A 57,671-nucleotide genomic window follows, 5' to 3' on the forward strand; every position below is an offset into this window, starting at 1 on the left:
CATCTTTATCGTCATATCCATGATGACGCAATTGGGATTCTACGGCATATTTATCGCTAGGGAAGGCATCACTTTCGATAAGTATTTTATATCGCTTAGTGGTAGGCTTGTAAAACGATACCATCATAAAATGGAGGTTGGCTGTTAAGGTGTTCATGACAACCACCTCAATGGGTTTGGCTCCAACAACCTTGGCCATATTTTCAGTCAGTAATTCATGATAAGGTAACCATGGATTTTTGGCTTCTGTATGCCCTTCTACTCCCAATTGGGCCCAATCATTCAATTCCTGATCAATATATTCTTTGGTGGTTTTTGGTTGAAGCCCTAAAGAGTTACCACATAAATAAACCAGTTCCTTTCCATCTTGATCCGTGGGAATATGGAACTTCTTTCGATAGTCTTTTAGAGGATCATTTTGGTCTTGTTCTTTAGCATAATCAAGACCTAGTTTGTGATTAGTCAATTTGTTTGTGTTTTGATTTCGGTAAAAATAAGAATTCTAATTCAAGCTATGAAGTTTTAGGGGTATCTTAAATTAGGTTTGAAATTTGTATTCATAAAGAAATTACTATAGTTTGGAAACCAGAAATTTGCTTTTATTCTGGTTCTTGGACTAAGGTTTTGAAAGCCAAGAAAGGAAAAAGCGCTTCAACTGATAGTGGAAGCGCTTTTTCGATTTATAGAGACGCGTATTGCGGAATTTTTAAGTTTATTATATTTACGCGTGTATGATGCATTTGGATGATGTAATTCTTTGATTATGGAAGATTTAACAAAATATTTTGAAACTAATAAGAATACCTGGAACAAAAAGGCTGAGGTACATTCTCAAAGTGATATGTATCAATTAAGTGATTTTAAGAAAGGGAAATCTTCATTAAATTCTTATGAACTGGAGGCTTTGGGTGATGTGTCTGGCAAATCATTATTGCATTTGCAATGTCATTTTGGGCAGGATACCTTAAGTTGGAGTAGGTTGGGCGCTAAGTGTATGGGAGTTGATATTAGTGATAAGGCGTTAGAAATCGCAAAGCAACTCAATGATGATTTAAAACTGGATGCAGAGTTTCTCTGTTGCAATGTATTGGATACCTCAAAGTATGTGGCCTCTTTGTTTGATATTATCTTTACGAGTTACGGGGTGATAGGTTGGTTGCCGGATTTAAAACCGTGGGCGATAATGATTGCGGAGCGGTTAAAACCTAGAGGGGTTTTTTATATGGCAGAATTTCATCCTATAGTTTGGATGTTTGACTACTTGGAAAAACCTGCTGTGATAAAGTATGGATACATGCAAAAGGAAGCCATCTATGAGGAGTATGAAGGTACCTACGCTGATACAGATTCTGAAATGATTAGCAAAGAATATGGTTGGAATCATGGCTTTGGTGAAATCATTAGCTCCCTTACAGAGGCTGGTTTGCAGATTGAATATTTAAAAGAGCATTATGAAAGTCCCTATGATGTATTGCCAGATTTGACAGAAACTTCTTCAGGGATGTATGTGGCTAATCATCAATTATATCCATTGATTTTTGAAATAAAGGCATCAAAACCTTTGAAATAGAAATTACTTTTTTAAATGAATTTGTAGTCCTATTTCCTTATTTACGAGTAGTTTAAGCATTAAAATAGCATTCTGACGTCTTTTTTCGATGGTGTATTAAGGTTTGATTATCTTTAATTAGCTGTTAATCAAATTATAATATTTTTCTCTCCAGTTAATTAATAGTGGTTCAAGCCGCAAACCTCCATGGTTTAATAAACTTCTATTAAACCTCTCAAAATTATCATGTCTTTTCATTGTTATGCATCCTAACTAGACTTCCAAGGATTTTCTTGCTTAAAAGTGGTGTTTTATTCCCCGGTCTAATTGACTTGGCCTCATGCTATTAATCAATTAAATCTTAAAACCCATGAAATCACAAATTTTACTTTTAAAGCGCCAAAACTTCCAACATGTTCACTCTGAAAAAAACCTTAATGCTTTAATTAAAAAGACAATCAGATCTTCTAAATTATTTTTTCAATTACTATTTTTTCTTTTTGTATCGATAATGTTTTCACAAGAAGACATCGTTTTTCCTCCTGAAGGAATTTCTTGTACTTCAAAGGATTTAGAACTTGTTGGGGCATCTTTACCTCCTCCAGGTAATGACCCCTGTGCTTGTGATGGAACCAGAACATTAACCCTGAAAATCTATAATAAAACCGGTTCTACCCGAACCTCATTTGCCTTTTGGGGTTACCTCCATAGGTATGATTCTAGCGGTAATGAGCTCCCTGGATCGCCTACACCTATCTTTGCTTGTGGAGGTCCAGTCCTACCCAATCAAGAAACAGAGATAACTACCGCAACAGCCATTACTGTGAGCTGTAATGAATCCTTGGAAATTACTGATTTGACATTAGCATGGACTTCAGCCAGTCCCAACCAAACTTGTGAAGTATTATTTAATAATCCAGATGAGATCAACCCAAAATGTGGAACCTTACCCCAAATTGCGGTAGAAACTGGTGTCAATGGTGTTCTTTCAGTAACTGATGCTACGTGTACAAGTGGAGGATCCATTCAAGTGTCTCCATTCGGTGGTGTCCCGCCGTATTCTGTGCAAATTGATGGGCAAACAGGAATTACAGTCAATTCTGGTGGTTCAACAACTTTTTCCGCTTTGACAGCAGGTTCGCATACCGTAACGATTACAGATTCAAATGCTCCCAGTGGCTGTACTAATTCTTTTAACCGTACTATTAATGCAGCTGTCGTTCCGACTACTCTCGTTCTTACAGGTAGCTCTATATGTAGTTCTAATGCTAATACGGGTGGGATTACCTCTTCGGGGTCAGAGACTGGTGTCAGTTATCAACTTTATGATAGCTCTAATGCCACAGTTCAAAGTGCACAAAATGGAACGGGGTCTGGATTGAGCTGGAGCAACCTTCCCGCTGGTAATGGGTATTATGTAATAGGTACTGGATCATCAACTATTCCTTGTACTTCACAAAGTAACACAGTCAATGTTTCAACAGTTACCAATCCTACTGCCTTGGTTTTGACAGGTAGTTCTATATGTAGTTCGGCACCAAATACAGGGGCAATTACCTCTTCAGGGTCAGAAACAGGAGTTAGTTATCAACTTTATGATAGTTCTAATGCGACCGTTCAAAGTCCCCAAAATGGAACAGGATCTGGATTGACGTGGAGTAATCTTCCATCTGGTAATAATTATTACGTAGTAGGTACAGGAGCATCACCAACTTCCTGTACTTCCCAAAGTAATGCAGTCAATGTCTCAACTGTGACCAATCCAACAGCCTTGGTTTTGACAGGTAGTTCCATATGTAATTCAGCACCAAATACAGGAGTAATTACATCTTCTGGATCAGCAACAGGTGTGAGTTATCAGCTTTATGATAATTCTAATGCCGCTGTTCAAAGCCCACAAAATGGAACCGGATCAGGATTGACATGGAGTAATCTTCCATCAGGCAACGGTTATTATGTGGTAGGTACAGGAGCATCACCAACCTCGTGTACTTCCCAAAGTAATACAGCCAATGTGTCAACAGTAGCCAATCCGATTGCCTTGGTTTTAACAGGTAGTTCTATTTGTAGCTCTAATCCGAATACAGGAGGGATTACCTCTTCAGGGTCAGAAACAGGTGTTAGTTATCAACTTTATGATAGCTCTAATGCAACTGTTCAAAGTCCTCAAAATGGAACTGGATCTGGGTTGAGTTGGAGTAATCTTCCGTCTGGAAATGGATATTATGTAATTGGCACAGGGACAATCCCAACAAGTTGTACTGCACAAAGTAATGGTGTCAATGTTAGTTCGGTGAATAATCCTGGAACGCCGGTGGTAGGTATAAAAACTAATGCGAGCTGTTCGTCGTCATCCATTACCTTGGAAGTTACCTTTCCATTAGGAAATTATGAGTACAATAATAATGACGGTCCTTGGCAAGAAAGTACCGAATTTGTAATTGCAGCTGGAGCTGGGTATAGTATCAAGGCTCGTATAAAAGGAGGTCTCTTATGTGAATCTAATGCTGACACTTGCCAAGGAGAACAGCAAGTGGAGAAGTTAGCTTCTAACGAAATGGAGGTTCCTCAATTGGAAAGTTTGGAGTTGGCTATAAGGGAGCCTTCAATAAAGGCTTACCCAAACCCCTTCAACAATGAGGTTAATTTTAAAGTAGATGTTCCAGATAAAAGTGAAGGAGAATTGGTATTAATGAATTTGTTAGGCCAACGCGTAATGACTGTATTTTCAGGTGAAATAAAAGAGGGTAGTAATCATTATCAGGTCAATTTACCTTCATTAAATTCAAATACATTGATTTACATTTTATCCATTAATGGAGAGCGCTTTACAGGGAAGCTCGTCCAAAACAAAATGTAGTGATATTTTTGATTAGTAGTTTTTTGAATTAGTCTTTAGGGTGCCAGAAAATATCTGGCACCTTTTTTAATGTTCCTTTTTCAATAAAAGGGGGCACGATTGTCTTAATTGCTGCAGTCTTTTGTTTGAGACATTTCTGATGTAGGGGTTTGTGGGGTTTAGTCTTTCAAAATCTTGATGATAATCTTCGGCTACATAAAACTTTTGAAAGGGTACAATTTCAGCAGCTATATTGGAATTTAATTTTTTGCCCCATTCTGCTTTTTTCTTTTCTGCGATTTGTTTTTGCTCGTCATTTTGATAAAATATAATGGATCTGTATTGCGACCCTTTATCAGGACCTTGACCATTGACTTGGGTCGGATCTTGCGAACTAAAATACACCTCGACTAACTCTTCAAAGCTGATAACTTCTGGGTCATAAATGACTTCGATGGCCTCAGCATGTCCTGTTGCCCCGGTGCTTGTGGATTTGTAGCTGGGATTGTCTGTGAATCCGCCAGAATAACCTGAAATGGCTTCATCAACACCTTTAATGCTTTCATAAATAGCCTCGGCGCACCAAAAACATCCACTAGCGAAATAGGCTTTAGCTTTGCCATTTTGAATTGGAACCTCCATAGGTGTGACTTCTAGTAATGCTTGTTTTTTTGAGTTGGATTGAGCTTTGTTTTCACAATTAAATAGGAAAATTGTCATAAAAAGGGCTACAATATGTTTCATGAGATTGATTTTATTAATTGTAGTAGTCGTAAGAAAATGCATATCCTTAATTCTAAATAGTGAAAGTTTTATTAAATAAAAAAGCCTTTACAAATGTAAAGGCCTTCGAAAGTATGTTGTAAATTATATTAAGCTAAGCTCGCAAATAATTTTTCCATTTTCTCTTTTTGCTCATCAGCTAAAGCTGGGTCAACCAAAATTCTACCACTGTGCTCATCTGTAATGATTTTTTTACGTGAAGCAATTTCCATTTGGATTTGTGGTGGAATGGTAAAGAAAGATCCTCCTGAAGCACCTCTTTCAACAGGTACAACGGCTAAACCATTTTTTACATTTTCTCTGATTCTAGTATAAGCTTTAACCAATCTTTCTTCAATGTTTGATTTGTAGTCGTCAGACTTTTCAATCAAGGCCTTTTCTTCTTTCTCAGTTTCAGCTAAAATAGCATCCAATTCACCTTTTTTGTGCTTAAGGTGTTTTTGACGCTCTTTAAGACGGTCTTTAGTTTCAGAAATAACTTCTTTCTTTTGCTCAATTTGAGCTTTGAATTCCTTGATGTGCTTTTCAGCTAATTGAATTTCCAGTTCTTGGAACTCAACTTCTTTGGTTAAGGAATTATATTCTCTGTTATTTCTAACATTTTTTTGTTGCTCACTGTATTTTTTAATCAAAGCTTTTGATTCTTCAATTAAATTTTTCTTGTCAGTAATTTGGTGATCAATCGATTCTAAACTAGACTCAAGTCTTTCTAATCTAGTATTCAAACCAGCAACTTCATCTTCCAAGTCACGAACTTCTAAAGGAAGCTCTCCACGAACATTTCTAATTTCATCAATACGTGAGTCGATGAGTTGTAAATCGTATAAGGCTCTTAAGCGCTCTTCTACAGTTGTTTCTTTCTTTTTTGCCATATATTAAAAATACTTTACTGGATTGGTTTGGGTCGTTGATAAAACGACTGCAAAATTAGTAATTTTTTTTGTAAGATAAGAGGCTAAAAGATTTTTTGTGTATTGTTCACTTTCAAAGTGGCCGATATCGCATAAAATAATTTGATTTTCAGCGGAAAAGAAGTCGTGATATTTCAAATCTGCAGTTAAAAAAACATCTGCTTTTGCAGCCTTAGCAGCTCCTATAGCAAATGCTCCAGATCCTCCTAAAACAGCTACTTTCTTAATTGGTTTGTTGAGAAGGGTTGTATGTCGGATGCATGAAGTTTTCATTTGCTTTTTTAAAAAGGCTAAAAAGGATTCCTCATTCATTGCAGTCTCCAGTTCTCCTGCCATTCCCATACCTATATGTTGGTTCTTGTTTTCTAGTGTGACAATCTCATAGGCTACTTCTTCATAGGAATGGGTTTCAAACAATGTCTTTAAAATGATTCCTTCAAGATGTTTTGCATATGTAACTGAAATTTGTGTTTCTTCCTCATAATGAATGGAACCCCGACTTCCTTTGGTTGGGTTGGATTGATCGTTCCCCTGGAAAGTACCAGTTCCTTCAACATTAAAACTACAGCAGTCATAATTACCAATGGCTCCTGCACCCACAGCGAATAAAGCCTGACGAAGCGTTTCTGCCTCATTTTTGGGAACAAAGGTTGTTAACTTTTTAATTGTGCCAGATTGAGGAATTAAAATTTGGTTGTTTTTTAAACCAAGTTGGTCGCAAATCATAGCGTTCACTCCTTGGAAAGAGTTGTCCAGAGCCGTATGAATCGCATATATGGCAATATCGTGTTTAATGGCTTTTAAAACAGTTCGTTCCACATAGGATTTTCCTGTAATTTTTTTTAAACCTTTAAAAATAATAGGGTGGAAGCTAACAATTAAATTACATTGTTTTTCAATAGCTTCGTCAACCACTTGTTCTAAAGTGTCTAAGGTAACTAAGATCCCTTTCAAAGGGGTGCTTGCCTCACCTACTAGTAAGCCTGTGTTATCAAAATCCTCTGCATAATGGAGAGGGGCAAATATCTCTAGGTGATTTATTACATCTTGTATGGTCATCATGTTTTGAGCCTATTTTCATCAAACCTACAAAATTTTTTCAAGTGCTTGAGGATGGATTTTTTATGAATTGGTTCATTTCAGGTGAATAAAAAATAATACTTTAGTTTCATGAAATTTTTCAGGAAGTTGCTTTATCCATTGAACCCCATTTATTATGTGGTTACTTATTGGCGTAACAAAGCCTTTGATTATGGGTGGTTGAAAAGTAAATCATATAATTTTCCAGTTATTGGAGTTGGGAATTTGAGCGTGGGAGGTACTGGAAAGAGTCCGATGATTGAGTATTTAATCAGGTTACTATCTAAAGAATTTCAAACGGCTACTTTAAGTCGTGGATATAAAAGAAAAACCACCGGGTTCAAATTAGCTGATGCATCAGACTCGGCAGTATCTATTGGTGATGAGCCGTTTCAGTTTTTTTCAAAATTCAAGGATCAAATACAGGTTGCTGTAGATGAAAACAGGCAAAGGGGAATAGAGCATTTAAAATCCCAGAACCCCAGTTTGGAGGTCGTTTTATTGGATGATTCTTTTCAGCATAGAAAGGTGCAGGCTGGTTTTTATATATTGCTTACGGCTTATGATAATATATATACAGATGATTGCATGCTCCCAGCGGGGGATTTAAGGGAGCCTAAAACAGGAGCTAAAAGGGCAGATGTTATTGTGGTCACAAAGTGCCCAAGCAGTTTGAATGAGCTTGAAAAGACACAAATTGCTAAAAGGCTGAAGCCTTTGCCTCATCAGCAGGTATTTTTTAGTCACATCAAATATAGTGATGCTGTTGTTTCAGAAAATCGTTCTCTTCAGCTTAAAGAATTAGAAGATTTTACCTTGGTGACTGGAATAGCCAATCCAAAACCATTGTTGGAATTTTTAAATCTAGAAAACCTGAAGTTTAAACATTCAAATTTTCCAGATCACCACCATTTTTCAGATCAGGAATTAGAAATGATTGCAAAAAGTAAAACTGTTGTTACTACCGAAAAGGATTATATGAGATTGAAAGACTATTCTCAATTAAAGGATAAATTGTTCCACTTGCCCATTGAAATAGTCTTGGACAAACCCAAAGAGTTTAATCAAAAAGTACTGGATTTTGTCAATTCCTTTTAGGATGGTGAGCCTTCACTAATTAGAGCGTGGAATAGTTTTTTCTCAAAGTCTTCCTGCTTGAATGGTTTGGAGATAATATCATTAAATCCTGCTTCGTCAAATTCATGCATTTTATCCTCAAGGGTTACGGCTGTTAAGGCAAATATTGTAATGTCCTTGTTAAACTCTCTAATGAGCTTAGTAGCTTCTAAACCGCTAATTCCTGGCATATGAATGTCCATCAAGATAACATGATAACGGTTGGTTTTAACTTTTTCAACAGCTGCTTCACCATTGTCTACAACTTCACATTGTAACTTCATCTTTGTCAAGATTTTTTTGGTGATCATCTGATTGATTTTGTTGTCTTCAACTACTAAAATCTTGATGTCTTTTAAATCAACATCTCGAACATCTTTGAAATAACTCTTAGTTTCCTCAATGATTTCTTTTTCAGAATATTTCATGGGAATTTCAAAGGTGAAAGTAGATCCTTTTCCTAGTTCACTGTCAAGGTATATTTTACCGTTTAATATCTTAATTAACCCTTTTACTATGGAAAGTCCTAATCCCGTACCTCCATATTTTCTGTTAATTTGAATCGAACCTTGGGCAAAACTTTCAAACAACTGGTCTTGCTTTTCCTTGCTGATACCAATTCCGTTATCCTGAATTTCAAATTTCAGATTATAGATGTCTCCCTTTTGTTCTGTTTTACTTACTTTAATCCAGATGTCACCATCTTTTGTAAACTTAATGGAGTTTCCTATCAGATTAATGAGAATTTGGGAAATTTTAATTTGGTCAGCAACATAATTTTCTGGTAAGCCATTTTCAAACTTAAAATGAAGTTTGGTATTGTTATCTAGAGCAGAGTTGTTCAAAGCCGCGATAACATTGGTTATTTTTTTCTTTAGATTGAAGGGTTCAGGTTCTAATTCTACTTTATTCGCCTCAATTTTGTTGATTTGAAGGATGTCATTGATGAAGGTTAGTAAGTAATCACCAGAAAATTTCAATGATTTTAAATGCTGAATCTGTTCTGGTTTAGGCTCTTCTTCCAATAGCATATTGGTTAAACCGGTTACAGCATATAGAGGTGTACGTAATTCGTGGGTTACTGTGGAAAGGAAGTTGGCTTTCGTTTTAGATGCTAATTCGGCCTTTTCCTTGGCTATAATCAATTCACTATTTTTCTTGTGCAACATGTTGTTGGTTTTTAACCTAATGTTGTTGTTTTTGTACAACGACAAGGTTAAAAGTGAAAGGATTGTAATTAAAGCGATACTTAAAATGGTGGTAAGCTTATTTAGATTATTGGCATCTCGCTCTTCTTCAAGATCTGCAAGTTTTTCTTTTTGGTATTGGGTTTGGTTTTCTATTAATAACTGCATCTTCTTTTCTTCAGAAAGGCTGTTTCGTTTTGCCTTTAAAATGGAGTCTGATAAAGCAATGTGTTTTAATAACAAATCATTGGCCTCTTTGAAATTTCCAACATTATGATTTAATTCGCTTAAAAGCAGGTATCCATGGTTCAATACATCATCAAATTGATGTTCCAGGGCAATTCTTAATCCCTCATTTGCTTCTTGCAAACCGGCTGTCTCATCTTTTAAATGAAAAATCGCATACCCTAAATGTATTTTGCCGCTACTTAATATTTTATAATTTTCATAGCGTTTAGCCATTGAAGTACTTTGGCTTAATAACATCTTAGCTCTTCTATAATCCTTCAGTTTAATGTAGGTTCTTCCTTCATTTAGATTTACTTCAGCTACATATTCATTTAGTCCTTCCTGTTGAAATAAAGTTTTTGAGGATGTATAATAATCTAATGCATCTTGATATTGTTCCATGCTGAAATAGACATTTCCCATGGTCTTGTAAGTTTCGGCAAGATTGGCATCATCTTTTGCGAAACGTTGCTTTTCATTGGCTTTAATAAGGTATTTAATAGCCTCTTCCGGTTCGTCTATTAGATATTGCAGTTTTCCAAGTTTGGAATAGATGATACCTTGGCTCTTTGTGTTATCAATTTTATTAGCAAGCACCAAAGCCTCGTCCAGTGTTTTTTGTGCTTCAAAATACCTGCCGTTTTCAATATCAGATTGTGCTTGATTGACATGATAATTTATCGCATTCTGAATGGTCTCAGGATCATCTTTAACTGAATCCTGAGAAAGCGCTTTAAAGCTTAATAGCAGAAGGAAAGCATATATGTAAATACTGATTCGGGACATCACATTTCGTTGCCAATGTGACAAATATAAATATTTATTCGATAAAAGTTACTTTTTTATCGATAAATTGCAAATTAAATCTAAAACTCGTGAAGAATAGCCCGTTTCATTATCATACCAACCTATAATCTTAACCATATTTCCAATGACTGAGGTCATCTGTGCATCAAAGATACAAGAGTGCTGGTTGCCGACAATATCTATAGATACAATAGGGTCTTCAGTATACTCCAAAATACCTTTTAAACGGTTTTCGGCAGCAGTCTTAAAAGCATTGTTAATTTCTGAAATGGAAGTTTCTCTCTTCACATTAAATGTAATGTCAGTTAAGGAGCCATTTGCTACTGGAACTCGAATACCACATCCTCCTATGACATCGTTTAAATCTGGGAAAATTTTCGTCAAAGCCTTGGCTGCACCAGTAGTAGTTGGCACAATTGACTGTCCAGCGGCTCTGGCTCGCCTTAGGTCTTTATGGGGTTGGTCATGTAAACTTTGGTCTGTTGTATAGGAATGAACCGTTGTAATATAAGCCTGATCTATTCCGCACAAATCTTTGATGATAGAAATCATTGGGGCAGCATTGTTGGTAGTGCAGGAGGCATTTGAGATAATGGGTTCCTGACCATCTAATATTTGATCATTGACTCCCAAAACAATCGTCTTAATGTCATCTTCTAAAGGAGGGACACTTAGAATAACTTGTTTGGCTCCATTTTGAATATGGTATTGTAGGCTTTCTCTATCCTTAAATTTACCGGTAGATTCAATTACGAAATCCAATTTGAAAGCTGACCAATCAATATCTTTAGGGTGGGTATGGTTTAAAATGGAGACTTTTTGATCATCCACGTTTATGAATCCTTCGGAATAGGAAACATGCTGTTTCAAGACACCATGAATACTATCGTATTTTAAAAGATGGCTTAGAGTTTGAACATCTGCCAAATCATTGATGGCTACAACTTCAATATCTGGTCTTTCTAAAGCCAGTCGAAATACACGTCTTCCAATACGACCAAATCCGTTAATACCAATACGGATCATTATTCGATATGCTTTTGTGCTTTATAAGAAGAGCGTACAAGAGCACTACTTTCAACATGTCTAAAGCCAAGATCTAAGCCTATTTCTTCATAAGCCTTAAACTCATCGGGTGTCACAAAGCGTTGAACAGGTAAATGCTTCTTGCTAGGTTGTAAATATTGACCAATGGTCACAACATCTACTTGACTGTCTCTTAAATCATGAAGCGTTTCAATGACTTCTTCCTTTGTTTCTCCAAGTCCAAGCATGATACCAGATTTAGTCCTACGCTGTCCTTGTTCTTTTAAATATTTTAATACTCCCAGGCTTCTGTCATATTTCGCTTGAATTCGAACTTCTCTGGTCAGTCTTCTTACGGTTTCCATATTGTGTGAAACGACTTCAGGGGCTACTTCCACGATACGATCAATATGTCTTTCCATACCTTGAAAATCTGGGATTAGCGTTTCAAGAGTTATTTCGGGGTTCATTCTTCTTACAGCCTTAACAGTCTCAGCCCATAAGATGCTCCCCATATCCTTCAAATCATCTCGATCTACACTGGTTAAAACGGCGTGTTTGATGTTCATGATTTTAATAGATCTTGCAACTTTCTCAGGTTCATCCCAATCCACTGTTTCCGGTCTACCTGTTTTTACACCACAAAAACCACATGATCTCGTACAAATATTACCTAAAATCATGAAAGTGGCAGTTCCTTCTCCCCAACATTCTCCCATATTCGGACAGCTACCCGACGTACAAATAGTATTCAGGCTATATTTATCGACCAAACCTCTTAATTCCGTGTATTTCTTTCCGGTAGGAAGTTTTACTCGTAACCATTTTGGTTTTGGTTGTCGTTCTGTTGGTTTTAAATTTGAAGTTGTTGCGGTATCCATAACATTAAAATCTAAGGCTGCAAAGATACAAAGTATTCATCACATAGGATACTAAACAGTTGTTAAGTACCAAATGCTAAAACTTATTAAAAGTAAGATGCTAATGATGCTGTAGAAGCGCATTCCTTTTTTAGGTCTTAATTCTTTGGGTGTATGTTTGCTTGTAATTAAGATGAAATTAACAACAGCATAAAACGGGGCTGTTAAAAAGGAGAGAATTGTGGCTATTTTTACTAACATAGCCATTTCGGATAGGAAAAAAACAAAAATAATTAAGGTACCTATTGCCAATCCTACCATCCAATAAAAATAGCCTTTATTATAATTTTTGTTAAAAAGGAGTTCTACCGATTTGGACATGGCTCTAGGAGAAGCGTCCAAAGTAGTTAAGGTTGTGCTAAACATGGTGGTAAAAGCAGCTAAAGCAATTATTAAATAGGTCCAATTGCCAAGAGTTTGGGTATAAAGAGTAATGAGTTGGTTGGCAAACGAGGAAGCTTGTGGACTGAATGTTTCGCCGCTATGGTTCATGACAAGGGCTCCCAAAGCTAAAAAGCAACAGCCTACTAATATGGTACTCATAAAGCCAATATTGAAATCGAATAAAGTTGACTTTTGGGATAATTCGGGATTCAATTTTTTCTTTTCTAGAGTCCATAAAGATTGCCAAATGGATACATCCAATGGAGCTGGCATCCAACCCATAAAAGCAATTAAAAAAGAAATGGCTAAAGTGTCTGATGGAATTATTTGTTCAAATGATAAAGGTTGATCCGTGTTTGGGATGGCTATAATCACGGCAATAATTGTGCTTAAAGTGAGGGTGATGACGATCACTTTCATTAAATGGTCCAAAAAGGAGTACTTGCCATTTAATAGAATAAAAAAGCAAATGCCTAAAACAATAAATGCCCACCATTCAATAGGTAAATTAAACCCGAAGAGGTTGGATGCCAATCCAGCGGTAACGATTGTAACTGCTGTTTGGATGGTAAACATTGTTGCCAGATTCAGTAGGAAATAAATCCATAGAATGGGTTTTCCTAGCTTATGATAGCCATCCAGTAGACTCTCCCCAGTGGCTGAGGTGTATTTTGGTCCAAATTGAAAAAATGGATATTTTATGATATTGATGAAGAAAAGTGCCCAAAGCAATCCAAATCCAAAATCGGCTCCTGCTCTAGTAGATTGTACTAAGTGCGATACCCCAATGGCGGCTCCAGCAAACATTAAGCCAGGGCCTAGTTTTTTTAACCGCGATTTCATTTTGTTTTAATGATTTCGGCAAGCAGTTTTTTGGCTCTTAAAAGTTTTACCTTGACATTGTTCATGGGCTCTTTTAGCTCATCTGATATTTCTTGATAGCTTAGCTCTTGGAAATATCTAAGGTTGATGATTTCTTGATAATGGGGCTTGAGCTTTTTGATGTCTTTAAGCAATTTAGCCAAGTTTTGTTCTATGATCAACTGGTCTTCGGCAGAAGGCGATTCATCTAGAATTTGATTCAGGGAATCTTCATCCTGATTAGAAATAGTTTGGGAAATTTTATTTTTTTCTTTCCGCACCATATCAATATGAATGTTCTTTGAGATGGTAATGATCCAAGTTTGAAACGAATAGGATTCGTCAAAAGTAGCTATTTTATCAAATGCTTTTGAAAATGCTTGTATGGTAATGTCTTCGGCTTCATTTTCATTACCGGTGCGTTTTATTTGGTAACCATAAACATAATCCCAAAAGGAATCCAATAAAAATTTAAATGCTTTTTGATCATTTTCCTTGGCTTTTTTTATGGCTTCTTTTATTTCCAATGCTTGGGCGGGGATATGAGGTTAGTTATAAAGATAATTAATTGGAAAAAGATGAGAAAACATTCCAGAACGGGAATTATTGGAACAAGGTCTTTTTCCATTAATTTTTTTGAAGCTTTTCCCAATGCAACCCATTGAATAAGAAATCGAAACGAAATTAATCCGACAACCCAAGGCCATTGAAATAAAAATATCAAAAGGATAATGGAAAGCATCCAAAACAGTAATTGGGTACTGTAAAATAGGCCCAAAAGAAACTTATGCTTCGATTTATAAAGTTTCGCAGTTGAAATATGTCTTCTCTTTTGATGAATCCATGCCTTGAAAGAGGTTTTAGGTTGTGAGACCGTGAAGCTTTCTTCAGAAGTACAAATAGTGGTGTTTTTCCCGTTGGCCACCTCATTTATAAAAAGATCATCATCTCCGGATCTTACTTTGATATGGTTGATAAAGCCATTGGCCTTAAAAAATACAGTTTTGGTATAAGCTAGATTGCGACCAACACCCATGTAAGGATTACCCCAAGAAGCATAAGAAAAGTATTGAACAGCCGTTAAAAGCGTTTCGAACCGAATTAATTTATTTAAAAAAGAATTTTTAATCTTGGCATAGCTACCATAACCCAAAACAATGGATTTTGACTCTGAAAATTGTTTACTCATTTTAGAAATCCAATGCTTGGAAACCGGTTTGCAATCGGCGTCGGTAAATAAAAGGTGTTCGTATTCTGCTGCCTTGATACCTAGGGTTAGAGCATATTTTTTATTGGCCCAAAAGGTTTCGTTGTTCCTCACATTAACAATTTTGATATTTGAAAATTGTTCTTGAAATGATTCCATGATTTCTAGTGTATCGTCACGTGAGGCGTCATTGATCAAAATAACTTGAAACTTAGGGTACTCTTGATTTAAAATAGAGGGGAGAAATGATTTTAAGTTCTCAGCTTCATTTTTCGCACAAACAATAACTGAAACAGGTAAGTTAGGAGAGGCACCTATTTGCCTCCTTTTATCTTTACCAGATGGGAGTAACTTTAAAAAAAATAGATAATAGATTACTTGAATACCTACTACTCCAGAAAAAAAGTAGAAAACCCAATCAAGCCAGGTCATCAAATATTAAGAATGTTGAGGTTCGTTACAGTTTTGAAATTGGTCTGGAGTTTTTCCACAAAATCCGCATGCCTCACCATCTTTATTCAACATCGGATTTTGACTTGCACAAGTTCCTGCAAATTTTCCATCTTTTTTGGCCCAGATTTTAATTGCAATACCAGCAAATCCCAAACCTAATAATATTAAAGTAACTAAAAGAAGCTTCATAATTTTTCTTTTTGCAAAGTTAGGAATTTTAAGTTCAAAACATAAAAAGCGGGTTCCAATATTTTGAAACCCGCTTTCTTTTCTCAGTAGTGTTATTTTTAGTTATTGGTTGCTCTTATTTTTTAATAAAATTTCAGCAACACTATTTTCTTTTGTAGCCGTTTCATGCTCATTCCCTTTAGATTCAATAGTAATACTGTATCCAAGAGCATTTTCGGTATAAGGGATTTCTTTCAGCTGCCTATCGGTTTCAGTTAAGATTCCCAGGTCTACCATTTTATCTTGCAATTGAGCCCAAATTTTATACTCTTGGTCTTCAGGTAATTTAGGTAATGAAACCACATCAATCATAGAAGTTCTTTCTTTGGGATTAATATAAGCCACAGTCTTTAAGTTCTTGGCGCGTTGGTTCCCATTAATGATGTATTTTTCAGTTTCCGGATTGTTCAATTGCTTGAACTGCTTCATAATCTTGTCAATGTCTCCCCTAAGATCAAAAATTTCATCAACAATTACTTGGCTTTCATGCTTTTGAAGGCTTAAGTTATTTTTTAAGTCTAGATTTTGGGTGTATAGAAAATAAGAGGTTCCTGCAAAAATAAGTGTAGCAATACTAGCTGCTATACTTAGGTGGTACCACTTTTTTGTCTTTTTTCTAGAATTTAAATTAATAACCGGAGTTTCCTTTTCAAAAGTGTCTTCTTCATTAAGTTCATCAAGGATGTTGTCCAAGATCGCTTGAGGCGCTTCAACAGCATTGCTTTTGGCTACGATTTCCAAATTGTGTTGCAAGGTGTTGTATGCATTCTCAACTTCAGGGTACTTGGCGATGTAATTTTCCACCATCAAGCTTTCCTGCAATGTTGTTTCGTCCATCAGATATTTTTCCAACAGACCAGAATGTAAGAAAGTATTTATTTTATCATTCATGACTTTTTTATTTTGGATCGTAAATCTTTTTTAGTTCACGAAGTCCAATTTTTAATCTTGACTTAATTGTTCCAAGAGGAATATCCAATTCCTCACTTGCTTCCTGCTGCGTCATGCCTTCAAAAAATAAGGCATTCAATACAATCTGATATTTCTCATCCAAAGTTTTTAAATGCTCTTTGATATCTAGAACATCCTGATTGATACTTTCGGAAGTCAATTTATATACGTTTGAAATGTCGATTTGGATTTCCTTACTATCCTTATTTGTTTGTGACCTAACTTTGTCAATAGCAGTATTATACGCTATGCGATACAGCCATGTAAAGAGTTTGGCTTTGGAAGGGTCATAAGTCTTGGCTTTTTTCCAAACTTTAATGAATGTTTCCTGCAATGCATCTTGGGCAAGGTCATCATCTGATAGAACTTTTTTTATAACACCAAAAAGCGCATCTGCATAGTTTTCATAAAGCAAGGATATGGCTTGTTTGTTGCCTCGTTCCAACAAGTCAACTATTCTTTGTTCAATGGGTGAAATCAAGCTATTATTTGTTAAAGTGTTTTATAAGTTCAATCAAAGCAGATTTCCAAAAATATAGAAATCTGGGCAAATTAAATAATATTTACCTCTGCTTCAATTGAAATATCAAAAATTCGACGTACGGTCGTTTGGATTAATTTTGACAGTTGATAAATTTCTTGCCCTGAAGCGCCACCATAATTAACGAGTACTAACGCTTGTTTGGTATGCACACCGTAGTTTTTGAACGTTTTTCCCTTAAATCCAGCTGTCTCGATAAGCCAACCGGCAGGGACTTTTACTTCAGAATCTGAAAGAACATAACCAGGAATATCTGGAAAATTTTCCTTGAGCTTTTCAAATGCCTTGGAAGAAATGACAGGATTTTTAAAAAAACTGCCACTATTTCCAATCTCTTTTGGATTAGGAAGTTTACTTTCTCTAATATTTATGACTGCGCGAGAAACATCCTGTATGGTAGGGTTTTGTATCTCAAGACTGTCAAGTTCTTGAGTGATGGCACCATATTCTGTGTGTAAAACGTGATTTCTTTTGGTTAACTTAAAAGTGACACTAGTGATGATGAAATTTCCTTTTTCTTGAGTTTTGAAAATAGAATTTCTATATCCAAACTGACATTCAGCATTTGAGAAACTCCTAATTTCCTTGGTTTTGATGTTTAAGGCTTCGCAACTATCCATAACATCCTTAAGTTCCATTCCATAGGCGCCAATATTTTGAATGGGAGCGGTGCCAACATTTCCAGGGATAAGGGATAGGTTTTCGAGACCTCCAAAGTTGTTTTCTAGGCAATACAAAACAAATTCATGCCAAACTTCTCCAGCATTTGCCTTAACCCAAACATGTTCTGAATTGTCCTTTAAAATTTCTATTCCCTTAAGATTAACGTGAATAACCAATGCATCCACATTTTTGGTCAAGAGCATGTTGCTGCCACCTCCCAAAATAAATTTATCAGGGTATTCCTTTAAATCAAGAACTTCCTTTAATTGGCCAACATGGGACACAGAAACAAAAGAACTAGCTTTAACGTCTATTCCAAAGGTGTTATAAGGTTTTAGTGATATGTTTTTTTGAACAGGCACTAATTGGGATAAACTTTAAGAGCTTCTTTAAGAATGTTAACGGCTTTTCTTAAACTGTTTTCATTTAAAACATACGCAATCCTGATTTGGTTCAAACCAACCCCTGGGGTTGAATAAAAACCGGCAGCTGGCGCAACCATAACAGTTTCTCCATTAACAACAAAATGTTCCAAAAGCCATTGGGCAAAATCATCTGCGTTTTTAACTGGTAACTCAGCAACACAATAAAAAGCTCCTTTAGGTTTGGCTACTTTTACGCCTTCAATTTTTTCTAATTCTTCGATTAAGGTATTTCTTCTAGATACATATTCAGCTTTTACTTCATCAAAATAACTTTGAGGGGTGTTCAAGGCCGCTTCACTGGCAATTTGAGCTAAGGTAGGTGGACTTAATCTTGCTTGAGCAAACTTAAGAGCTGTTGCAATGACTTCCTTGTTTTTAGAAACCAAACAACCAATTCGAGCACCACACATGCTGTATCTTTTAGAAACCGAATCAATCATGATTGCATTTTCTTGAATGCTTTCTTCCTGCATAATAGAGTAATGCTCAATCCCGTCATAAACAAATTCACGGTAAACTTCATCAGCAATTAAAAACAAATCATGTTTTTTAACAATAGCCGCAAGTTTTTTAATCTCTTCTTTTGAATAAAGGTATCCTGTGGGGTTTCCAGGATTACAAATAAGGATAGCTTTTGTTTTGGGTGTGATTAACTTTTCAAATTCTTCAATAGCAGGAAGTGCGAAGTTGTCCTCTATTTTAGAAATGACAGGAACTATATTAACTCCTGAAGCCGTAGAAAAGCCATTGTAATTTGCATAAAAGGGTTCTGGAATAATAATCTCGTCATCTATATCCATGATACTTCCAAAAGCAAAAAGTAAGGCTTCGCTACCACCAGTAGTTACGATGATATCATCTTTGGAAACGTGAATGTCATTTTTTTTGTAATAACCCGCAATTTTTTGACGGTAATCATCAGAACCTTCAGATCTGGTGTAAGCCAAAATATCCAAACTGTGAATCTTTACAGCATCTAATGCAATTTCAGGCGTTTTAATATCTGGCTGACCAATGTTTAAATGGTAAACCGTTTTTCCTTCAGCATAGGCTTTTTCAGCGTAAGGTGCCAATTTTCTTATGGGGGATTGAGGCATGTCTAACCCCTTTTTGGATATTGCAGGCATAGTATTTTTTTAATTTTATTGGAGTGCAAATTTCGAAATAATCTTAAACTTTATTTAAAAATAAATGCAAAAAATTATAGGTTTCCTAAAGATTTGTAAATTCAATGACATAGAATCGCTTGATAGCTTATGATGCGGTATGTTTTGACATTGATTTTGGCATGCTCCTTTCAATTCTGTTTGGCTCAAGGACGATATGTGATTCAAAACAAAAAGGGATCGGATAAAATCCACTTTAAATTAGTTAATAATTTAATAGTCATACCGATAAAAGTGAATGGGGTAGAATTGTCTTTTCTTTTGGATACTGGGGTAAGCAAACCTATTATTTTTAATTTCTTAAATCTGACAGATTCCCTTCAAATAGAAAAAACATCAACCATTTTTCTTAGAGGTTTGGGTGAGGGTCAAGCTGTGGAATCCATCAAGTCAGAGGGAAATGTAGTGCAGTTGGGAGATGCCATTAATGTCAATCAAGATCTGTACATCATTTATGATTCGGCATTGAATTTTACGCCAAGGTTGGGTTTTCCTTTGCATGGAATCATTGGCTTTGACCTTTTTAAAGACCTGATAGTAGAAATCAATTATTCTTCAAGATTTATTCGGATTACAGATCCCAAAATATTTCGTTATAGGCACTGCAAAAGTTGTGTGTCCTCGGAAATGGAATTACATAAGAACAAACCCTATGTTGATGTAGCTATAGTTTTAATGGAAAAGGAAATTCCTGTGAAGTTATTGGTTGATACAGGCGGGAGTGACGCTCTTTGGCTATTTGAAAATAAGAGGATTGTAAACAATCAACCTTATTTCAATGATTTCTTGGGGCATGGGTTAAGCGGAAGTGTTCATGGTAAACGTTCCAAGTTAAAGAAGTTTATCATAAAAGAATTTGAATTAAAGAATACAAATGTGTCTTTTCCTGACACATCTGATATAGCCTATGTCAAAAAAATTAAAGGCAGAGATGGCAGTTTGGCAGGAAACATTTTAAAACGATTTAATTTGGTGGTCGATTACCCCAATTCAAAAATTAGTTTTAAAAAGAACCGACATTTTAAGGATCCTTTCAGCTATAATAATTCAGGGATTGAATTGGAGCATGATGGAGTTCGATTAATTACAGAAGAAAAAGCTTACTATGAAATGCAACAAATTAATCGAGAAGACAATAATACGCCCTCAACTAAAATAGTTTTGAATCCCAGCTATAAATTGGCATTAAAACCAGCTTTTTCAATAGTAGAGATTAGACCAGGCTCTCCGGCAGAGAGGGCAGGTCTTGAATTGGGTGATGTAGTTTTATCTGTCAATGGTAGACCGTGCGAAAAATATACACTACAAGAGGTGATGTTAAAATTTTATGAAGAGGTAGGTAAGGAAATAGAGCTTGAAGTAGATAGGAATGGCGATGTTTTGGAATTTAAATTTGAATTAGAATCCCCGTTTAAAAAATAAAAGCCTTGATTTCTCAAGGCCTTATTAAATGATACTTCCTATGGAATTATTTTTCCATTAAGCTTTTCTGTTTTTTTTCTAGAACGCTACTTTTACTAGGGTCAATGACCTCTCCTTTGATTTTTAAAACTACAGTAGGAGTTTCAGCATTAGAAGTTACAGTAATCGATTTTCTAATAGGCATCACACGTTTTGTGTCATACTTAACTTTGATTTCTCCTGTATCCCCTGGCATGATTGGTCCGTCTGGTTTCTCAGGTACCGTACAACCACAGCTTGACTTCACATTAGTTATAATCAGTGGGGCATTTCCAGTATTGGTGAATTCAAATGTTCTGACACCATCAGCGCCTTTTTCTATGGTTCCGTAGTCAATAACGTCTGTTTTAAATTCAATTTTAGCTACCTTATCCTGTGCTGAAACGCTCAAGGTCAATAATCCAACAAACAAGATTGTAATTAAATTTTTCATAATATTTCTATTTAATTCATTGTAAACATACTCACTTTTTGTGCCTAACGCAAAAAAATTAGATGTAATGCGCCTAAAAAAAATGGAAATCCTTGATTTTAAGGCCTAAATCTTATTTCGAAAAACAACAAAATATAAGTACTTTTGCGGGATATATTCCAAAAACTATTCCAAAGTATGAATATTCCATCAAAATATGATGCTAACCAAGTTGAAAGTAAGTGGTATGACTACTGGATGAAACACAATTACTTTCATTCTAAACCTGATAATAGGGAACCATATACCATTGTTATTCCACCTCCAAATGTGACGGGAGTTCTTCATATGGGACATATGTTGAACAATACCATACAGGATGTGTTGATTAGAAGAGCTCGTTTACAAGGTAAAAATGCTTGTTGGGTGCCCGGAACTGACCACGCATCCATAGCTACTGAAGCTAAAGTGGTAGCTAAATTGAAATCGGAAGGAATTGATAAAAACGATCTAAGCCGAGAAGAGTTTTTAAAGCATGCTTGGGATTGGACTCATGAGTACGGTGGGGTTATTTTGGAACAGCTTAAAAAATTGGGTTGCTCTTGTGACTGGGAAAGAACCAAATTCACTATGGATCCTGAAATGAGTGAATCTGTAATTAAGGTGTTTGTAGATCTATATAATAAAGGATTGATTTACAGAGGGTACCGAATGGTGAATTGGGATCCAGAGGCAAAAACAACCTTGTCAGATGAAGAGGTGATCTATGAAGAGCGTCAAGGATTATTATATTACTTATCATATCCTATTGAAGGCAGTGATGAGACGGTAACTATTGCTACCACAAGACCAGAGACTATTTTAGGAGATACGGCAATTTGTATCAATCCTAATGATGAAAGATATGCCCATCTAAGAGGCAAAAAGGCCATTGTGCCACTTTGTAATCGAGTCATTCCTATCATTGAGGATGAATATGTGGATGTAGAATTTGGTACGGGTTGCTTGAAGGTGACACCTGCACACGATGAAAATGACAAGAACCTAGGAGAGAAGCATAACCTGGAAGTGATTGATATATTTAATGCGGATGCCACATTAAATAGCTACGGATTGCAATATGAGGGGAAAGATCGTTTTGTTACTCGTAAGGAAATTGCCAAAGAATTGGAAGAAAAAGGATTTTTGGTAAAAACCGAAAATCACATCAATAAAGTAGGAACTTCAGAAAGAACCAAAGCTGTCATTGAACCAAGATTATCAGATCAATGGTTTTTGAAAATGGAAGATTTGGTGAAACCAGCCATTAAGGCGGTTTTAGAGGATGAGGAAGTTAAATTATTTCCTAAAAAGTTCGAAAATACCTATCGCCATTGGATGGAGAACATCAGAGACTGGAACATCTCCCGACAATTATTGTGGGGGCAGCAAATTCCTGCTTTTTACTATGGTGATGGGAAGGAAGATTTTGTCGTTGCAGAAACTATGGAGGATGCTCTAGTCTTGGCTCAAGAAAAGACAGGAAATGCCGAACTTAAGACTTCAGATTTAACCCAAGACTCTGATGCTTTGGATACTTGGTTTTCTTCTTGGTTATGGCCCATGAGTGTTTTTGATGGTATCAGAAATCCAGAAAATGAGGAAATCAAATATTACTATCCAACAAACGATTTGGTTACAGGACCAGATATTTTGTTTTTCTGGGTAGCCAGAATGATTATTGCTGGGTATGAGTATAAGGGAGAAAGACCTTTTGAAAATGTATATTTGACAGGTCTGGTTAGAGACAAGCAGCGCCGAAAGATGAGCAAATCTTTGGGTAATTCACCAGATGCTTTGAAGTTGATTGAAGAGTTTGGTGCAGATGGTGTCAGAGTAGGACTGTTATTAAGTTCTGCAGCAGGAAATGACTTGTTGTTTGACGAAGCACTTTGTCAACAAGGAAAAGGTTTCGGAAATAAAATTTGGAATGCTTTTAGGTTAATCAAAGGATGGGATGTTGATGAAACTATCGAACAGCCTGAATCCAGTAAAATAGCCTTGGAATGGTTTGAAGCTAAATTTCAGCAAACTCTTGTAGAGATTGAAGACCATTTTTCAAAATATAGATTAAGTGATGCTTTGATGGCAACCTATAAATTGATTTGGGATGATTTTTGCTCCTGGTTGTTAGAGATGATTAAACCAGCATACGGGGAAGCTATAGATGCTAAAACCCTTCAAGGTGTTATTGCCATTTTTGAAGACAATTTAAGGGTTTTACATCCGTTTATGCCTTTTCTTACTGAGGAAATATGGCAATTTATCGCAGATCGTACACCAGAAGAGGCTTTGATCGTAGCCAAGTGGCCCGCTCAAAAGTCATTTGATCAAGCTTTAATTTCAGAATTTGAAACGGCTCAAGAAGTGATTTCGGGTATAAGAACGATTAGAAAAGATAAGAACATTGCTTTTAAAGATGCTGTGGCATTTTCGGTAATAAATAATGAAGAGGTTAAGCCTACTTTTGATAGTGTCATTCAAAAATTAGGAAATTTAGAAGCTGTTGAATATACCAACGAAGCTGTTGATGGGGCTATTACTTTTAGGGTGAAATCCAATGAATATTTCATCCCTATGTCGGGTGCTATTGATGTGGAAGAGGAGATGAAAAAATTAATGGAAGAGTTGAATTACACCGAAGGCTTTTTGAAATCTGTCCAAAAGAAGCTGGCCAATGAGCGCTTCGTGAACAATGCACCTGAACAGGTCGTCGCTAGTGAGCGAAAAAAGGAAGCGGATGCTTTGGCAAAAATAGATACATTAAAAGCAAGCTTGTCTTCTTTGAAGTGATGAAAAAGAATCAAATCTACACCATAATTGCGATTGCTATTGTGGTTGGGATATTTTCCTTTGAAACTTTTTTAAATCAAAAGGAAAAAGAAAGCATAGTTAAAGAAGGAAGAGAGATTGGTGATCGAACCAATCTCTTTTTTTTGCCCAGTAGTACAACCGGTGTGATCGTGCATCATCAAGGCTATTCCTTGTCATATAGTGAAGCCTATGAGCAAGCAGAATGGGTTGCTTATGAGCTTTTGGAAGATCAACTTTCTGATGTGGACCGAAAACGGCCTTATTTTGAAGTTGATGAAGCCATACCAACAGGCGCTGCTAGTTGGCGAAATTATAAAAACTCGGGTTACGATAGAGGACATTTATGTCCTGCGGCAGATAGGCAATTTGATGAGGACTTATTCAACGAAACTTTTTTGACTAGTAATATTTCTCCGCAGAATCATGAATTTAATTCTGGTATCTGGAATAGTCTGGAGCAAAAGGTGCGTTATTGGGCTAAATCATACCATGGGGTTTATGTGGTTACAGGCGGTGTTTTAAAACCGGGCCTTGAAACCATCGGGTCAGAGAAGGGGGCAGTTCCAGAATACTTCTATAAAATAATCCTGGACTATAATGAGGGTAACCCCAAAGCCATTGCTTTTTTGATGCCTAATCGAGCTTTGGGAAGAAAAATCAAGCCATATATTGTATCTGTCGATTCCATAGAAAAGTTAACTGGGATTGATTTTTTTCCAAAAATGGAAGATAGATTAGAGGAAGAAATTGAAGTCAAATGGGATGGAGCGGGATGGAAATTTTAATATAATTTTTTAAGAATCCCCTTCCATCTGTAATTTCTAATATACTTACCTTCTTCGCTGGTGACCGTGAATTCAGGTTTTTCCTTTAAGGCTTTAAGGTAGCCAGCTATGTAATCTCTAAAATAATTGAAACTTTTCTTTTTAACACTTAATTTTAGAGCCGAAATGGTGGTGAGTATTAGCCCGTACCTCATTTTGTACATTGCTTCACCCTGTAAATGTTTGGCGGCTTTATTATAAGAAGCTCCGGTGGGTTTCAAATGTTTGACATGAAGTGTGTCATCTGCAAAGAAGTTCCAGCCGTAGAATTTAGCTAGTAGTTCATCAATGGTATCCCAGCCCATGGCTCTTTTTAATTTGCCTATTTCCAAAAAACAGTCCTTTCTGTAAGCTTTTAACGCACCTCTTATATGGTCTTTTCCTGTTAAATCTTCTAAGACCCATTGACCATCATTTTCAATATAACAAACACCGGCAGCCATTCCCAATTTAGGTGATTTATTGAAGTGATTTGCTAATGATTCCAAGTAGTTCGATGGAAAGATCAAATCAGCATCATATTTACAAATAACATCATATGCTTCATCTAAGGTAGCATACCCTTTATAAAAGGCGTTGATGATTTTGGTTCCAGGTAAATGTTCATCGGAGGAGGTAACGTTTACCAGTTCTATGAAGTTATGGGATTTTGAAAATTCTTCTACAATGTTTGGAGTATCATCTGAAGAATGATCATTGACTACCACAATTTTTTTGGGTAATAAAGTTTGATGGATTAGAGAATTTAAAGTGTCTCCTATAGAATCCGCTTCATTATGGGCAGGTATAACAATGTAAAAGTTCAATTATTGAATTTTTTCAGCATAAACAATATAATAACGAGGAGTGAACCATCTTAGTATGGGCCTAATTCCCAGTTTTTTTGTTGGATTAGTCCATTTTTGTCGATCCAAAATTTTCCAACCTGCTTTTTCTAATAGCCAATCAAATTGCCAATCTTCAAATTCATGGTAGTGCCTATCCCACAAGTCTGTTTTGCTTCTGTATGCAGGAGAAAACCAAAGTCTTAGAGGAACACTAGCAACTAATTTGTCTGCTTTTATTGATTTTAAAACCGTAAAAGGAGATACTAAATGTTCGAAGATTTCAAAAGCGGTGACCACGTCTGCAGCAGAGTTTTCAATGGCTTCAGTATTTAAATCCAAATCTTCACCTTTGGTGTTAGATACCTGGAATCCTTCCTTTTTCATGATTTCAGAAAAGGGGTTTGAAACCCCCAAATCTAAAACCTTTGAATCCTTTGAAATATGTTTATTTAAGAATTCTAATGTGTTTTTAAATCTTTTGTTTGGATATGTTTTCTCGTACATCTGGTAGGAATAAATGGCATGCTGCAAATATATAATTTCAAAATAAAGTTGTTATAATTTATAATTGTTAAAGAAGATGCAGGCTTTTTTTGTAATCCATAATTTTTATGTAAGATTTTTTTTAAAGGCTTGATTGATTTATATTTATAGAAAATTGCTGTTTGAAAATATCTTTCCAAAATATCAGGATCTTTCTAGTTATTTTAAGCTTAGCCTGGTTTCATGTTTTTAGTGTTGCAAGGGGTAACGTTATTCAAAATAATTGGGACCCTCAACTGGAGGTGATAACTCCTAGTTCATGCTCCTCTATGGACGGGGCTATTATAATTACTGAATTGGATTCCAATACAGCATATGAGATTCAATATCACAACGGTAGTTTACAAACATTAACCTTGACGACCAATACCAATGGTACTTTGACCATTGGTAATTTACCGTCAGGAAATTATCAAAACTTGAAGTTAACAAACTTGGTTTTGGGTGACCAAATATCCTTTGGTACGGTAGAGGTCCCTCACGTACCTCTACCAGCAGTTATTTCATTTGTAGTAAATGCAAGTGAGTGTTTTGCAAATGGTAATATTAAGATTTCTGGTCTGGAGCCCTTTACAGATTATGATGTGACTTATATTTTTGGGGGTTTACAAGATGTTACACTTACTTCAGATTTTTCTGGTTTAATAACAGTTTCTGGATTGGCGCCTGGGTTTTATGTAAATCTTACGGTTGAAGATATCAGTACTGGGTGCTATAGAGAGTTTGATCCTATTGAAATTGAAGGTGATCTTTTTGATGCTGTTTTATCAATCATTCCTCCTTCTGGCTGTGACAGTCAAGACGCTATTATGTCTTTTTCCGTTTCCAATACTAGTCCGGCAGACTATGAGATTACTTACTCCATAAATAATCAAAGCTTTTCTGAGGTTGTTTCAACTTCTGGATTAGGGGGCATCGAGGTTAATGGTTTAGATGCGGGTTATTATTATGATATTTTCATTACCAATATGGATACAGGATGTTTTGACAATATGGGGTATTGGGATGTGCCAAGACCAGAAATTAATTTGACAAGGTATTTTGCTGAGCCTTCAGGTTGTCTAGCTACAAATGGAGTAATCACGATTACGGGTTTAGATTTAAGTCCGTTAACCATTTTTGAGATTGGCTATTTTCATAATGGAATTCCCCAAAGTATAATTGTGGAATCTACGGACACTGGCCAGCTTATTATGACCGGACTGGGAACTGGTTTGTACGATAATTTTTCCATTTCAGAAATAGGAAATGATGACTGTCAAGGAACCATCGAGCCAGTTGAGCTAATTGCTCCAGAAATGGAAACGGTTTTGAATATAAGCGGAACAACGGCATGCAATTCTGCGGATGGCGCTTTAATGTTCACTGAATTGAATTCAGAAATGGAGTATACTTTAAGCTATGAGAATGGTAATGGTGAAACGGGGGAGTTTATTCAAATGTCCAATTCCCAAGGTCAATTGGAGTTTACAAGTTTGTCTTCAGGTTTGTATGCCAGTTTTACACTGGTGGAAGTTGAAACTAGCTGTTTTGCCCAATTTGAAGATGTTTTGATTTCCGCACCTGAATTGGAAATCCAGTTGGACGTGGCACCCGCATCACGATGTGGTGAGTCAGATGCTGCCCTTTACTTGTATGGTTTACTGCCGAATGCTTCCTATGAAGTGGGGTATTCTCATGGCGGTTCTCCATATGCGCTGGATTTGCAAAGTAATTCCAATGGCATTCTTACAATTATGGGACTTGATACGGGGACCTATGGATCTCTGGAAGTGTTGGAGTTGAGTTCTGGATGTTCCAAAACATTGGGTTCTTTTGAAATAGAATCACAAGATCTGGTTTTAGATTTTGAACCAATTATTCCTTCAAACTGTGCTGCTACAGATGGTGAAATTATCATTAATGACTTAATGCCAAACGAACAGTACCAGATTTATTTTTCTGGGGGCATCCAGGATGACGGAGAATACCAAGTGTATAGTTCAGACTCTGACGGGACCCTTACGCTGCTAGGGCTCTCTGCTGGGATTTATGATGGATTATCCTTGGTTGAGGTAAGTAGCGGATGTGTAGGTGTTATAGAGACCGTTAGATTGGGATGCTTGGATGGTTTTGGATGTTACAAATTAAGATCATTTTTCACTCCTAATCAAGACGGAGAAAACGACTTTTGGGGGCCAGAGGCAGAATCTCAAAGTTGTGATTATACTTTAAGAATATTCAATCGCTTTGGAAAACAATTGGCCGTTTTAAGTCCACGTGATTACAGGTGGGATGGAACCTATGAGGGTCATCAAATGCCTTCAGATGATTATTGGTTTACTGTAGAATATGTAGATGATCAAGGGAATCCTGGATTCTACAAGTCTCATTTTACTCTAAAACGCTAGTTTGATTTTTAAATTTAGGCTTTGTAAATCATGGCGTTAATATGCATTCCGGCACCTACACTGGCAAAAATGACGACATCACCTTTATTTACAACATGATTTTCCAATTTATTTTTCTTTACCAAATCATATAGAGTAGGAATGGTGGCTACGGAACTGTTACCTAGTTTATGAATGCTCATGGGGGTGATGTTCTCAGGCTCTGGCACACGGTATGCTCTATAAAAACGCTTCACAATAGCTTCATCCATTTTCTCATTAGCTTGGTGAATAAATATTTTTTTTACATCGTTTATATCCAAGCCACTTTGGTCCAAACAAGCTTTCATAGCTTGAGGAACGTGGGTCAATGCAAATTCGTAAACTTTTCTCCCTTGCATTTTTATGTAACTATTCGCTTTTGATTGCTCCTGATTATAAGAATTGCCAAAATATAAATAATAGGCCTCATCAAAGGTGTAACTCGCCGTATCAAAAGCCAATATGCCACCTTCTTCTTCAGTTTCTTCAATAACCGTAGCTCCTGCACCATCAGAGAATATCATGCAGTCTCTATCATGTTTATCAATAACTCTTGATAGCATTTCGGTTCCTATAACCAAACATTTTTTAGCCATTCCTGCTTTGATGAATGCTTGGGCTTGTATAACACCTTCTAGCCATCCAGGGCAGCCAAACAAGAGGTCGTAGGCGACGCATTTTGGGTTTTTAATTCTTAATGTGTGTTTAATTCTTGCTGCAAGTCCAGGAACCATGTCACCTTGATTGGTGCCATATTTAACATCTCCAAAATTATGGGCAACAATTATGTAATCGAGCGTTTCTGGGTCTATATTGGCATCGGTTAGGGCTTTTTCGGCGGCAAAAGCTCCCATGTCAGAGGTGACCAAATGCCTGTCGGCATAGCGCCTTTCTTGAATGCCTGTAATGGCTTCAAATTTTTCAACTATAACACTGTTAGGGGAACTGATTTGAGAGCCGTCGGCATTTAGGAATAAGTGTTGATTAAAATCAGAGTTTTTCTCAATGTTTTCTGGTATATAACTTCCTATACCAGTTATTTTGATGCCCATAAAAAAAGCTTTTAATTTATTAGGCCATGAAGGTAGGCATAATAAACTAAAAGCAAATTTTAATTTATAATTTTATACGATGTCCAAAAATGGCTTATGCCTCCATATAGTGCTCTATTGGGGCGCAAGTACATATCAAATTACGGTCACCATACGCATCATCAACACGTCTAACAGTAGGCCAAAACTTATTTTCTCCAACATAAGGTAATGGAAATGCAGCCTTTTCTCTTGAGTATGGGAAATTCCATGTGTCCGATGTTAACATTTCCAAGGTATGCGGTGCATTTTTCAATACATTATTGACATCATCTTTAGAAGTAGCATCAATTTCCTTTTTTATAGAAATCATGGCATCACAAAAACGATCCAACTCTTCTTTGCTTTCACTTTCGGTTGGCTCAATCATTAGGGTTCCTGCTACAGGGAATGATACCGTTGGCGCGTGGAAACCGTAATCCATTAAACGTTTAGCAATGTCTGTTACTTCAATACCGTTAGCTTTAAATGGTCTACAGTCTACGATCATCTCGTGCGCTGCTCTACCCATTTCTCCAGAATACAGGGTGTCAAAATGCCCTTGTAGTCTTTGCTTCATATAGTTGGCATTCAAAATAGCTGTTTTGGTGGCATGGGTTAAACCATGTGCTCCTAACATCTTGATGTAACCGTATGAGATTAAACATACCAAAGCAGATCCAAATGGTGCAGCAGAAATAGCTGTAATAGCTTTCTTTCCGCCTGTTTTTATTACTGGATTTCCAGGTAAGAATGGTACCAATTGCTTAGCAACACAAATAGGTCCTACTCCGGGTCCACCACCACCATGAGGAATGGCGAATGTTTTATGTAAATTCAAATGACAAACATCTGCGCCAATTCTACCAGGATTGGTTAATCCCACTTGCGCATTCATGTTGGCACCGTCCATATAGACTTGCCCGCCGTTGTCATGGATGATTTTAGTTACTTCTTTAATGGCAGATTCATATACCCCATGAGTAGATGGGTAGGTCACCATTAAACAAGATAAATTGTCTTTATATTTTTCAGCTTTTTCACGTAAGTCCTCTACATCAATATTTCCTTTATCAGTAGATTTGGTCACTACTACCTGCATGCCAGCCATAACCGCACTAGCAGGGTTGGTACCGTGGGCAGAAGAAGGAATCAAACAAATGTTTCTGTGTCCTTCACCTCTAGATTCGTGATAAGCTTTTATAACCATTAAACCAGCATACTCACCTTGTGCACCTGAGTTAGGTTGCAAGGATGTTGCAGCAAATCCTGTGATTTCTGTCAATTGATCTTCAAGCTCTTTTAAAACAGTTAGGTATCCTTTTGCTTGTTTTTCTGGTACAAAAGGATGAACATTAGCCCATTTAAAGATACTTAGTGGTAACATCTCTGCAGCTGCATTAAGCTTCATAGTACAAGATCCCAAAGAAATCATAGAATGGTTCAAAGAAAGATCCTTGCGCTCCAATTTCTTGATGTAACGCATCAATTCTGTTTCAGAATGGTAAGAATTGAATACATCTAATGTGAGGAATTCTGATTGACGTTGATACTTGTCAGAAATGGCATTTGCATAGGTAATGTCGTCAATAGTGAAGGCTTCTTCTCCAGCAATTTCAGAAAATACCAATATTAAATAATTTAAATCACGAACCGTTGTGGTTTCATTCAATGAAATGGTAACGGTTTCATCATCTGGATAATAAAAGTTGACTTTTTTAGCCTTGGCTATTTTCTTAACCTTTTTAGCTTTTACTTTTATTTGAAGGGTATCAAAATAGTCTGTGTTGACTTGTTTGAAACCTAATTTTTTAAGGGCATCAGCCAATAGAACCGTAGCACTATGTACACGATCTGCAATGAACTGAAGTCCTTTTGGTCCGTGGTACACAGCATACATTCCGGCCATAACTGCCAAAAGTACTTGGGCAGTACAAATATTGGAAGTTGCTTTGTCACGTTTAATGTGTTGCTCACGGGTTTGAAGTGCCATACGTAGCGCACGATTACCGTCCAAATCTTTGGTTACCCCAATAATTCTTCCTGGAATGTCACGCTTATAGGCTTCTTTAGTGGCAAAAAAGGCAGCGTGAGGTCCACCATAACCCATTGGTATACCGAAACGTTGGGTTGTGCCAACCACAACATCAGCACCAAAAGATCCTGGTGCTTCCAGCTTTACTAGGCTTAATATATCAGCCGCAACAGCTACTTTTATATTGTTTTCTTTGGCTTGTTCGATAAAGGATTTAAGATCTGTAACCTGACCATGTTTTCCTGGATATTGTAAAATAGCCCCAAAGAATTCCTGTGAGAAATCAAATTCACTTTCTTTCCCAATAACCAATTCAATTCCAATTGGTAAAGCTCTTGTTTGTAATAGAGAGAGGGTTTGTGGAAGAATGTCTTCTGAAACAAAGAATTTATTAATGCCTTCTTTTTTCTGAGCTCTTTCACGTACAGCAAACAACAGACTCATCGCTTCTGCAGCTGCAGTACTTTCGTCTAACAAGGAGGCGTTTGCCAATTCCATTCCAGTCAAATCAGTAATCATGGTTTGGAAATTCAATAAAGCTTCCAATCTTCCTTGAGCAATTTCAGCTTGATAGGGAGTATAGGCCGTATACCATCCTGGGTTTTCCAAAATATTTCTTTGAATGACCGCCGGAAGAATGGTAGGGTGGTACCCCAAACCGATATAAGTTTTGTAAACCTTATTTTTTTTGGATAAGTTGTGGATGTGAACTAGGTATTCTTGTTCACTCATGGGTTCATCCAAATTCAGTTCTTTTTTTAGTTTGATTCCATCAGGTAAGGTTTCATAGATCAGTTGGTCTAAGCTATCTACACCTATGGTTTTTAACATATCTTGTTGTTCCTGTTGATCAGGTCCTATATGACGAAGTGCAAAAGAGGTTGTATCCATCAAATTTAAGTTGTGTTTTAAGGCGCAAAAGTACGCATTTCTATATGTATTTTTGTTATTGCAGACTAAAGTTTTTAACCAAAAAAAATGGTTATTAACACTTTGATTATTTTTGCTATATGTCTCGATTTAAGGCTTTATTCAATTTTTATATTAATAGCAGTATTCATGTGGCTTTATCTGTGTGTGCTCTTACATGGATTACCTTATTGGAGTTTGGTATTCCTTGGGATACCCTTCTTATCGGATTCATTTTTTTTGCCTCGATAACAGGATATAATTTTGTGAAATATTTTGGTTTGGCTAGGTTTCATCACAGGAGTTTGGCACATTGGCTTAAGGTGATTCAGGTTTTTTCATTGTTGAGTTTCTTGGCCATGATTTATTTCGGACTGAAACTAAAGGAAATGACCTGGCTTTATATTGTAGGTTTTGGAATCGTAACATTTTTATATGCCATACCCTTTTTGCCTAGAAAATTTCTTTTTGACCACCAACAAAATTTAAGAAATGTTGGAGGAGTCAAGGTTTATATCATTGGGTTGACTTGGGCTGGGGTAACAGTCATTTTACCCTTGGTCAATAATGATTTTCAATTGAATTCTGATGCGCTAATTACTTTAGTGCAACGATTTTTATTCGTGTTGGCATTGATGCTTCCTTTTGAAATCAGGGATTTGAATTATGATAGCCTAAAACTGGCTACGATTCCGCAGCAAATAGGTATTAAAAATACTAAGAGGTTTGGTGTGCTTTTGATGCTGTTGTTTGTGATTTTGGAATTGTTCAAGGCCTCGGTTACTTGTCATTTTTTAACCGCAGTTTGTTTTATTGCTTTGGTTACTTTGGCATTTATTTGGGCATCCAAAAAGGAACAGTTTGAATATTATTGTTCTTTCTGGGTGGAAGGCATTCCTATTTTATGGTTGGCTTTGGTTTTGCTTTTGGAGTTCTTTTGAGAAATGGTCTTTGAGGGATTGTTTTTCAGAATGCTTCATGCATTGCACTTTGGATTGCTTGAGGGAATGGGTCAGCTTTTTGTTTTTTGATATGTAGCCTCTGGTGTGTTTGCACCAAATTAATCGTAAATTTAGTTTTAGTTTTTCCCAAAGGGAGGCATCATTATACTGGGACTTGTCACAAATGTGATATGCTTCATCACAGGAGATAAACAAGATAGATTTTTTTTCAGACATAGGTTAAAACCAGTTTTTTTCCATGCAATCAGCTAGGGCTGTTCTTGCCCTGTGAATGATTACCCACAGGTTAGACGCAGTGATGTTTAATTCATTACAAATCGTTTCGGTATCCAAACCTTCTATAGTTTTCATTTTAAATACAGCGGCCTGTTTTTCTGGCAGTTTATCCAAACATTGAAAAATAGCATTTCCAAGTTCGTCATTTTCCATTTGGTCTTCTGCTGTTTTATCAAAGGGATCAGAAACTTGCTCTTCCAGCCAATCGCCATTATTGTCTTCTTCATTATAATTAATCTTGACTTCGGCCTGACCCTTTTTGGAGTTTATCTTACGGTAATAGTCAATTATTTTCCTTTTTAATATAGAAATAAGCCAAGTGCGTTCAGATGCTTCACCTTTAAAATTCTTCATGGAATTTAAGGCAGCAAAGAAAGTTTCTTGTACTAAATCCTTGGCCATTTCCCGGTCGTTCACTCGAGATATGGTATAATTGAATAGGTAATCAGAATACCTATCAATCCACCGGTTGGGATCTAGTTTGTGGCTAGGCATAACAGCAATTCTTTTACTCAAATTTAAACTAAAAAAATGAGTTGGTAACTGATTTAATAATAATATGTTAAAGCGAAGCTGGAACTCATTTAAGTCCACATGATAATAAAGAAAATGTGAACTACTGTTTCAAATGATTTTCCTCCCCATAGTTTTGGGGAATAAACTAGTAATTGGAATTCAATAGTGATTTATATAAGTGCACAAAGTGCGGAAGGCATATAATAGGTCTGCTTTTTTCCGCACTTTTATATGTAAAAGGTTTAATTAATGTTTGTTTCTTCGGTGGGCTTTAGATCTTGAATGGACTTTCTTCGTCCTTTAAAAAAGAAGTAAAGGTTGATAAATAGCATAGTTCCGAGATATATTGTAAATCCACCTATTTTTTTACTTAATATTTCTAACATTTTTTGATAGTTCATCGTTTTGTCACTGTAGTAATATATTTCCATAATATATAAAGCAAAACCAATGTTAATAAGGTAAAATCCTATTTCGAAAAGTTTGTTTGTTGCATTAGCAATACCTGTGTTTCCTTTGAAGATATCAATCATAAATAGTCTTCCATTTTTGAATAGCATTTTGGAGACAAATATGGTTAAAGCAATTACAATAGGGAGATAAATTAAATAGCCGATAATGATTTTTGATTGTTCCATGATTTAAAGATTTAAAATGTTATTTTTATTTAAAAAGTTTAGCCAGAATATGTTGTTGTAATGCAATACTGACAGAAGTAATATTATAAAACCTAGGTTTGACGCTACTGAATTAATTGCCTCTAAAAAGGAATTTACTTTGTCCCAAGATGAAATTGTAAGTATAGCATAACCAATATTTGTTAGGTAATAACCAAGAAGAAGTAGATTGTTTGTGCTTTTTACTAGGTATATTTTATTCTTAAATATCCGCATCAAAAATAGCTCCCCATTTAGGTAAAATAGCCAACCGATTTTTATCATGATTAGACAAATAAGGGGTAAGTACAAAAAATAGGACAGTATGTTATAATTCATTTTGTTGTTATTAAACTTTCAGAAAAAATTGAAACATTGTATTAAAAAAATTAGCGCATAATCTTGATAAATGTTTTAGTCACCCAATTAAGATCTTGGTCAGCTATTTTGTTAAGCATGTCATCGGCTTGTTGGGTTAAATCATGAAGCGCTTTGGTTTGTTTCTTCAATTCCTCTGTTTCTTCACTTTGATCGCTATCAATATTTGAAACCTCCTTTAAAACCTTCAATACAGGTTTTAATTCACGTCTACTTCGTTCTTTGGCTATATGTCTGGCCAGTTCTTCCACATCCTTTTCTGTTGTGAAATATTCTTTACGTTCTCCTGGAATAATTTCTTTGGTAACGATACCCCAGTCCATCAATTGTCTTAAATTCATACTGGTATTACCTCTTGAAATTTTTAACTCCTCCATGATGTCTTCCATGGATAAGGGTTTGGTAGAGATAAATAAAAGCGCTTGAATTTGTGCCATGGCTTTATTGATGCCCCATAGGGAGCCTAAACTCCCCCAAGTGCTAATAAATTTTTCTTTGGCTTCTTGATAATTCATGAGTCAAATATATAAAATATTTTAAACTTTCAATAATAATTGAAAGTTTATTTTCTGAAAGAACTAGTTCTAAAAGGAAACTACTAAAACCGTTAAAACTTAGGCTCTATTTTAAAGACTTTTGAATTTGATTATAAATGTTTAGGGTTTTGGTGGAAGATCAAATGCATTTGCCTCATGTTCAAAATGGTTGCGATGACTACCATCACAAAATGGTTTGTTTTCTGATCTTCCACAGCGGCAAAGTGAAACTAAAGTTCGGCCTCCCAAACCATAAACGTTACCTTCTTTATCAACAATTTCAAAATCGCCATCTACTTTTACGCTTCCGTTGCTAAGTATTGTGAGTTTGGTTTTAGACATGTTTAAATGTATTGGTTATTGGTGGTAAGATACACATTTTTAAAACTTCCTCTAAAGTTTTGAATCATACGCAAACTAAAAATTTTATTAATGCTACTAAATAGTTAAGACGGTTTCACGATGAGCATAAAATCCAAAATAAAAGGGCGATGATTATCGCCCTTTTATTATTTCCTTATTTCTCTATCAATCCAGCCCTTCTTAAAAGCGCCTCTGGTTGTGGTTCCTGGCCTCTAAATTGTTTGTAAAGTTTCATGGGGTCATCTGTGCCTCCTTGAGACAATACATTATCCTTAAATTTACTAGCTACTTCTTTGCTGAATATGCCTTGTTCTTTAAAAAATTCGAAAGCATCGGCATCCAAAACTTCCGCCCATTTGTAGCTGTAGTACCCAGAAGAGTAACCACCTTGAAAGATGTGTGAAAATGACGTGCTCATGCAATTTTCTGCTACGTCAGGGTATAATTTGGTGCTTTCAAAAGCTTTCAGTTCATGAGCTTTCACATTAGAAATATCAGTTGGGTCAATTCCATGCCAACTCATATCCAACAAACCAAAGCTTAACTGCCTTAAGGTTTGCATTCCTTCATGGAAGGTGGCCGATTCCTTAATTTTTTCAACCAAATCCATTGGGATTACCTCACCGGTTTCATAATGGGTGGCAAAAAGTTCCAAGGCCTCTTTTTCATAACACCAATTTTCCAAAACTTGACTAGGTAATTCTACAAAGTCCCAAAAAACACTAGTCCCAGATAAACTTGGATAAGTTGTGTTTGCCAACATGCCATGTAAGGCGTGACCAAATTCATGGAATAGGGTGGTCACCTCATTGAATGTAAGCAAAGATGGTTTTGTCTTGGTGGGTTTAGTGAAATTACAAACAATGGAAATATGTGGACGGTCATTAATGCCATTTTTCACATATTGCGGCTTGTAAACCGTCATCCAGGCACCATTTCTTTTACCTTCCCTAGGAAAGAAATCAGCGTAGAAAATAGAAACATAATTTCCGTTATCATCGGTAACTTTGTACGTCAAAACATCTTCATGATATTTGTCAATCGTATCAATTTCTTCAAAATGTAAGCCATATAGTTTTTGAGCGATTGTAAACACACCATTGATAACATTTTCAAGTTTGAAATAGGGTTTCAATTTCTCGTCATCTAAATCAAACAATTTTTGTTTTAATTTTTCTGAATAATAAGCGCCATCCCATTTCTCTAAATGATCGAAACCATCTAATTCTTTGGCAAAAGCTGATAACTTTTCAAATTCCTTTTCAGCTGCTGGTTTGGCTTTTTCCAAGAGTTCCTGTAAAAAGGTAGTAACCGTTTCAGGATTTTTCGCCATACGCTCTTCTAAAACGAAATGGGCATGAGTAGGATAGCCTAAAAGGTTGGCTCTTTGATGACGTAATTTAGCTATTTTGAGAACTATTTCTTGGTTGTCTAATACATCTCCATGAAATCCTTTGGCTCCAAAGGCAATAGCCAGTTCTTTCCGTAATTCCCTATTGTTAGCATAGGTCATAAAAGGAATGTAGCTTGGGTATTGCAGTGTAATCACCCAGCCCTCTTTTTTCTTGGCTTCTGCTGTTTGTTTAGCTTCTTCCTTAGCGTCTTCGGGTAAACCAGCCAGATCTTCTTCATTCGTTATGTGAAGTTCATATTTATTGGTTTCAGCAAGCACATTTTCTCCAAATTTTAATTTGAGCTGACTCAATTCTTTATCAATTTGACGAAGTTCTTGCTTTTTGTCTTCAGGGAGATTTGCTCCGTTTCTGGAAAAGCTTTTATATTTTTTGTCAAGAAGTGTTTCTTGCTCCTTGGTTAAATCCAACTGCTCCTTTTGATCGTATACAGCTTTAACACGTTCAAACAGCGTTTTATTTAAGGTGATGTCGTTGCTAAACTCAGAAAGTAGTGGAGAAACTTCTTGCGCTATTTTTTGGATTTCGTCGTTGGTCTCGGCCGAATTTAGATTAAAGAAAATACTTGAGATTCTATCAAGTTGTTCTCCAGAGAAATCCAAGGCTTCAATCGTATTATTAAAGGTTGGCGCCTCTTTATTCTCACAAATTTCATCAATTTCTTTTTTAGCATCTGCAATTCCCTGAATAAAAGCCGGAAGGAAATCCTCATTTTTTATTTTTGAGAAGGGAGCTGTATGATATTGATTGTCAAATGGTTTATTTAAAATGTTCATTTTTTTGTAAATTTCTTTAATCAGAATAACGTCCTTTTTTTCTTACTAAAAACTTGATTAGCATAACATTAACAAATTTTTTTCTTTGTAATCTGAAATGTTTTTTTACTTTTGCCGAAGATTTTTCATAAGAGTTTAAAAGTTTACTCTTTAAGATGATTGATTAATAGCTTGAATGCCTCGGTAGGGATACCGAGGCTTTTATTTTAAATCCTTCGCAGATTCGTAGACTTTCATCTTCAAGCCTTCTTTATAAGCAATAATTTTATCTAAAACACACTTGTCTGAGCTCCCGATAATTTGGGCTGCTAAAATACCAGCGTTCTTGGCACCATTCAATGCTACGGTAGCAACTGGTACACCTCCAGGCATTTGAAGAATGGATAAAACGGAATCCCAACCGTCTATGGAATTACTGCTTTTAACGGGTACCCCAATGACAGGTAGAGGGGATAATGATGCTACCATCCCGGGTAAATGAGCTGCACCGCCAGCGCCAGCAACGATGACCTGAATGCCTCTGCTGTGAGCATTTTTACTATAATCAAATAATTTTTCTGGTGTTCTGTGTGCCGATACAATATCAACTTCCACCTCAATATCAAATCCTTCCAATATATCAATAGCTTCTTGCATAACTGGCAAGTCGCTTTTACTTCCCATGATAACTCCTACTTTGCTCATAACTTATTTACTGATTACGTTAATGGTCTTTTTTACTTGTTCGGCTATTTGTCTGGCCTCATTTATATCTTCATTTACTATGGTCACATGTCCCATTTTTCTGAATGGTCTGGTTTGTTTTTTTCCATAGATATGTGGAGTTACACCCTCCATACCCATAATGGCTTCAATATTTTCATAAATGACATCACCGGTATAACCTTCGGCACCAACCAAATTTACCATAATTCCGCCAACAGTACTTTCAGTTTTCCCTAAAGGTAAGTTGAGAACGGCTCTTAGGTGCTGTTCAAACTGAGACGTATAGCTTGCCTCAATGGTTTGGTGCCCCGAATTGTGCGGTCTAGGGGCCACTTCATTAACCAAAATTTGGTCCTCTTGGGTTTGGAACATTTCTACCGCCAACAGCCCTACATGGTTAAATGCTTCAGAAGTCTTTAAAGCTATCTCACGAGCTTTTTTTGCTACATCCTCATCGATTCTGGCAGGACAGATTACATATTCTACCTGATTAGCTTCAGGATGGAATTCCATTTCTACCACAGGATAGGTTTTAATTTCGCCTTTTGGGTTTCTGGCTACAATGACTGAAAGCTCATTTTTGAAAGGAATCATTGTTTCAGTAATACATTCCACATTGGGAAGTCCTTCTAAATCTTCAACTTTGCGTACCACTTTAACACCATTTCCATCATATCCAAATTGGGCGCTTTTCCATACAAATGGCAATTGAATGCCTCCATTGCTAATGGCTTCCTTGATTTCTGAAGTATAAGCAAACCGACTAAAATCAGCTGTTGGGATTTGATTGTCTACATAAAAAAGCTTCTGTTTGGCTTTGTTTTGAATGGTTCTTAGTGTTCTTGAAGAAGGGTACACCTTAATGCCTTCTTTTTCCAAGGTTTCCAAAGCGTCTACATTGACGTTTTCAATTTCTATAGTCAAAACATCTACCTGTTTCCCAAAAGCAACCACGGTATCATAATCCATTAGGTCTCCCTGATGGAATTCGTTACAGGCAATTTTACAAGGAGCTTCGTTACTGGGGTCCAAAACGCTGGTGTTTATGTCAAATTTTCTGGTATTGTAAAGGAGCATTTTTCCTAATTGACCACCACCTAAAATACCTAGTTTAAAATCTGAAGAAAATAAATTCATGAAGGCTTTGTTTTTGGGCAAAAATACAAATCAAATGCCTGTGATAAAACAAAAAGCGCAACAATGTGGCGTCAAATTCGCAAAACTTTTAACATTTGATTATCTTTGTTTTCCAAAATAAATAATCCGGTGGTAAAACTTCACGATTTAGAATTCAGACCTTTTATTAAAGCCCAAGAAATAGATGCCGTTGTGCAACGAATGGTTGATGAAATTTCTCGTGACCTAAAGGATGAAATTCCAGTGTTTGTGGGTATTCTCAACGGTTCCTTCATGTTTGTTAGTGATTTTGTTAAAAAATACCCCAGTGCATGTGAGGTAACATTTATAAAATTGGCTTCTTATGAGGGATTGAAATCTACAGAGGATATACAACGTCTCATTGGCTTGACTCAAGATTTATCAGGAAGAACAGTGGTGATACTTGAGGATATTATCGATTCTGGAAACACCCTTCATGAAGTGCATCGAATATTTAATAACGAAGGAGTAAAACGACTTATTATAGCCTCTTTGTTTTACAAACCGGAAGCTTACAAGAAGGATTTTAAAATTCATTATAAAGGTATCGAAATACCGAAAAAATTTATTGTTGGTTATGGCTTGGACTATAATGGTTTGGGACGTGATTTGCCTGAAATTTATCAATTAAAAACTACACAACATATGACTAATATTGTCCTATTTGGCCCTCCAGGTGCCGGTAAAGGAACACAAGCAGAATTTTTAAAGGAAAAGTATAATCTGGTTCACATTTCTACTGGAGATGTGTTTCGTTATAACATTAAAAACGAGACCGCTTTAGGTATGTTGGCCAAATCCTATATGGATAAGGGTGAGTTGGTACCCGATAAGGTAACCATTGATATGTTGAATGCTGAGGTAGAAAAGAATGCGGATGCCAAAGGTTTTATCTTTGATGGTTTTCCGCGAACTTCTGCTCAAGCAGATGCCTTGGCAGAGTTAATGGATGAGAAGGATTCTCAAATTAACGCCATGATTGCTTTAGAAGTAGATGATGAAATATTGGTGGAACGTTTGTTAAAAAGAGGGGAAACCAGTGGTAGAGCCGATGATGCTGATGAATCCATTATTAGAAATCGAATCAAAGAGTATTACAGTAAAACAGCGATCCTAAAAGATTACTACACCAAGGAGGATAAATATTTTGGAGTAGATGGGGTTGGTAGTATCGAGGAAATCACTCAGCGTTTAAGCGAGGTGATCGACAAGCTGTAATAGACAATTAATAATTATGGCTTTTTTCCTGTTAGTATTTTTGTGCCTTTCTTTTTTGTTATTTCCAATAGCCGCCATAGTGAGTTTGCTAAATAAGACAGCTACAAATAATGACAAATTGATTTGGATTCTTATAGTGTTATTTCTTCCTTTAATTGGATCCATTTTATATTTTGTTATTGGAAGACCAAAATTTAAGGCGCTGGAAATAAGAAATTCCAACAGGAATTATTTTAAATATTAAATTCATTTGACTAATAAATAGCTTCGTTCTGAAGAGATTGTAATATGACTGAAGGGAACTTTGTTGATTATGTAAAGCTTCATGTGGCTTCTGGAAACGGAGGTAAAGGATCTGCACATTTACACCGTGAAAAATATATAGCCAAGGGTGGACCTGATGGAGGCGATGGTGGTCGTGGAGGTCACGTGATAATGAAAGGGAATAAAAACCTTTGGACGCTTTACAATTATAAATTTAAGCGTCACTTCAAGGCCGGTCATGGGGAACATGGGGGTAAGCAAAGAAGTACGGGGGCAGATGGAGAAGATATTTACATGGAAGTGCCTTTGGGAACGGTCATTCGTGATAAAGAAACCAATCAAATCCTTTTTGAAATTACCGACGACGGTGAAGAAAAAATCATCGCTCAAGGTGGTATGGGAGGTCGTGGAAACTGGCATTTTAAGAGTCCCACAAACCAAACACCTCGGTATGCACAACCAGGTATACCTGGTGAAGAAAAGGAGATTATTCTGGAACTTAAAGTTCTTGCCGATGTTGGTTTGGTAGGATTCCCTAATGCAGGAAAATCTACGTTGTTATCTGTGGTCACAGCTGCCAAACCTAAAATAGCAGATTATGAGTTTACAACCCTAAAACCTAATTTAGGTATTGTTAAACATAGAGATTATCAAACTTTTGTAATTGCAGATATCCCTGGTATTATTGAGGGAGCTGCAGAGGGTAAAGGCTTGGGGCATTATTTCTTAAGACACATTGAGAGAAACTCGGTCTTGTTGTTTCTTATTCCAGCCGATGCCGGAGATATCAAGGAACAATATGACATTCTTTTGGATGAGTTGAGAAGATATAATCCCGAGATGTTGGATAAACAGCGTATGATTGCTATTTCCAAAAGTGATATGTTGGATGAAGAATTAAAGGCAGAGATGAAAACCGAATTGGACGCTATCTTACCTATAGATTATATGTTTATTTCTTCGGTGGCACATCAAGGACTTCAAACTTTGAAAGATAAATTGTGGGGCATGTTGAATGACTAAAAGGCCCCTTCTTAATTTCTAATTTTATATCTTTAAAATAAAAGATATGAGAAAATTAAGTTTCCTTTTTCTATTGCTTTTTATGGGGTGCCACAGTATTCAGGTTACGCATGACTACGATAGAAATATTGATTTTTCCAAATACAAAACATTTAACTATTACCCACAGATAAACTCTGGATTGAGTGAGTTGGATGAAAATAGGTTGTTGGATGCCATTGATGCTCATTTGACAAACAAAGGACTTACCTTATCAGAGAATGCCGAGTTGCTTATAAATATTAAAACTTCCGATTATCATTCCATGCAGCAGAGCACTGTTGGATTGGGTCTGGGCGGTGGTGGAGGCCAGGTAGGCGGTGGTGTTTCGGTTGGCATTCCTTTAGGTCAGGATAAAACAAACCGGGTGATACAAATAGATGTTTTAGATCAAAATGGGTTGATTTATCAAGCGATAATGGATTCCCCCTATTTTGATAAGGCTACACCAGATGAGCGCACCAAGCACATGCAAAATATTGTAGAGAAAGCCTTTGAAAAGTTTCCGCCTCCTCAGGAAGTTCGTTAAGATGCTGTTAAGGCTATTTTGATTCCTCTTGGGTTGTTTTAACTTCGTTAGAAACCAATCCAAAAAATAATGAAAAAAGCAATCCTTATTACTTTTCTATTAGTTTGTATCAATTTACAGGCCCAGTATACCATTGAACCTCCCAAAGGATATTCCCATGATATAGGGAATATGATTGTCATGCTTGACAATTTAAAGGGTAGGGTTGAATATTTAGTGAAAGATTTAAATCAGGAACAGACAGATTTTCTGTTGGACGATAATTCCAACCGAATCGGCGCACTCATTTATCATCTGGCCGCAACCGAAGCCCATTACCAAGTATTCACCTTTGAAAAGCGAGACTTTAATGAAGCTGAAAAGGAAAAATGGATGATGGCATTAAGCCTTGGGGATGAAGCTAGAGCAGAATTTCAAGGAAAACCCATTCAGTATTACATGGATTTATATGATGAAGTGCGAAACAAAACAAAGGAACTCATGAAAACCAAAGACGATAAATGGTTTTCAAAAACCAATAAAGGCATGTCCAATCATTGGGCTTGGTTTCATGTGATGGAGCATCAAGCCAACCATATGGGACAATTGGCCTATTTAACCAAAAGATTACCGAAAGAATAATTTAAATATCAAAAAAATGGAAAATAAAGTAGCTTTAATCACAGGAGGCTCAAAAGGCATCGGATTTGGAATTGCACAGGCACTTTTAGAACAAGGAGTACATGTGGCAGTGACCAGTAGAAGCAGCGCTGCGGCTCATGATGCTGCTGGAAGATTAAATGCCCATAAAACAACTAAGGCCAAAGCAGTGGGATTAAAAGGAGATGTGACTGATTTTAATTCCATTCAAGAGGCGGTCAAGGATGTGGTGAATGAATTTGGACACCTAGACATTGTCATTGCCAATGCCGGATTGGGACATTTTGCACCCATTGAAGATTTGACACTAGAACAATGGCAGGAAACTATCGATACCAACTTGACAGGCGCTTTTTATACACTTAAAGCGAGTGTGGATGCTCTAAAAAACACGGAAGGTTATTACATCACTATTTCCAGTTTGGCTGGGACTAATTTCTTCGCTAGCGGATCGGCTTATAATGCCAGTAAATTTGGTGTTACTGGGTTTACCCAAGCAGCTATGTTGGATTTGAGAAAATATGGAATCAAGGTGAGTACCATCATGCCGGGGTCAGTATCGACTTATTTCAATGGTCATGAACCAAATGACAGTGATTCCTGGAAAATCCAGATAGAAGACATCGGTGAGTTGGTGGTCGATTTAATTAAAATGAATCCCCGAACATTACCTAGTAAAATTGAGGTCAGGCCAAGTATGCCACCTTCCAAATAAATTAAAATCCCGCAATTGCGGGATTTTTTGTTTCTATTTTATGTGAATGCGTTGTCCTTCACTATGACTACTAAACTCGGGGGCATACATACTTTGTATGGTGGTAATACCATTGCTCATTTCACCCGCATTATTGACTCTTAAATCATATTCAAAAACATAAACTCCTTTGGGTAAATAATCAAAAAAGAAATTGGTAGAGGCATCCTTGGTGCTTTCATAATATCCCAAGCCGTCTTGATACTTGTAGGCAGAAAGTACGTTGATAGGTTCCAGGCCTGCAGCGCGCATGTCTTTCATGTGTATAAACTCCATATCTCTGTCACTCTTTAATTCAATACGTACTCTCACTAAATCACCAACTTTTAAGGGGGTGTCGTTTGTTATTTCTGAAATCTTTTCACCTGTATTGGTATTGGTTTTTAAGAACAATTTCTTTTTTAAAGAAAGTGGCGATTCTGCAGAGGTAATCGCATCCAGATCTTCAAAATACTGCCAGTATAAACTGCCCCATGCAATCCCGTTTCCTTTTTTGGTTAAGGTCACATCAGCTAACTCAGGTTGGATTTCTGTAGCACTCCAAGATGTTTTGTAGTACCCAGTACCAGCTTCCACCTTGACGTTTTCTAATTTAGCAGGTTCAATCTTTTGATTACCAACCAGAATCTCCACAGCATCGGTGACGCTTAGCCAATCACTACCTTGAAGCAACAAAGCATACACCGCTTCGGTAGTAGCTTTGGTAGTTTTCCATTGATTGGTTTGCTTGTTTTTCAATAACCAGATTTTAAGGTTGTCAACCGTTTCCATATCATTTTCAATTTCAGAAAATGCTTCAATCATTAGGGCTTGGGTTTCAATAGGCGCTTGATACCAATACCAAGAAGCCACATTGTCCTTCCAGTACATACCCAATTCGTCATTGGTGATACTGGTTTCTTTCAAGGATTTCAGGATCTTATTAGCAGTTACTGAATCTAGATTTCTAAAGGCAACCAAAGCTATCATGCCTTTGGCATATAAGGATTTGGAGGTCCAATAGGCCTTCGTCTGATTCATGTAGTAGCTCTTGATGGTGGCCACTTCCTTTGAAAGTTCAACCTCAGGATAGAAACTACGCATATATAAATATTGAATCTGACTGTAACTTAAATGGTCTTTCGATAGATCTACATCTTTACGGTATTTGGTCAAATCCTTGTATTCCTGAACAAATTCTTGATCTAGATAATTCAGAGCTTTTCTAATCATTTCGGTGTCACCCTGAGCTTGTCCAAGTTTGTCTGTAGTGACTCCCAATTGTCCTAAATGCCCAAATCCAGTTATAATATGTTGCGTGATGAAACGGTTAGGTTTTCCACCGTTGAACCAAGCCCAAGCTCCTGAACCCATTTGGTTTTGCTCCAGTTTTTTCAAGCTGTTTTGCAGCTCATTGGTCATTTTGTTCATGTCAAATAACATAGCGATACGTTTCTTTTGTTCGGTTTCGCTTTGAGCATCACGCAGCCAAGGGGTTTCCTGTATCAACAGACTTTTCAATTCCTCGTTTTTCTCCAAATTGCTTAAGAGAGCATCAGAGTTTCGCCATTGATCAAAAACCTCTTTAATTCTAGGATTGCTGTTAGGAATGTGACTTGCCAAGGCATTGGCATAATACCTACTAAAGTTTTGCTCATTACATTCATACGGATATTCCATCAAATACGGTAACGCTTGTACGGCATACCATGCCGGATTGGAGGTGATTTCCAAAGTCAGTTTGTGGTGTTTTAAAGTGGCTGAGGTGTTGGTTTTTAATTTGTCCAACGTAAACGTTCTGGTCTCATTGCTTTTAATCCACATGGGTAAGGTTTCGGTAACCAACATTCTATTGGAAAGCACAGGTAGAGCATTTTGCTCGCCATCGCTAAACTCCCCAGCTTGTGCCACAATTTTATATTGAAGTGCATCTACATGATCAGGAATATGAAGGTTCCAAGTGACTTGGGTGTTCCCTTGTTTTTCTACAGAGAAAGGTAGTATCCCTTGATTGTCATCCTGAGCTTGTCGAAGGAATAGTAACTCATTGGTAATATCCTTTCCAGTGGTAGCATCTTGCAGTTGCAACATGGCATTACCGCTTAAAGCCTTGTCTGAAAGATTGGAAATTTTGGTACTGATGGTAATGGCATCACCTTGTCTTAAAAACCGAGGCACGTTGGGCAACACCATTAATTCTTTTTGGGTCAGGGTGTTTAATTGGGTGACTTGACTTTCCAATGTTTTGGTATGTGCCAACAGTTGCAGTTTCCATTGGGTCAAGGCTTCTGGCGTGGTAAAACTAAAGCTTACGTTCCCGTCTTGATCGGTTTGCAATTGCGGAAAGAAAAAGGCCATTTCTTGCAGGTTTTTTCTAGCTTGGATGTTTTCCAAATGCTTTTTGAATTCCAAAGCTTTCTGCGTTTCAAAATTAAACTCTAAAGAATCTGATAAGGTCATATTAACATATCCTATTCCCGATGCATTTTGAGGAGTCCATATAATGTTATTATCCATGAAATCTTGTTCTAAATCTTCTGACTTTACAACTTGGTATGAGGTAGTAATTTCATCCTTTTTTCTCTTGACTCCAAAAGCACTAATAACAACTTCATCAATTGCACTCTGGTCAGGTAGCATAGATAAATACAGAAAATTGTCATTCTTAATTTTATAATTCAAGCTGCTATAGCCTACAAAACTGAAAATAAGTTGGTCATTATTATCTACTTGAATTAAGAAGTTGCCATCAAAATCTGTTTGGGTTCCATTATTAGTACCCTTAACCACCACATTTACTCCTGGTAATGGAGATCCGTATTCATCTGATACTATTCCAGAAACAAAGCCTTTATCAATACTGGAATCATATTTGCTTTTCAATTCCTTAATTCGTATTTGACTGAGGTAGTTATTGTTGAGCCTCTTGTTTGTTAAATGCAACCCAAACCAATTTAAACCATCATAACTTTGATGAGGGTAACTTAACGGCTGTCGAGACTGATTAAAAACCCGAAAACCGCTACTCCCAAAACTTTGTCCAGAACCTCTATGGCCTCGACTGGAGTAAATAGGTTCATACAACGGATCAAAACGCCAATCATGGGTTTTAAATTGATCTAAAGAGGCATCATACATGCTGGCTAACAACTCGGCACTAACTTGTTCCCCTTTCGGTCCTTTAATAGTAAAACTCCAAGTTTCTTCACTTCCCGGTTGCAGCTTATCTCTGAAGGTTTTAGTCTCAATCTGTAAATCGCTACTCGGATAAGGCACTTGAATGGTTTGGCTCCCGCTTTGAAAACCGTTGGCAAAGGCAAAACTGTAGTGGATGGCAAAACCGCCCAAATCTTTTTCGGTGATGGGAATTTCGAATGAAACCATGTTGTTATTCAATGTCAAAAGTTTGGTCTCTACAATTTGGTGGTTCTTCTCAATATCTATGGTCACAGTGATGTTCTCAGCAGCAGATCCTACCGAAATGACGGCCTGTTCACTTACTTGATAGCGATCCTTATCTGTATGGAATTGGAATAGTTGGTGGTCTGCCAGCGTTTTGTCTTTGGGACTAAACACCGTGATTTGCTGTTCAGCTTTAACCACTTGATCAAAGCGGTCCTTGGTTTCAAAAAAGATTTTATACAAACCAGATTCCCAGGATTTCATATGTCCCAAAATCACCTCTTTAGAATCCTTAGTGTTGACAGCTATGTCTTTGACCAAAGTCCCAAATTTCCAAGTGTTGACATCGTTTTCATCTTGGTAGGCTTCATGGGGAAAATGTGTTTTAAATTCGGCTTGGGTCATCAAAGGATAATCGGGAGCTGACCAAGGACGATCTCTCAAAACTTGCTCAGGAGCCTGTAGTTTATAAATTTTTAAAGACCCTTCAGTAGGTACAAATGCCCCATTTAAGTTGTTGGTGATTAGAGTCAATGCCTCTTTTTTGTTGGTTTTATCCCATTTGTTCGGAGCTTGGATACTTGCTGTCAAAGCATGATAACCCACATTTACCGTTGTGGTAGCCGAACGGGTTTCTCCATTGATGTCCGTTACATCTGCTGTAACCTCATATTGAAAGGTGGGTTGACCTTCCTTGCTCACCGCGGTGTCCGGAAGCGCCTTAAATACCACTTCAAACTCACCTTGAGCATTGGTGGTAGTTTCCCCATGGGCGATTTCTTGGGGCTCACTGTAATAGGCGCGAGGATTCCATCGGTACCAAATAGGGTATTGCACTTGTCGAACCACCCGATAGGTCACCTTGGCATCGGTAATGTTGCTACCAGCAAAGGCAAGGGCCGTTCCATGGACAGTAACTGAATCATTCAGGCGAAAGGTATCAGTGATAGGCGTAAATTTGGTTTCAAACTTGGGACGTTTGTATTCTTCAACCGAAAAGTAATATTCGACATCCAAATCATTACCATCACCATGAAAATTGATGTTGTATTGTCCATTTAGACCGGAGCTAGGTAATATAAACTCCCCAGCAACAGAACCATATTCGTTACTTTTTAATTCCAATTCAGCAACTTCATCATCGTTCACGTTATACACATCCACATAAAACAATTGATTGGGAATGACTTCAGACTTTCCTTTGACTGTTTTCATGGCAATGGCCTTAAAATAAACCGTTTGCCCAGGGCGGTAAATACTCCTATCTGTAAACACAAAACCTTTGTAATCCGCATCGGTTTCAGAACGATTGTAGTGTTGACTAATGTAATGATTCCCAAAGTGGGCTCGGTCTTTTCCATAGGTCACTTCCATGGTTATGTTCCTCCAATACTCATTGGGTTTTTGAATTTGGATCATTCCTTTTGAGTCCGAAGTAAACGATTTGGTAATATAAGAGCCATTGTAGTTCTTTTGATAGCTTAATACCACTTTGGCCTTAGCAATAGGTGCTCCATTGGTTCGATTAATGACTTGATAGTATTGATTCAACTCATCAGAAGTTTCAGTAATGGCCAAGTTGGTCACTTGAAAGGTCTGGGCAGCAAAGGTGTTTGCTTCATTATTAACCAGAGCTACCATAAGGTACCTGCCGTTGTCCAATTGAGGCACCAATACTTCTGTGCTGTGAGACTGGTAATCACCCTCATCTTTTAGAGTGGTTTCCCAAACATGGCTAGCCGTCAACTTTTTAATGAATTCCCATTGCAAGTCTTCCCTATGGTTTTCTTGGTAGGTCTTGTATTGTTTTTCGGTAAATTTAAACACCTTAAGTTCTAAAGCTTGGATGTTTTTATAAATTACCAGAACTTTACTGTGCTGTTGAATGGGAAGATGGCTTTCTGTCATTAAGTTTAAACTTTCTCTGGAGATATAACTTTGAAGCACCTCACATTTTTCAGCGCCTATACTTTCAGGGAAATTTTTAATAAGTTGCTCACACAAGTCAAAAGCTTTTTTGACTTTCCAACGGTTCTCTTCTTGGGTACGAGGTTGGTAACCTTGTCCTTGATAATAATATTGCTGAGCCTCCTCAAAACCATAAAGGGTACTCACCGCTTGACCAGAATAAGTGTCTTGACTTTCCTTTAAAGTACGAATCAGGATGTCCTGTTTGTCGGGGAAACTGGCATAGCTTTCTACAAAGTTGAGACGCTCAATATCAACCTCTACTAGTGCATCTGCTTGGGTGTCGGTTTGATGAAATTGAATCAAATCCTGATACAACTTCAAGGCTTGAAATGGTAGAGAAGTAGAATCAGTCGAAGTGATGTTTAAGCTTGAAAATTCATCAGCAGGACATAAAAATCGGTCGTTGTCAATCTCAAAAGCTTCAGTTGGTTTGGTGATGCTACTCTCATCGGTCTTATAAAATTCCAAAGCATTATGTGCCAACAAATCGTAAAGGGTTGGTCTATAAATTTTAGAATCCTTTTGTTCGGTAAGTAGTAGCTTAAAGGTTTCAATAGGTGTTTCTTTAAGAATATCTGCGGGTTCCAGAGATGCTTGATAGTGCTTTTGTATTTCTTTAAAAAGCGTGTTTAAATCCCACGTTCTGAAATCCACCGAATCTACTTTCTGTGTGGTTTCAGTGCGGTTGTATATCTTCCAGCGGTTTTGCTGAAAGTATTGCCAATACATCGTGGCTAGCATATTTTCCAACAGATTTTTGGTAGGGGCTTCTGCTTGGTGTATTTCGGTTTTGAAATCTTGAATCACTTTTAATTGAGCGTCTTCTTCCAGAATCAAGGCAAACTTGCTTTTGTAAATAAGGGTCTTGATTTCCTGCGGCTTGTTACCTTCCTTTTTCGCTAAAGTGGCAATATCATTAACAACTTCCAGGGCAGATTTGGGCAAATTGTCCAGTTCGTAGCTTTCTACCTGTTTCCAAAGTTTAGGATAGGGATCGGTTTGGGAAAAACCAGTTAGGGTCATAAGACTTATTAAGAAGGTGATGGCAAGTGGTTTCATGTAATATATTTTCTACAAAATACAGTTCAAAAGTTGTACCAAAAAATAGATATTGAGGCAACTACGTGTTCTGTTGAGTTAAAGTAGGTATTTACCAAGTCAAAAAGAAAAATTACCTTTGGAATATGTGGCGACTAGGTATCATATTTATATTTCCCATAGGCCTCTTATCCCAAACCTTGGATGATGAGGTTAAGAGCATCTTGATGAACAACCAGTTTGCAGATGTAGAAAGTTATATGGAAATGAAATTGGAGGCCAACCCAAACGATTTGGAGACCGTAGAACTTTTGGGAGATATTTATTCCCATCAAGAAATGTGGGATGAAGCCGTTGAGCAATATGACATATTGAAATCCAAACATCCCGAGAATGCCAACTACCAATACAAGTATGGCGGTGCCTTAGGAATGAAAGCGGCATCCAATAAACTGGCAGGTATCGGTTTAATATCAGATGTGAAAGCTTCCTTATTAAAGGCTGCTGAATTAGATCCTAGTCATATTGATGTAAGGTGGGCTCTTGTGAAGTTTTATATGGAATTGCCTGCCATTTTAGGAGGTTCTACAGACAAGTCCTTAGAATTTGCCAATCAACTTGAGACCCTTTCCCCTGTAGATGGACATCTAGCCAAGGGTTTTATTTTTAAGGAAAATGAAAATTATAATCAGGCTGAAACCCATTTAAAAAAGGCTTTAGAAATAGGAGGCTCTAAAACCTGCTATTTGGAGTTGGCTAAATTATATATAGAAACCAACCAAAAAGAAAAGGCCAAACAAGTTCTTAAACAAGGGGTAGATGCCTTAAAGGATGACGATTTAAGAAACAAGCTACAAGAATTATCATCAGAGTAAATGCCTAATAAAATGAGGTGGTAAGCTTTAACAAATAACACAAATCCCCTATCTTTGATTCACAATTCTACACCCATATGAACGTACATTTTATAGCCATAGGAGGAGCAGCAATGCACAATTTGGCCATAGCCTTACACAATAAAGGATATCAAGTTACCGGAAGCGACGATACTATTTTTGAACCATCAAAATCGCGTCTACAGGCTAAGGGCTTGTTGCCTGAAGCCTTTGGTTGGTTTCCAGAAAAAATCACCTCCCAGTTGGATGCCATCGTATTGGGAATGCATGCCAAAGAGGATAATCCAGAATTGTTGAAGGCTCAAGAACTAGGCTTAAAAATATACAGTTACCCCGAGTTTTTGTACGAACAGTCCAAAGATAAAACGCGTGTAGTTATTGGAGGTAGTCACGGGAAAACCACCATCACGTCCATGATTCTCCATGTGATGCATTACCACGATATGGAAGTAGATTACATGGTGGGTGCCCAACTGGAAGGCTTTGATGTCATGGTAAAACTAACCGACGACAATGATTTTATTGTTTTAGAAGGTGATGAGTATTTAAGTTCGCCCATAGACAGGCGCCCCAAATTCCATTTGTACCAACCCAACATTGCTTTGTTGAGTGGTATCGCTTGGGATCACATCAATGTGTTTCCTACCTATGAAAACTATGTGGAGCAGTTCCAGATTTTTGTAGATAGTATTGTGAAAGGAGGGAGTATCACTTATAATGCTGAAGATCCCGAAGTGGTTAGGGTGGTAGAAGCTAGTGAAAATACCATCAGAAAGTTGCCATATCAGACACCAGAATATACGGTGGAAGATGGTGAAACACTTTTGGAAACATCAGAAGGCGAACTCCCCATTGAAGTGTTTGGAGCCCATAATCTAAATAACTTGGCAGGTGCCAAATGGATTTGCCAGCACATGGGCATCGATGAAGACGATTTCTATGAAGCCATTTCTACATTCAAGGGAGCCAGTAAACGACTAGAGAAAATTGCTGTGGGAAAAAGCAGTGTGGCATACAAGGATTTTGCCCATTCTCCTTCCAAAGTAGAGGCTACCACAAAGGCGGTAAAAGACCAATATCCAGATAGAAAATTGGTGGCTTGTTTAGAACTACATACCTATAGCAGTCTGAATGCCGAGTTTTTAAAACAATATGAAGGAGCCCTAGATGCTGCCGATGTTGCGGTGGTATTTTATTCCCCACATGCCGTGGAGATTAAAAAACTGGATGAGGTCACCCATGAACAAATCAAACAGGCTTTCAACAGGGAAGACCTGACCATTTTCACCAATCCTGAAGATTTTAAAACCGATCTGTTTTCAAGAAACCTAGAAAACAGCGCCTTGTTGTTAATGAGTTCTGGTAATTATGGTGGTTTGGATTTTGATGAGGTCAAAGGGCTTATTGAATAAAGCCGGACATAAGCCGGACATGGATTCTTTTTAGGGATTCTTCTTCCATAGACCGATACAATTGTTTAGTCATAATGGGGCACTTTCTCAAAGCGACCCCAAGGATGGGACTACTAATCTCACAGATTTTTTTATCCAAATGGGAAATTTCATTTTTAATTTAGGATAAAACTTCTCATATTTGCTCCATTATGATTGCATAAGTCACACATCAGATGAGGTTTACATCTCGTAAGCCATGAAAAAAATCCAACCACCCATCACGGGTGTCTCATTTTTATATACCTTAAAATCATGCAATCCATACCCTCTATAAAACAGCTTTTTAAATATTTCAAAAGGGCGCTCTCTGGAGCCGAACAGGAGTTTACATCCGGGAGCATTCGTAAGGCCATCTTCATGCTTTCCATACCCATGATTCTCGAAATGCTCATGGAGTCCATATTTGCTCTGGTTGATATTTTTTATGTCTCTAGGGTAAGTGTCAATGCGGTAGCAACCATTGGTTTAACAGAGTCGGTGGTGACTTTGGTCTATGCGGTGGCTATTGGGCTTAGTATGGCCGCTACAGCCATCGTGGCACGCCGAGTAGGCGAGAAGGATCTCAAAGGAGCGTCACAGGCGGCAGTGCAAGTAATTATTTTGGGTGTTCTGGTATCCGTTATAGTCAGTATCGTGGGTATATGGTATGCCAAGGAAATTTTGGCTCTAATGGGCGCCGAACCTGATCTCATTTCCGAAGGCTATGGCTATACCCAAATTCTGATAGGTGGTAATTTAACCATCATGTTATTGTTCATGATCAATGCCATTTTCCGTGGCGCGGGCAATGCCTCCATTGCCATGTGGACCTTAATACTTTCCAATGGATTGAACATCCTTTTAGATCCTATTTTTATTTTTGGCTGGGGTCCTGTTCCCAGCTTTGGCGTAAAAGGGGCGGCTATTGCCACTACTATTGGTCGTGGTACAGCCGTTTTATATCAATTGGTGGTATTGTTTTATGGTATCGGAAAAATCAAAGTTACCCTTCAGGATATAGCCATCAAGATATCGGTCATGTTCAACTTGATCAAGGTATCCCTCGGGGGGATTGGCCAATTTTTAATTGGAACCTCCAGCTGGGTGTTCTTAATGCGCATCATGAGTGAATTTGGCAGTGAAGTGCTGGCAGGATATACCATTGCCATCAGGGTGATGATGTTTACCCTCATGCCGTCTTGGGGCATGAGCAACGCAGCAGCTACTTTGGTGGGGCAAAATCTAGGAGCCCAACAACCTGATCGAGCTGAAAAATCGGTTTGGATAACCGGGAAGTATAATGCCATTTTTATGGGGTTGGTGTCACTTGTGTATCTCATATTCGCCAAACAGATCATCATGTGGTTTTCAAATGAACCAGAGGTAATAACCTATGGTTCGCTTTGTTTACGGGTTTTGGCTGCGGGTTATGTCTTTTATGCCTACGGCATGGTGGTGATTCAGTCCTTTAACGGTGCCGGTGATACCAAAACGCCTACCTATATCAACTTTTTCTGTTTTTGGTTGTTTCAATTACCATTTGCTTATTTGACCGCCATCACTTTAGACTGGGGGCCTAAGGCTGTCTTTTTGGCCATCACCTTGGCAGAAGTCCTCATTGCCATTGTTGGTATTATTTGGTTTAAAAGAGGCCGGTGGAAATTGGTGAAGGTTTAAAAGAATGAGTTTAAATGTCGATTTTAAGTGGTTTTTCACTTATTCAATTTGCTCAAGAAGCTCTTGGGTTAACTTTAGAATGTCATCGTATTTATTATAAATTTTCCGATGGCAGATAAGAAATCCAATGGCTACACCCCAAACTGCCTAAAATGATGATCCAAATGTTTGTATTGCATTTGTCCCCATTGGGGCATGGTGAAATCTCCAAACATAGGGTGTGGAGGAAGACTACCGGCATCCTTTTTAGCATGAAACCTCTCAATAAGTTTTACTAAAGTTTCCTTTTCGCTTTCAAAATCCTTGGCTTCCGTTACTACAAACTCTTTAGAGGTGGGCAATCCGGGTTTCCAGGGCTTATCGTTGTACAAAGAAGATTTAAAAAGCGAGAACATGGCCCTCATAAAAACATTGGGCTTCTCGGGTTTCAGTTCCCCTAATGATATTTTTAAAGGCCCTTGACAGTGCCACAACATCTGGGAGGCATCCATCGTGCCCCATTGGCGTGCACTATCAGATTGCAGTTGCTCCAGGCGGCTTAAAATCTCTTGATAGGAGGTCGGGTCAAATAATGATTGCATAACAAGGTGCTAAAAATTGCAGTTGAAAGTTACAATATTTATATTTACTATATGACGCAAAAAAACGCTTCTTTTTCAATTAAACATTGGTCCCAAGACGACCAACCTCGAGAGAAACTTCGGGACAAGGGAAGAGGTGTCCTCAGTGATGCTGAATTGGTGGCCATTTTAATTGGCTCTGGTAGTAAGGAAGAAAGTGCCGTAGAATTGTGCAAGCGTATATTGGCAAGTGTAGACAATAACCTAAGTGCTTTGGGTAAGCTAAGTCTCAAACAGCTTATGGCGTTTAAAGGTATTGGGGAAGCCAAAGCCATATCTATCGCAGCGGCCATGGAGTTAGGAAGAAGGCGCAGGGGAGAAGAAGCCCTAGAACTCAAGAAAATCACTTCCAGTAGTTCGGTTTTCGAACTGATGCAACCCATAATAGGGGAGCTGGCACATGAAGAGTTCTGGATTATCTATCTCAATAACTCCAATAAGGTGCTACAAAAAATACAGCTCAGCAAAGGAGGCATGACAGGAACCTTGGTAGATGTGCGCTTGGTTATGAAAACCGCTTTAGAATTAGGAGCTACCAGTATGATTTTGGCTCATAACCACCCGTCAGGAACCCTAGTCCCCAGTGAAGCCGATAAACAAATTACACAAAAACTACAACGGGCAGGAGAAAGTTTGGATATAAAAGTGCTGGATCACTTAATCATCACAGAAAAGGCTTACTTTAGTTTTGCCGATGAAAATCTCATGTAATTCATGCTACTTGTTTACACTCATAAAATTACGCCCAGACTTAAGTATGCTTTCAAGCAAATCTTTACGCGTATTTTAAATATTCCGGTAGATTTTACCACTACCATCGAGGAATTTATCGCCCATGACAGCTTGAAAATGTCTTACACCAAGCAGCCCTTAAGCAGTGAGTTGTTTGTAAAAAGTCATGACCTGTTGTTTGAACAGGGATTGTCAGACATAGAGGTGCACGTAATGAAATGGGATGATACCAAGTGCTTTTTCCCAGCAGGAGAGAAGAGCAGTATCCCCTTTGATATCTTTGCGGCTACTTTTTACATGCTATCGCGATATGAAGAGTATTTGCCTCATGTAAAAGATGAATACGGAAGGTTTTCGCCAGAAGAGAGCTTAGGTTTCAAGCATGATTTTCTTCAGCAACCTGTTGTAGATATTTGGGCCTACAAATTTAAGGAGGTACTTACGGCCCAATTTCCAGACTATGTTTTTGAAGAACGCGCCTACAGAATCAAGCCCATCATTGATGTTCCCTGTCCGTATCAATTTAAAAGTAAGGGCGTTTTAAGAAATTTGATGGGTACCCTAGGCGATCTATTTTCCCTTAAATTGAAAAGACTTTACCAGAGGTATTCGGTTTTGATGGGTTTAAAACACGACCCAGATGATACCTTCAGGTATATCATCAACAGACAGAAAACCACACATCACAAGTTCATATTTTTCTTCATGGTAGGTGATTTATCCACTTATGATAAGGGAGTGAACATAAACAATAAATCCTTTGTGTCTCTCATCAAGCAGGTGTCAGATTACTGCCAAGTAGGACTCAAGGTATCCTTTCTAGCGCTTACTGACATGGAGCGGTTAAAAAAGGAGAAAAAAAGAATGGAAGGCATCATTTATGCTACCCTTACGGCCTCTAGAAATTCCTTTTCAAAGGTGAACTTGCCAGAATCTTACAGAAATTTGGTAGACCTGGAGATAGGAGAGGACTACACCATGGGTTATACACGTCATTTTGGATTTCGTGCTGGCACTTGTACGCCTTTTTTCTTTTATGATTTGGATTT

The 57,671-nt window shown here is 37.3% G+C and carries 48 protein-coding genes (2 of these 48 cut by a window edge); 19 read left to right on the top strand and 29 right to left on the bottom strand.

The window, feature by feature from the left end:
- Positions 1 to 466 carry the beginning of a kynureninase gene (gene kynU / locus ZA07_RS09440; RefSeq protein ID WP_053971442.1) on the bottom strand. 806 nt of this gene lie to the left of the window's left edge, so the window shows 466 of its 1,272 coding nt (coding positions 1–466); it begins with the start codon at positions 464 to 466; the stop codon falls past the left edge of the window.
- Between the two features lie 297 nt (positions 467 to 763).
- Here kynU and ZA07_RS09445 point away from each other — a divergent pair, with 297 nt between their 5' ends.
- Together ZA07_RS09445 and ZA07_RS09450 are read left to right on the top strand one after the other, a co-directional pair.
- Complete coding sequence (locus tag ZA07_RS09445; RefSeq protein ID WP_053971443.1) at positions 764 to 1,570, top strand: bifunctional 2-polyprenyl-6-hydroxyphenol methylase/3-demethylubiquinol 3-O-methyltransferase UbiG; 807 nt, start codon at positions 764 to 766, stop codon at positions 1,568 to 1,570.
- 349 nt (positions 1,571 to 1,919) lie between these two features.
- Entirely contained in the window at positions 1,920 to 4,409 is a 2,490-nt protein-coding gene (locus ZA07_RS09450) for a T9SS type A sorting domain-containing protein (protein ID WP_157492108.1), read from the top strand.
- A 66-nt stretch (positions 4,410 to 4,475) separates the two neighbouring features.
- Here the strand turns inward: ZA07_RS09450 and msrA are convergent, their stop codons facing one another.
- The 3 genes from msrA to ZA07_RS09465 all read right to left on the bottom strand — a co-directional run bounded on the left by msrA (position 4,476) and on the right by ZA07_RS09465 (position 7,141).
- The gene (gene msrA / locus ZA07_RS09455) at positions 4,476 to 5,132 is read right to left on the bottom strand and encodes a peptide-methionine (S)-S-oxide reductase MsrA (protein WP_053971445.1); all 657 of its coding nucleotides are present in this window, start codon (positions 5,130 to 5,132) and stop codon (positions 4,476 to 4,478) included.
- A gap of 128 nt (positions 5,133 to 5,260) precedes the next feature.
- Entirely contained in the window at positions 5,261 to 6,043 is a 783-nt protein-coding gene (locus tag ZA07_RS09460; RefSeq protein WP_053971446.1) for a zinc ribbon domain-containing protein, read from the bottom strand.
- Between the two features lie 3 nt (positions 6,044 to 6,046).
- Positions 6,047 to 7,141, bottom strand: a complete 1,095-nt coding sequence (locus ZA07_RS09465; RefSeq protein WP_053971447.1) for a Nif3-like dinuclear metal center hexameric protein — start codon at positions 7,139 to 7,141, stop codon at positions 6,047 to 6,049.
- A 111-nt stretch (positions 7,142 to 7,252) separates the two neighbouring features.
- On the opposite strand from ZA07_RS09465, the gene lpxK reads away from it, so the two are divergent.
- The gene (gene lpxK / locus ZA07_RS09470) at positions 7,253 to 8,260 is read left to right on the top strand and encodes a tetraacyldisaccharide 4'-kinase (RefSeq protein WP_053971448.1); all 1,008 of its coding nucleotides are present in this window, start codon (positions 7,253 to 7,255) and stop codon (positions 8,258 to 8,260) included.
- On the opposite strand, the gene ZA07_RS09475 is transcribed toward lpxK, so the two are convergent.
- From ZA07_RS09475 to ZA07_RS09525, 11 genes are all read right to left on the bottom strand, one after another.
- Positions 8,257 to 10,503, bottom strand: coding sequence for an ATP-binding protein (locus ZA07_RS09475; protein ID WP_231628665.1), 2,247 nt, complete (start codon positions 10,501 to 10,503; stop codon positions 8,257 to 8,259). The genes lpxK and ZA07_RS09475 overlap by 4 nt on opposite strands.
- A 24-nt stretch (positions 10,504 to 10,527) precedes the next feature.
- Complete coding sequence (gene gap, locus ZA07_RS09480; protein WP_053971450.1) at positions 10,528 to 11,526, bottom strand: type I glyceraldehyde-3-phosphate dehydrogenase; 999 nt, start codon at positions 11,524 to 11,526, stop codon at positions 10,528 to 10,530.
- Positions 11,526 to 12,407, bottom strand: a complete 882-nt coding sequence (gene lipA, locus ZA07_RS09485; protein WP_053971451.1) for a lipoyl synthase — start codon at positions 12,405 to 12,407, stop codon at positions 11,526 to 11,528. The genes gap and lipA overlap by 1 nt, the downstream gene beginning before the upstream one ends.
- Positions 12,408 to 12,458: 51 nt before the next feature.
- Positions 12,459 to 13,673, bottom strand: coding sequence for an Nramp family divalent metal transporter (locus ZA07_RS09490; protein WP_053971452.1), 1,215 nt, complete (start codon positions 13,671 to 13,673; stop codon positions 12,459 to 12,461).
- Positions 13,670 to 14,218 (bottom strand): RNA polymerase sigma factor, encoded by a 549-nt coding sequence (locus ZA07_RS09495; RefSeq protein WP_053971453.1) that lies wholly within the window; start codon positions 14,216 to 14,218, stop codon positions 13,670 to 13,672. Before ZA07_RS09495 ends, ZA07_RS09490 begins: the two co-directional genes overlap by 4 nt.
- Positions 14,209 to 15,330 (bottom strand): glycosyltransferase, encoded by a 1,122-nt coding sequence (locus ZA07_RS09500; RefSeq protein WP_053971454.1) that lies wholly within the window; start codon positions 15,328 to 15,330, stop codon positions 14,209 to 14,211. Before ZA07_RS09500 ends, ZA07_RS09495 begins: the two co-directional genes overlap by 10 nt.
- A gap of 6 nt (positions 15,331 to 15,336) precedes the next feature.
- Positions 15,337 to 15,540 carry a hypothetical protein gene (locus tag ZA07_RS09505; protein ID WP_053971455.1) on the bottom strand — a complete coding sequence of 68 codons (204 nt, stop codon included), beginning with the start codon at positions 15,538 to 15,540 and terminating at the stop codon, positions 15,337 to 15,339.
- Between the two features lie 102 nt (positions 15,541 to 15,642).
- A complete protein-coding gene (locus tag ZA07_RS09510) occupies positions 15,643 to 16,470 on the bottom strand; it encodes an anti-sigma factor domain-containing protein (RefSeq protein WP_053971456.1) in 828 nt (275 codons plus the stop codon).
- Between the two features lie 7 nt (positions 16,471 to 16,477).
- Positions 16,478 to 17,011, bottom strand: a complete 534-nt coding sequence (locus ZA07_RS09515) for an RNA polymerase sigma factor (RefSeq protein WP_053971457.1) — start codon at positions 17,009 to 17,011, stop codon at positions 16,478 to 16,480.
- A 71-nt stretch (positions 17,012 to 17,082) separates the two neighbouring features.
- Positions 17,083 to 18,096 (bottom strand): UDP-N-acetylmuramate dehydrogenase, encoded by a 1,014-nt coding sequence (gene murB, locus ZA07_RS09520; protein WP_053971458.1) that lies wholly within the window; start codon positions 18,094 to 18,096, stop codon positions 17,083 to 17,085.
- Entirely contained in the window at positions 18,096 to 19,286 is a 1,191-nt protein-coding gene (locus ZA07_RS09525) for a pyridoxal phosphate-dependent aminotransferase (protein WP_053971459.1), read from the bottom strand. The genes murB and ZA07_RS09525 overlap by 1 nt, the downstream gene beginning before the upstream one ends.
- A gap of 129 nt (positions 19,287 to 19,415) precedes the next feature.
- On the opposite strand from ZA07_RS09525, the gene ZA07_RS09530 reads away from it, so the two are divergent.
- On the top strand, positions 19,416 to 20,747 hold the full coding sequence (locus tag ZA07_RS09530) for a PDZ domain-containing protein (protein WP_053971460.1): 1,332 nt from the start codon (positions 19,416 to 19,418) through the stop codon (positions 20,745 to 20,747).
- A gap of 46 nt (positions 20,748 to 20,793) precedes the next feature.
- Here the strand turns inward: ZA07_RS09530 and ZA07_RS09535 are convergent, their stop codons facing one another.
- The gene (locus ZA07_RS09535) at positions 20,794 to 21,219 is read right to left on the bottom strand and encodes a DUF1573 domain-containing protein (protein ID WP_053971461.1); all 426 of its coding nucleotides are present in this window, start codon (positions 21,217 to 21,219) and stop codon (positions 20,794 to 20,796) included.
- A gap of 177 nt (positions 21,220 to 21,396) precedes the next feature.
- Between ZA07_RS09535 and ZA07_RS09540 the strand changes: the two genes are divergently transcribed.
- Both ZA07_RS09540 and ZA07_RS09545 read left to right on the top strand, forming a co-directional pair.
- Entirely contained in the window at positions 21,397 to 24,030 is a 2,634-nt protein-coding gene (locus ZA07_RS09540) for a valine--tRNA ligase (protein ID WP_053971462.1), read from the top strand.
- Complete coding sequence (locus ZA07_RS09545) at positions 24,030 to 24,836, top strand: DNA/RNA non-specific endonuclease (protein WP_053971463.1); 807 nt, start codon at positions 24,030 to 24,032, stop codon at positions 24,834 to 24,836. Before ZA07_RS09540 ends, ZA07_RS09545 begins: the two co-directional genes overlap by 1 nt.
- Here ZA07_RS09545 and ZA07_RS09550 read toward each other — a convergent pair.
- Entirely contained in the window at positions 24,833 to 25,681 is an 849-nt protein-coding gene (locus tag ZA07_RS09550; RefSeq protein WP_053971464.1) for a glycosyltransferase family 2 protein, read from the bottom strand. The genes ZA07_RS09545 and ZA07_RS09550 overlap by 4 nt on opposite strands.
- On the bottom strand, positions 25,682 to 26,206 hold the full coding sequence (locus ZA07_RS09555; RefSeq protein ID WP_053971465.1) for a methyltransferase: 525 nt from the start codon (positions 26,204 to 26,206) through the stop codon (positions 25,682 to 25,684).
- Positions 26,207 to 26,367: 161 nt separating this feature from the next.
- On the opposite strand from ZA07_RS09555, the gene ZA07_RS09560 reads away from it, so the two are divergent.
- Positions 26,368 to 28,635, top strand: coding sequence for a T9SS type B sorting domain-containing protein (locus ZA07_RS09560; protein ID WP_053971466.1), 2,268 nt, complete (start codon positions 26,368 to 26,370; stop codon positions 28,633 to 28,635).
- Between the two features lie 14 nt (positions 28,636 to 28,649).
- Here the strand turns inward: ZA07_RS09560 and ZA07_RS09565 are convergent, their stop codons facing one another.
- Positions 28,650 to 29,708: a 3-oxoacyl-ACP synthase III family protein gene (locus ZA07_RS09565; RefSeq protein WP_053971467.1), complete on the bottom strand. Its 1,059-nt coding sequence runs from the start codon at positions 29,706 to 29,708 to the stop codon at positions 28,650 to 28,652.
- A 94-nt stretch (positions 29,709 to 29,802) separates the two neighbouring features.
- Positions 29,803 to 32,652, bottom strand: a complete 2,850-nt coding sequence (gene gcvP / locus ZA07_RS09570; RefSeq protein WP_053971468.1) for an aminomethyl-transferring glycine dehydrogenase — start codon at positions 32,650 to 32,652, stop codon at positions 29,803 to 29,805.
- A gap of 119 nt (positions 32,653 to 32,771) precedes the next feature.
- Here gcvP and ZA07_RS09575 point away from each other — a divergent pair, with 119 nt between their 5' ends.
- Entirely contained in the window at positions 32,772 to 33,611 is an 840-nt protein-coding gene (locus ZA07_RS09575; RefSeq protein WP_053971469.1) for a hypothetical protein, read from the top strand.
- Positions 33,612 to 33,851: 240 nt separating this feature from the next.
- Here ZA07_RS09575 and ZA07_RS09580 read toward each other — a convergent pair whose 3' ends face one another.
- From ZA07_RS09580 to ZA07_RS09615, 7 genes are all read right to left on the bottom strand, one after another.
- Positions 33,852 to 34,403 (bottom strand): sigma-70 family RNA polymerase sigma factor, encoded by a 552-nt coding sequence (locus ZA07_RS09580; RefSeq protein ID WP_053971470.1) that lies wholly within the window; start codon positions 34,401 to 34,403, stop codon positions 33,852 to 33,854.
- A 263-nt stretch (positions 34,404 to 34,666) separates the two neighbouring features.
- Positions 34,667 to 35,062 (bottom strand): hypothetical protein, encoded by a 396-nt coding sequence (locus tag ZA07_RS09585; RefSeq protein WP_053971471.1) that lies wholly within the window; start codon positions 35,060 to 35,062, stop codon positions 34,667 to 34,669.
- Positions 35,063 to 35,469: 407 nt separating this feature from the next.
- Positions 35,470 to 35,973 (bottom strand): GbsR/MarR family transcriptional regulator, encoded by a 504-nt coding sequence (locus ZA07_RS09595; protein WP_053971473.1) that lies wholly within the window; start codon positions 35,971 to 35,973, stop codon positions 35,470 to 35,472.
- Between the two features lie 141 nt (positions 35,974 to 36,114).
- Positions 36,115 to 36,336, bottom strand: a complete 222-nt coding sequence (locus ZA07_RS09600; protein ID WP_053971474.1) for a CDGSH iron-sulfur domain-containing protein — start codon at positions 36,334 to 36,336, stop codon at positions 36,115 to 36,117.
- Positions 36,337 to 36,511: 175 nt separating this feature from the next.
- Positions 36,512 to 38,545: a M3 family metallopeptidase gene (locus tag ZA07_RS09605; protein ID WP_053971475.1), complete on the bottom strand. Its 2,034-nt coding sequence runs from the start codon at positions 38,543 to 38,545 to the stop codon at positions 36,512 to 36,514.
- A 201-nt stretch (positions 38,546 to 38,746) separates the two neighbouring features.
- Positions 38,747 to 39,229, bottom strand: a complete 483-nt coding sequence (gene purE, locus ZA07_RS09610; protein WP_053971476.1) for a 5-(carboxyamino)imidazole ribonucleotide mutase — start codon at positions 39,227 to 39,229, stop codon at positions 38,747 to 38,749.
- A 3-nt stretch (positions 39,230 to 39,232) separates the two neighbouring features.
- The gene (locus ZA07_RS09615; protein WP_053971477.1) at positions 39,233 to 40,387 is read right to left on the bottom strand and encodes a 5-(carboxyamino)imidazole ribonucleotide synthase; all 1,155 of its coding nucleotides are present in this window, start codon (positions 40,385 to 40,387) and stop codon (positions 39,233 to 39,235) included.
- Between the two features lie 129 nt (positions 40,388 to 40,516).
- Between ZA07_RS09615 and ZA07_RS15890 the strand changes: the two genes are divergently transcribed.
- From ZA07_RS15890 to ZA07_RS09645, 6 genes are all read left to right on the top strand, one after another.
- Positions 40,517 to 41,626 (top strand): adenylate kinase, encoded by a 1,110-nt coding sequence (locus ZA07_RS15890; RefSeq protein WP_082316593.1) that lies wholly within the window; start codon positions 40,517 to 40,519, stop codon positions 41,624 to 41,626.
- 16 nt (positions 41,627 to 41,642) lie between these two features.
- Positions 41,643 to 41,870, top strand: a complete 228-nt coding sequence (locus tag ZA07_RS09625) for a PLD nuclease N-terminal domain-containing protein (protein WP_053971478.1) — start codon at positions 41,643 to 41,645, stop codon at positions 41,868 to 41,870.
- A gap of 44 nt (positions 41,871 to 41,914) precedes the next feature.
- Positions 41,915 to 42,913: a GTPase ObgE gene (obgE, locus tag ZA07_RS09630; RefSeq protein ID WP_053971479.1), complete on the top strand. Its 999-nt coding sequence runs from the start codon at positions 41,915 to 41,917 to the stop codon at positions 42,911 to 42,913.
- Between the two features lie 46 nt (positions 42,914 to 42,959).
- Positions 42,960 to 43,481 (top strand): DUF4136 domain-containing protein, encoded by a 522-nt coding sequence (locus tag ZA07_RS09635; protein ID WP_053971480.1) that lies wholly within the window; start codon positions 42,960 to 42,962, stop codon positions 43,479 to 43,481.
- Between the two features lie 69 nt (positions 43,482 to 43,550).
- Complete coding sequence (locus ZA07_RS09640; RefSeq protein ID WP_053971481.1) at positions 43,551 to 44,102, top strand: DUF664 domain-containing protein; 552 nt, start codon at positions 43,551 to 43,553, stop codon at positions 44,100 to 44,102.
- 16 nt (positions 44,103 to 44,118) lie between these two features.
- Positions 44,119 to 44,835 carry an SDR family oxidoreductase gene (locus tag ZA07_RS09645; RefSeq protein ID WP_053971482.1) on the top strand — a complete coding sequence of 239 codons (717 nt, stop codon included), beginning with the start codon at positions 44,119 to 44,121 and terminating at the stop codon, positions 44,833 to 44,835.
- A gap of 33 nt (positions 44,836 to 44,868) precedes the next feature.
- Here the strand turns inward: ZA07_RS09645 and ZA07_RS09650 are convergent, their stop codons facing one another.
- Complete coding sequence (locus tag ZA07_RS09650) at positions 44,869 to 51,285, bottom strand: alpha-2-macroglobulin (protein ID WP_053971483.1); 6,417 nt, start codon at positions 51,283 to 51,285, stop codon at positions 44,869 to 44,871.
- A 125-nt stretch (positions 51,286 to 51,410) separates the two neighbouring features.
- Here ZA07_RS09650 and ZA07_RS09655 point away from each other — a divergent pair, with 125 nt between their 5' ends.
- From ZA07_RS09655 to ZA07_RS09665, 3 genes are all read left to right on the top strand, one after another.
- Positions 51,411 to 52,139, top strand: a complete 729-nt coding sequence (locus ZA07_RS09655) for a lipopolysaccharide assembly protein LapB (RefSeq protein ID WP_053971484.1) — start codon at positions 51,411 to 51,413, stop codon at positions 52,137 to 52,139.
- 77 nt (positions 52,140 to 52,216) lie between these two features.
- Positions 52,217 to 53,572: a UDP-N-acetylmuramate--L-alanine ligase gene (gene murC / locus ZA07_RS09660; RefSeq protein WP_053971485.1), complete on the top strand. Its 1,356-nt coding sequence runs from the start codon at positions 52,217 to 52,219 to the stop codon at positions 53,570 to 53,572.
- A 294-nt stretch (positions 53,573 to 53,866) separates the two neighbouring features.
- Positions 53,867 to 55,270, top strand: coding sequence for an MATE family efflux transporter (locus tag ZA07_RS09665; protein ID WP_053971486.1), 1,404 nt, complete (start codon positions 53,867 to 53,869; stop codon positions 55,268 to 55,270).
- A gap of 131 nt (positions 55,271 to 55,401) precedes the next feature.
- Here ZA07_RS09665 and ZA07_RS09670 read toward each other — a convergent pair whose 3' ends face one another.
- Positions 55,402 to 55,851, bottom strand: a complete 450-nt coding sequence (locus ZA07_RS09670) for a DUF1569 domain-containing protein (protein WP_053971487.1) — start codon at positions 55,849 to 55,851, stop codon at positions 55,402 to 55,404.
- Positions 55,852 to 55,902: 51 nt separating this feature from the next.
- Here ZA07_RS09670 and radC point away from each other — a divergent pair, with 51 nt between their 5' ends.
- The gene (gene radC, locus ZA07_RS09675) at positions 55,903 to 56,601 is read left to right on the top strand and encodes a DNA repair protein RadC (RefSeq protein WP_053971488.1); all 699 of its coding nucleotides are present in this window, start codon (positions 55,903 to 55,905) and stop codon (positions 56,599 to 56,601) included.
- A 3-nt stretch (positions 56,602 to 56,604) separates the two neighbouring features.
- Positions 56,605 to 57,671 carry the 5' portion of a hypothetical protein gene (locus tag ZA07_RS09680; protein WP_053971489.1) on the top strand. It continues 235 nt past the right edge of the window, so the window shows 1,067 of its 1,302 coding nt (coding positions 1–1,067); it begins with the start codon at positions 56,605 to 56,607; its stop codon lies beyond the right edge, outside the window.

Origin of the sequence: Mangrovimonas sp. ST2L15 (assembly GCF_001280515.1) — a bacterium.
GTDB classification, from domain to species: domain Bacteria; phylum Bacteroidota; class Bacteroidia; order Flavobacteriales; family Flavobacteriaceae; genus Mangrovimonas; species Mangrovimonas futianensis.

Excerpts from the sequence above, each read along its gene's own strand:
- ZA07_RS09565 (WP_053971467.1), bottom strand. The coding sequence starts at position 29,708 with ATGGGCATCAAAATAACTGGTATAGGAAGTTATATACCAGAAAACATT.
- radC (WP_053971488.1), top strand. The coding sequence starts at position 55,903 with ATGACGCAAAAAAACGCTTCTTTTTCAATTAAACATTGGTCCCAAGAC.
- lpxK (WP_053971448.1), top strand. The coding sequence starts at position 7,253 with ATGAAATTTTTCAGGAAGTTGCTTTATCCATTGAACCCCATTTATTAT.
- gcvP (WP_053971468.1), bottom strand. The coding sequence starts at position 32,652 with ATGGATACAACCTCTTTTGCACTTCGTCATATAGGACCTGATCAACAG.
- ZA07_RS09465 (WP_053971447.1), bottom strand. The coding sequence starts at position 7,141 with ATGACCATACAAGATGTAATAAATCACCTAGAGATATTTGCCCCTCTC.
- ZA07_RS09535 (WP_053971461.1), bottom strand. The coding sequence starts at position 21,219 with ATGAAAAATTTAATTACAATCTTGTTTGTTGGATTATTGACCTTGAGC.
- ZA07_RS09650 (WP_053971483.1), bottom strand. The coding sequence starts at position 51,285 with ATGAAACCACTTGCCATCACCTTCTTAATAAGTCTTATGACCCTAACT.
- msrA (WP_053971445.1), bottom strand. The coding sequence starts at position 5,132 with ATGAAACATATTGTAGCCCTTTTTATGACAATTTTCCTATTTAATTGT.
- ZA07_RS09545 (WP_053971463.1), top strand. The coding sequence starts at position 24,030 with ATGAAAAAGAATCAAATCTACACCATAATTGCGATTGCTATTGTGGTT.
- ZA07_RS09510 (WP_053971456.1), bottom strand. The coding sequence starts at position 16,470 with ATGAATGATAAAATAAATACTTTCTTACATTCTGGTCTGTTGGAAAAA.
- purE (WP_053971476.1), bottom strand. The coding sequence starts at position 39,229 with ATGAGCAAAGTAGGAGTTATCATGGGAAGTAAAAGCGACTTGCCAGTT.
- ZA07_RS09500 (WP_053971454.1), bottom strand. The coding sequence starts at position 15,330 with ATGACCTGGCTTGATTGGGTTTTCTACTTTTTTTCTGGAGTAGTAGGT.
- ZA07_RS09625 (WP_053971478.1), top strand. The coding sequence starts at position 41,643 with ATGGCTTTTTTCCTGTTAGTATTTTTGTGCCTTTCTTTTTTGTTATTT.
- gap (WP_053971450.1), bottom strand. The coding sequence starts at position 11,526 with ATGATCCGTATTGGTATTAACGGATTTGGTCGTATTGGAAGACGTGTA.
- ZA07_RS09540 (WP_053971462.1), top strand. The coding sequence starts at position 21,397 with ATGAATATTCCATCAAAATATGATGCTAACCAAGTTGAAAGTAAGTGG.
- ZA07_RS09665 (WP_053971486.1), top strand. The coding sequence starts at position 53,867 with ATGCAATCCATACCCTCTATAAAACAGCTTTTTAAATATTTCAAAAGG.
- ZA07_RS09460 (WP_053971446.1), bottom strand. The coding sequence starts at position 6,043 with ATGGCAAAAAAGAAAGAAACAACTGTAGAAGAGCGCTTAAGAGCCTTA.
- ZA07_RS09605 (WP_053971475.1), bottom strand. The coding sequence starts at position 38,545 with ATGAACATTTTAAATAAACCATTTGACAATCAATATCATACAGCTCCC.
- ZA07_RS09505 (WP_053971455.1), bottom strand. The coding sequence starts at position 15,540 with ATGAAGCTTCTTTTAGTTACTTTAATATTATTAGGTTTGGGATTTGCT.
- ZA07_RS09585 (WP_053971471.1), bottom strand. The coding sequence starts at position 35,062 with ATGGAACAATCAAAAATCATTATCGGCTATTTAATTTATCTCCCTATT.
- ZA07_RS09450 (WP_157492108.1), top strand. The coding sequence starts at position 1,920 with ATGAAATCACAAATTTTACTTTTAAAGCGCCAAAACTTCCAACATGTT.
- obgE (WP_053971479.1), top strand. The coding sequence starts at position 41,915 with ATGACTGAAGGGAACTTTGTTGATTATGTAAAGCTTCATGTGGCTTCT.
- lipA (WP_053971451.1), bottom strand. The coding sequence starts at position 12,407 with ATGGATACCGCAACAACTTCAAATTTAAAACCAACAGAACGACAACCA.
- ZA07_RS09555 (WP_053971465.1), bottom strand. The coding sequence starts at position 26,206 with ATGTACGAGAAAACATATCCAAACAAAAGATTTAAAAACACATTAGAA.
- murC (WP_053971485.1), top strand. The coding sequence starts at position 52,217 with ATGAACGTACATTTTATAGCCATAGGAGGAGCAGCAATGCACAATTTG.
- ZA07_RS09600 (WP_053971474.1), bottom strand. The coding sequence starts at position 36,336 with ATGTCTAAAACCAAACTCACAATACTTAGCAACGGAAGCGTAAAAGTA.
- ZA07_RS09575 (WP_053971469.1), top strand. The coding sequence starts at position 32,772 with ATGTCTCGATTTAAGGCTTTATTCAATTTTTATATTAATAGCAGTATT.
- ZA07_RS09530 (WP_053971460.1), top strand. The coding sequence starts at position 19,416 with ATGATGCGGTATGTTTTGACATTGATTTTGGCATGCTCCTTTCAATTC.
- ZA07_RS09445 (WP_053971443.1), top strand. The coding sequence starts at position 764 with ATGGAAGATTTAACAAAATATTTTGAAACTAATAAGAATACCTGGAAC.
- ZA07_RS09655 (WP_053971484.1), top strand. The coding sequence starts at position 51,411 with ATGTGGCGACTAGGTATCATATTTATATTTCCCATAGGCCTCTTATCC.
- ZA07_RS09525 (WP_053971459.1), bottom strand. The coding sequence starts at position 19,286 with ATGCCTGCAATATCCAAAAAGGGGTTAGACATGCCTCAATCCCCCATA.
- ZA07_RS09580 (WP_053971470.1), bottom strand. The coding sequence starts at position 34,403 with ATGCCTAGCCACAAACTAGATCCCAACCGGTGGATTGATAGGTATTCT.
- ZA07_RS09645 (WP_053971482.1), top strand. The coding sequence starts at position 44,119 with ATGGAAAATAAAGTAGCTTTAATCACAGGAGGCTCAAAAGGCATCGGA.
- ZA07_RS09595 (WP_053971473.1), bottom strand. The coding sequence starts at position 35,973 with ATGAATTATCAAGAAGCCAAAGAAAAATTTATTAGCACTTGGGGGAGT.
- ZA07_RS09635 (WP_053971480.1), top strand. The coding sequence starts at position 42,960 with ATGAGAAAATTAAGTTTCCTTTTTCTATTGCTTTTTATGGGGTGCCAC.
- ZA07_RS09490 (WP_053971452.1), bottom strand. The coding sequence starts at position 13,673 with ATGAAATCGCGGTTAAAAAAACTAGGCCCTGGCTTAATGTTTGCTGGA.
- ZA07_RS09640 (WP_053971481.1), top strand. The coding sequence starts at position 43,551 with ATGAAAAAAGCAATCCTTATTACTTTTCTATTAGTTTGTATCAATTTA.
- ZA07_RS09615 (WP_053971477.1), bottom strand. The coding sequence starts at position 40,387 with ATGAATTTATTTTCTTCAGATTTTAAACTAGGTATTTTAGGTGGTGGT.
- ZA07_RS09670 (WP_053971487.1), bottom strand. The coding sequence starts at position 55,851 with ATGCAATCATTATTTGACCCGACCTCCTATCAAGAGATTTTAAGCCGC.